Annotated in this window: 54 protein-coding genes and 1 pseudogene (1 of these 55 only partly in view); 28 read left to right on the top strand and 27 right to left on the bottom strand. The window is 73.5% G+C overall.

Features of this window, described 5'->3' with window-relative positions:
- A protein-coding gene (locus ACIP37_RS24580) for a carbohydrate kinase (RefSeq protein WP_363585612.1) crosses the window boundary here: on the bottom strand, positions 1-136 show its start. Its footprint begins 755 nt before the window's first position; only the first 136 of its 891 coding nucleotides appear in the window; it begins with the start codon at positions 134-136; the stop codon falls past the left edge of the window.
- A gap of 411 nt (positions 137-547) precedes the next feature.
- Between ACIP37_RS24580 and ACIP37_RS24575 the strand changes: the two genes are divergently transcribed.
- The 3 genes from ACIP37_RS24575 (at position 548) to ACIP37_RS24565 (ending at position 3,749) form a co-directional block, all read left to right on the top strand.
- Positions 548-2,023 carry a M1 family metallopeptidase gene (locus ACIP37_RS24575; RefSeq protein WP_400810154.1) on the top strand — a complete coding sequence of 492 codons (1,476 nt, stop codon included), beginning with the start codon at positions 548-550 and terminating at the stop codon, positions 2,021-2,023.
- Between the two features lie 351 nt (positions 2,024-2,374).
- On the top strand, positions 2,375-2,899 hold the full coding sequence (locus ACIP37_RS24570) for a SigE family RNA polymerase sigma factor (RefSeq protein WP_363585614.1): 525 nt from the start codon (positions 2,375-2,377) through the stop codon (positions 2,897-2,899).
- Entirely contained in the window at positions 2,886-3,749 is an 864-nt protein-coding gene (locus ACIP37_RS24565) for a hypothetical protein (protein WP_400810151.1), read from the top strand. The genes ACIP37_RS24570 and ACIP37_RS24565 overlap by 14 nt, the downstream gene beginning before the upstream one ends.
- Before the next feature lie 345 nt (positions 3,750-4,094).
- Here the strand turns inward: ACIP37_RS24565 and ACIP37_RS24560 are convergent, their stop codons facing one another.
- Complete coding sequence (locus ACIP37_RS24560) at positions 4,095-5,195, bottom strand: chemotaxis protein (RefSeq protein WP_400329230.1); 1,101 nt, start codon at positions 5,193-5,195, stop codon at positions 4,095-4,097.
- A gap of 310 nt (positions 5,196-5,505) precedes the next feature.
- Here ACIP37_RS24560 and ACIP37_RS24555 point away from each other — a divergent pair, with 310 nt between their 5' ends.
- Positions 5,506-5,742, top strand: coding sequence for a hypothetical protein (locus ACIP37_RS24555; protein ID WP_363585617.1), 237 nt, complete (start codon positions 5,506-5,508; stop codon positions 5,740-5,742).
- 49 nt (positions 5,743-5,791) lie between these two features.
- Here the strand turns inward: ACIP37_RS24555 and ACIP37_RS24550 are convergent, their stop codons facing one another.
- The 3 genes from ACIP37_RS24550 to ACIP37_RS24540 all read right to left on the bottom strand — a co-directional run bounded on the left by ACIP37_RS24550 (position 5,792) and on the right by ACIP37_RS24540 (position 9,103).
- Entirely contained in the window at positions 5,792-7,312 is a 1,521-nt protein-coding gene (locus tag ACIP37_RS24550) for a sigma-70 family RNA polymerase sigma factor (protein WP_363585618.1), read from the bottom strand.
- Between the two features lie 118 nt (positions 7,313-7,430).
- On the bottom strand, positions 7,431-8,459 hold the full coding sequence (locus tag ACIP37_RS24545; RefSeq protein WP_400810149.1) for a CAP domain-containing protein: 1,029 nt from the start codon (positions 8,457-8,459) through the stop codon (positions 7,431-7,433).
- A gap of 176 nt (positions 8,460-8,635) precedes the next feature.
- Positions 8,636-9,103: a GNAT family N-acetyltransferase gene (locus ACIP37_RS24540; RefSeq protein ID WP_400329241.1), complete on the bottom strand. Its 468-nt coding sequence runs from the start codon at positions 9,101-9,103 to the stop codon at positions 8,636-8,638.
- 218 nt (positions 9,104-9,321) lie between these two features.
- On the opposite strand from ACIP37_RS24540, the gene ACIP37_RS24535 reads away from it, so the two are divergent.
- From ACIP37_RS24535 to ACIP37_RS24515, 5 genes are all read left to right on the top strand, one after another.
- A complete protein-coding gene (locus tag ACIP37_RS24535; RefSeq protein ID WP_400844521.1) occupies positions 9,322-10,863 on the top strand; it encodes an ATP-dependent DNA ligase in 1,542 nt (513 codons plus the stop codon).
- Between the two features lie 195 nt (positions 10,864-11,058).
- Positions 11,059-11,277 carry a ferredoxin gene (locus ACIP37_RS24530; protein WP_363587319.1) on the top strand — a complete coding sequence of 73 codons (219 nt, stop codon included), beginning with the start codon at positions 11,059-11,061 and terminating at the stop codon, positions 11,275-11,277.
- 145 nt (positions 11,278-11,422) lie between these two features.
- Complete coding sequence (locus tag ACIP37_RS24525) at positions 11,423-12,637, top strand: cytochrome P450 (protein WP_400810145.1); 1,215 nt, start codon at positions 11,423-11,425, stop codon at positions 12,635-12,637.
- Positions 12,638-12,853: 216 nt separating this feature from the next.
- Positions 12,854-13,018: a hypothetical protein gene (locus tag ACIP37_RS24520; RefSeq protein WP_159398310.1), complete on the top strand. Its 165-nt coding sequence runs from the start codon at positions 12,854-12,856 to the stop codon at positions 13,016-13,018.
- A 100-nt stretch (positions 13,019-13,118) separates the two neighbouring features.
- Entirely contained in the window at positions 13,119-13,460 is a 342-nt protein-coding gene (locus ACIP37_RS24515; protein WP_363587318.1) for a hypothetical protein, read from the top strand.
- A gap of 4 nt (positions 13,461-13,464) precedes the next feature.
- On the opposite strand, the gene ACIP37_RS24510 is transcribed toward ACIP37_RS24515, so the two are convergent.
- The 4 genes from ACIP37_RS24510 to ACIP37_RS24495 form a co-directional block, all read right to left on the bottom strand.
- The gene (locus ACIP37_RS24510) at positions 13,465-14,286 is read right to left on the bottom strand and encodes a hypothetical protein (protein WP_400810143.1); all 822 of its coding nucleotides are present in this window, start codon (positions 14,284-14,286) and stop codon (positions 13,465-13,467) included.
- A 102-nt stretch (positions 14,287-14,388) separates the two neighbouring features.
- A complete protein-coding gene (locus ACIP37_RS24505) occupies positions 14,389-14,673 on the bottom strand; it encodes a DUF427 domain-containing protein (protein WP_063346074.1) in 285 nt (94 codons plus the stop codon).
- Between the two features lie 95 nt (positions 14,674-14,768).
- On the bottom strand, positions 14,769-15,005 hold the full coding sequence (locus ACIP37_RS24500) for a DUF6296 family protein (RefSeq protein ID WP_350886018.1): 237 nt from the start codon (positions 15,003-15,005) through the stop codon (positions 14,769-14,771).
- Between the two features lie 82 nt (positions 15,006-15,087).
- Entirely contained in the window at positions 15,088-15,324 is a 237-nt protein-coding gene (locus ACIP37_RS24495) for a DUF2277 domain-containing protein (protein WP_400810141.1), read from the bottom strand.
- Between the two features lie 156 nt (positions 15,325-15,480).
- Between ACIP37_RS24495 and ACIP37_RS24490 the strand changes: the two genes are divergently transcribed.
- The gene (locus ACIP37_RS24490) at positions 15,481-16,695 is read left to right on the top strand and encodes an MFS transporter (RefSeq protein ID WP_400810140.1); all 1,215 of its coding nucleotides are present in this window, start codon (positions 15,481-15,483) and stop codon (positions 16,693-16,695) included.
- Here the strand turns inward: ACIP37_RS24490 and ACIP37_RS24485 are convergent.
- From ACIP37_RS24485 to ACIP37_RS24475, 3 genes are all read right to left on the bottom strand, one after another.
- On the bottom strand, positions 16,692-17,252 hold the full coding sequence (locus tag ACIP37_RS24485) for a gamma carbonic anhydrase family protein (RefSeq protein ID WP_363587315.1): 561 nt from the start codon (positions 17,250-17,252) through the stop codon (positions 16,692-16,694). The genes ACIP37_RS24490 and ACIP37_RS24485 overlap by 4 nt on opposite strands.
- Before the next feature lie 73 nt (positions 17,253-17,325).
- Positions 17,326-18,528 (bottom strand): serine hydrolase domain-containing protein, encoded by a 1,203-nt coding sequence (locus ACIP37_RS24480; protein ID WP_363587314.1) that lies wholly within the window; start codon positions 18,526-18,528, stop codon positions 17,326-17,328.
- A 201-nt stretch (positions 18,529-18,729) separates the two neighbouring features.
- A complete protein-coding gene (locus tag ACIP37_RS24475; RefSeq protein WP_363587313.1) occupies positions 18,730-19,296 on the bottom strand; it encodes a DJ-1/PfpI family protein in 567 nt (188 codons plus the stop codon).
- A gap of 256 nt (positions 19,297-19,552) precedes the next feature.
- Here ACIP37_RS24475 and ACIP37_RS24470 point away from each other — a divergent pair, with 256 nt between their 5' ends.
- Positions 19,553-20,101, top strand: a complete 549-nt coding sequence (locus tag ACIP37_RS24470) for an alpha/beta fold hydrolase (protein WP_363621907.1) — start codon at positions 19,553-19,555, stop codon at positions 20,099-20,101.
- A 31-nt stretch (positions 20,102-20,132) separates the two neighbouring features.
- Complete coding sequence (locus tag ACIP37_RS24465) at positions 20,133-20,717, top strand: hypothetical protein (RefSeq protein WP_350886005.1); 585 nt, start codon at positions 20,133-20,135, stop codon at positions 20,715-20,717.
- 8 nt (positions 20,718-20,725) lie between these two features.
- On the opposite strand, the gene ACIP37_RS24460 is transcribed toward ACIP37_RS24465, so the two are convergent.
- The 5 genes and pseudogenes from ACIP37_RS24460 to map form a co-directional block, all read right to left on the bottom strand.
- Positions 20,726-21,022, bottom strand: a complete 297-nt coding sequence (locus tag ACIP37_RS24460) for a hypothetical protein (protein ID WP_400844517.1) — start codon at positions 21,020-21,022, stop codon at positions 20,726-20,728.
- A gap of 68 nt (positions 21,023-21,090) precedes the next feature.
- Positions 21,091-23,481, bottom strand: a complete 2,391-nt coding sequence (locus tag ACIP37_RS24455) for a transglycosylase domain-containing protein (RefSeq protein WP_363629641.1) — start codon at positions 23,479-23,481, stop codon at positions 21,091-21,093.
- Between the two features lie 180 nt (positions 23,482-23,661).
- Positions 23,662-25,143 carry an alpha/beta hydrolase gene (locus ACIP37_RS24450; RefSeq protein ID WP_363587309.1) on the bottom strand — a complete coding sequence of 494 codons (1,482 nt, stop codon included), beginning with the start codon at positions 25,141-25,143 and terminating at the stop codon, positions 23,662-23,664.
- A 181-nt stretch (positions 25,144-25,324) separates the two neighbouring features.
- Positions 25,325-25,456 (bottom strand): annotated as a pseudogene (locus tag ACIP37_RS24445) (hydrolase); the annotation flags it as partial.
- A gap of 15 nt (positions 25,457-25,471) precedes the next feature.
- Positions 25,472-26,239 carry a type I methionyl aminopeptidase gene (gene map / locus ACIP37_RS24440; protein WP_363587308.1) on the bottom strand — a complete coding sequence of 256 codons (768 nt, stop codon included), beginning with the start codon at positions 26,237-26,239 and terminating at the stop codon, positions 25,472-25,474.
- Between the two features lie 160 nt (positions 26,240-26,399).
- On the opposite strand from map, the gene ACIP37_RS24435 reads away from it, so the two are divergent.
- From ACIP37_RS24435 to ACIP37_RS24425, 3 genes are all read left to right on the top strand, one after another.
- Positions 26,400-26,669 (top strand): helix-turn-helix domain-containing protein, encoded by a 270-nt coding sequence (locus ACIP37_RS24435; RefSeq protein ID WP_063346085.1) that lies wholly within the window; start codon positions 26,400-26,402, stop codon positions 26,667-26,669.
- A 368-nt stretch (positions 26,670-27,037) separates the two neighbouring features.
- Positions 27,038-28,075 carry a lysine-2,3-aminomutase-like protein gene (locus ACIP37_RS24430; RefSeq protein WP_400844512.1) on the top strand — a complete coding sequence of 346 codons (1,038 nt, stop codon included), beginning with the start codon at positions 27,038-27,040 and terminating at the stop codon, positions 28,073-28,075.
- A 29-nt stretch (positions 28,076-28,104) separates the two neighbouring features.
- Positions 28,105-29,082, top strand: coding sequence for a DMT family transporter (locus ACIP37_RS24425; RefSeq protein ID WP_400844509.1), 978 nt, complete (start codon positions 28,105-28,107; stop codon positions 29,080-29,082).
- A 132-nt stretch (positions 29,083-29,214) separates the two neighbouring features.
- Here the strand turns inward: ACIP37_RS24425 and ACIP37_RS24420 are convergent, their stop codons facing one another.
- From ACIP37_RS24420 to ACIP37_RS24410, 3 genes are all read right to left on the bottom strand, one after another.
- Positions 29,215-30,606 (bottom strand): ABC transporter substrate-binding protein, encoded by a 1,392-nt coding sequence (locus ACIP37_RS24420; RefSeq protein ID WP_363587305.1) that lies wholly within the window; start codon positions 30,604-30,606, stop codon positions 29,215-29,217.
- Positions 30,607-30,670: 64 nt separating this feature from the next.
- Positions 30,671-31,579, bottom strand: coding sequence for a carbohydrate ABC transporter permease (locus tag ACIP37_RS24415; RefSeq protein WP_400844505.1), 909 nt, complete (start codon positions 31,577-31,579; stop codon positions 30,671-30,673).
- Positions 31,576-32,496 (bottom strand): sugar ABC transporter permease, encoded by a 921-nt coding sequence (locus ACIP37_RS24410; protein WP_363629634.1) that lies wholly within the window; start codon positions 32,494-32,496, stop codon positions 31,576-31,578. Before ACIP37_RS24410 ends, ACIP37_RS24415 begins: the two co-directional genes overlap by 4 nt.
- A gap of 293 nt (positions 32,497-32,789) precedes the next feature.
- Here ACIP37_RS24410 and ACIP37_RS24405 point away from each other — a divergent pair, with 293 nt between their 5' ends.
- Positions 32,790-33,452, top strand: coding sequence for an SMI1/KNR4 family protein (locus ACIP37_RS24405; protein WP_363587302.1), 663 nt, complete (start codon positions 32,790-32,792; stop codon positions 33,450-33,452).
- Positions 33,453-33,555: 103 nt separating this feature from the next.
- Here the strand turns inward: ACIP37_RS24405 and ACIP37_RS24400 are convergent, their stop codons facing one another.
- The 3 genes from ACIP37_RS24400 to ACIP37_RS24390 all read right to left on the bottom strand — a co-directional run bounded on the left by ACIP37_RS24400 (position 33,556) and on the right by ACIP37_RS24390 (position 36,434).
- Positions 33,556-34,317 carry a glucose 1-dehydrogenase gene (locus tag ACIP37_RS24400; RefSeq protein ID WP_363587301.1) on the bottom strand — a complete coding sequence of 254 codons (762 nt, stop codon included), beginning with the start codon at positions 34,315-34,317 and terminating at the stop codon, positions 33,556-33,558.
- The gene (locus ACIP37_RS24395) at positions 34,314-35,747 is read right to left on the bottom strand and encodes an MFS transporter (protein ID WP_400844502.1); all 1,434 of its coding nucleotides are present in this window, start codon (positions 35,745-35,747) and stop codon (positions 34,314-34,316) included. Before ACIP37_RS24395 ends, ACIP37_RS24400 begins: the two co-directional genes overlap by 4 nt.
- A 105-nt stretch (positions 35,748-35,852) precedes the next feature.
- The gene (locus ACIP37_RS24390; RefSeq protein ID WP_363587299.1) at positions 35,853-36,434 is read right to left on the bottom strand and encodes a TetR family transcriptional regulator; all 582 of its coding nucleotides are present in this window, start codon (positions 36,432-36,434) and stop codon (positions 35,853-35,855) included.
- A 151-nt stretch (positions 36,435-36,585) separates the two neighbouring features.
- Between ACIP37_RS24390 and ACIP37_RS24385 the strand changes: the two genes are divergently transcribed.
- Positions 36,586-37,071, top strand: a complete 486-nt coding sequence (locus ACIP37_RS24385; protein ID WP_363587298.1) for a DoxX family protein — start codon at positions 36,586-36,588, stop codon at positions 37,069-37,071.
- Between the two features lie 55 nt (positions 37,072-37,126).
- On the opposite strand, the gene ACIP37_RS24380 is transcribed toward ACIP37_RS24385, so the two are convergent.
- Both ACIP37_RS24380 and ACIP37_RS24375 read right to left on the bottom strand, forming a co-directional pair.
- A complete protein-coding gene (locus tag ACIP37_RS24380; RefSeq protein WP_400810127.1) occupies positions 37,127-37,423 on the bottom strand; it encodes an MTH1187 family thiamine-binding protein in 297 nt (98 codons plus the stop codon).
- A 104-nt stretch (positions 37,424-37,527) separates the two neighbouring features.
- Positions 37,528-39,012 (bottom strand): SulP family inorganic anion transporter, encoded by a 1,485-nt coding sequence (locus ACIP37_RS24375; RefSeq protein ID WP_363587322.1) that lies wholly within the window; start codon positions 39,010-39,012, stop codon positions 37,528-37,530.
- Positions 39,013-39,802: 790 nt separating this feature from the next.
- On the opposite strand from ACIP37_RS24375, the gene gcl reads away from it, so the two are divergent.
- The 5 genes from gcl (at position 39,803) to ACIP37_RS24350 (ending at position 45,339) form a co-directional block, all read left to right on the top strand.
- On the top strand, positions 39,803-41,584 hold the full coding sequence (gcl, locus tag ACIP37_RS24370) for a glyoxylate carboligase (RefSeq protein ID WP_363587296.1): 1,782 nt from the start codon (positions 39,803-39,805) through the stop codon (positions 41,582-41,584).
- 148 nt (positions 41,585-41,732) lie between these two features.
- Positions 41,733-42,197 (top strand): pyridoxamine 5'-phosphate oxidase family protein, encoded by a 465-nt coding sequence (locus ACIP37_RS24365; RefSeq protein ID WP_400810125.1) that lies wholly within the window; start codon positions 41,733-41,735, stop codon positions 42,195-42,197.
- Between the two features lie 83 nt (positions 42,198-42,280).
- Complete coding sequence (locus tag ACIP37_RS24360; RefSeq protein WP_363587294.1) at positions 42,281-42,769, top strand: glutathione peroxidase; 489 nt, start codon at positions 42,281-42,283, stop codon at positions 42,767-42,769.
- Between the two features lie 441 nt (positions 42,770-43,210).
- The gene (locus ACIP37_RS24355) at positions 43,211-44,524 is read left to right on the top strand and encodes a helix-turn-helix transcriptional regulator (RefSeq protein WP_400810124.1); all 1,314 of its coding nucleotides are present in this window, start codon (positions 43,211-43,213) and stop codon (positions 44,522-44,524) included.
- On the top strand, positions 44,521-45,339 hold the full coding sequence (locus ACIP37_RS24350; protein WP_400810122.1) for a class I SAM-dependent methyltransferase: 819 nt from the start codon (positions 44,521-44,523) through the stop codon (positions 45,337-45,339). Before ACIP37_RS24355 ends, ACIP37_RS24350 begins: the two co-directional genes overlap by 4 nt.
- 176 nt (positions 45,340-45,515) lie before the next feature.
- Here the strand turns inward: ACIP37_RS24350 and ACIP37_RS24345 are convergent, their stop codons facing one another.
- Positions 45,516-46,436 carry a LysR family transcriptional regulator gene (locus tag ACIP37_RS24345; RefSeq protein WP_400844499.1) on the bottom strand — a complete coding sequence of 307 codons (921 nt, stop codon included), beginning with the start codon at positions 46,434-46,436 and terminating at the stop codon, positions 45,516-45,518.
- 96 nt (positions 46,437-46,532) lie between these two features.
- Here ACIP37_RS24345 and ACIP37_RS24340 point away from each other — a divergent pair, with 96 nt between their 5' ends.
- The 4 genes from ACIP37_RS24340 to ACIP37_RS24325 all read left to right on the top strand — a co-directional run bounded on the left by ACIP37_RS24340 (position 46,533) and on the right by ACIP37_RS24325 (position 50,540).
- Complete coding sequence (locus ACIP37_RS24340; RefSeq protein ID WP_400844495.1) at positions 46,533-47,237, top strand: succinate dehydrogenase cytochrome b subunit; 705 nt, start codon at positions 46,533-46,535, stop codon at positions 47,235-47,237.
- On the top strand, positions 47,234-49,177 hold the full coding sequence (locus ACIP37_RS24335; protein ID WP_400810117.1) for a fumarate reductase/succinate dehydrogenase flavoprotein subunit: 1,944 nt from the start codon (positions 47,234-47,236) through the stop codon (positions 49,175-49,177). Before ACIP37_RS24340 ends, ACIP37_RS24335 begins: the two co-directional genes overlap by 4 nt.
- Positions 49,174-49,911, top strand: coding sequence for a succinate dehydrogenase/fumarate reductase iron-sulfur subunit (locus ACIP37_RS24330; protein WP_363587282.1), 738 nt, complete (start codon positions 49,174-49,176; stop codon positions 49,909-49,911). Before ACIP37_RS24335 ends, ACIP37_RS24330 begins: the two co-directional genes overlap by 4 nt.
- A gap of 383 nt (positions 49,912-50,294) precedes the next feature.
- Entirely contained in the window at positions 50,295-50,540 is a 246-nt protein-coding gene (locus ACIP37_RS24325; RefSeq protein ID WP_400844492.1) for a hypothetical protein, read from the top strand.
- 72 nt (positions 50,541-50,612) lie between these two features.
- On the opposite strand, the gene ACIP37_RS24320 is transcribed toward ACIP37_RS24325, so the two are convergent.
- A complete protein-coding gene (locus ACIP37_RS24320) occupies positions 50,613-51,548 on the bottom strand; it encodes a DUF2797 domain-containing protein (protein ID WP_363633590.1) in 936 nt (311 codons plus the stop codon).
- A gap of 89 nt (positions 51,549-51,637) precedes the next feature.
- Here ACIP37_RS24320 and ACIP37_RS24315 point away from each other — a divergent pair, with 89 nt between their 5' ends.
- Together ACIP37_RS24315 and ACIP37_RS24310 are read left to right on the top strand one after the other, a co-directional pair.
- Positions 51,638-52,339, top strand: coding sequence for a maleylpyruvate isomerase N-terminal domain-containing protein (locus ACIP37_RS24315; protein WP_363633588.1), 702 nt, complete (start codon positions 51,638-51,640; stop codon positions 52,337-52,339).
- 136 nt (positions 52,340-52,475) lie between these two features.
- On the top strand, positions 52,476-54,620 hold the full coding sequence (locus ACIP37_RS24310) for a restriction endonuclease (RefSeq protein WP_400844487.1): 2,145 nt from the start codon (positions 52,476-52,478) through the stop codon (positions 54,618-54,620).
- Positions 54,621-54,936 lie beyond the last annotated feature (316 nt).

The following is a 54,936-nucleotide window of genomic DNA, read 5'->3' as shown; positions in this document are numbered from 1 at the left end:
GCCCCAACCGGGCCAGGCCGTAGGCGACGTTCGCGGGGCTGCCGCCGGGGTGGACGGTGTCCGGGGCGCCATCCGTGCGGACGATGTCGGCGACGCACTCGCCGATCACCAGAACGTGCGAATCGGGGCTGGTCACGGCGGCTCCTGGCATCCGGTACGCGGGCGTCGTCTCGGCCGCCAGCCTACGGGGTGCACCCGGGCATGAAGGACGGCCGCCGGACCTGGCCAGGTTCTCCGACGGCCGTGGCCTCGTCCGTCAGGGGGCGAAGCACTTCGAACGTTAGCCAGCGCGCGGCGGCCCCGCCATCGCTGTAGGCCGTCCGGGGGATGGACTCGTGTCGACAACCGTCCGGGCGGCGGCGCCTGGCGGGCGCCCCGGTCCGCTAGGGTCCGTGCCCGGTGCGTCGCGCACGTACCGCCGCCCGGCCCCGCTCCTCACCGGGGCTCCCGAAGCCACGAATCCCGCAGCCAGGCCCCCCGAGGCCACGACTCCCGAAGTGCGGTGATCACCCTGTCCAGGCCCCGTGTCGGCCTCGTCCTCCCACTCGTGCTCAGTGCGGTGCTGCTGTCCGCCGGCACCCCGGCCGCCACCGCCGCGGACGGCCTCGGCGACCCGGTCTTCCCCTCACTCGGCAACAGCGGGTACGACGCGCTCGCCTACGACCTGTCGTTCGACTACCGCGCCGATACCCGTACGGTCGACGCGACCGCGGCGATCACCGCCCGGCCGTCCCGCACCCTGGCACGCCTGGAGCTGGACGCGCTGGGCCTGACCGTGCGCGCCGTCCGGGTCGACGGGCGCCCGGCGGGATTCGCCGCCCACGACGAGAAACTGACCATCACCCCGCCCCGGCCCCTGCACCGCGGCACCACCGCGCGGCTGACCGTCGAGTACACCGCCGACCCTCGCGCCAGGCTCCCGCACACCGGCTGGGTCCCGACCCCGGACGGCTTCGCGGTGGCCGGCCAGCCGGACAGCGCGCACACCGTCTTCCCGTGCAACGACCACCCCAGCGACAAGGCCCGGTTCACCATCGCCGTCACCGCGCCCGACGGCCTGCTGGGCGTCGCCAACGGGGAGTTGACGCAGACCGAACGGCTCGGCGACGGCCGGACCACCCGGCGCTACGCCTCCCGCGAGCCGATGGCCACCGAGCTGGTGCAGGTCTCCGTCGGGAACTACACCGTCCGCGAGCGCACCGGCCCGCACGGCCTGCCGCTGCGCGACGTCGTCCCGACCGCCCGGGCCGCCGACCTCGAACCCGCCCTGGCGCTCACCGCCGACCAGCTGACCTGGGCCGAGCAGCACCTCGGGCCGTTCCCCTTCGAGACCTACGGCCTCCTGCCGGCCGACACCGACGACCCCGCCGCGTTCGGCTTCACCGGCCTGGAGACCCAGACCCTCACCCTCTACAAGCCTGACTTCCTGCGCCAGCCCGAGTCCGCGATCGGCTCGCACCAGATGCACGAGCTGGTGCACTCCTGGTTCGGCGACAGCGTCTCCCCCGCCAGTTGGGCGGACCTGTGGCTCAACGAGGGGCACGCTGACTACTACGCCCTGGTCTACCGCTACGAGCGCGGCTGGCCGGACGCCTGGGGCCACACCACCCTGGTCGACCGGATGCGGGCCCTCTACGGCCTCGGCGACCAGTGGCGGCACGACTCCGGACCGGTCGCCGCTCCCAGCGCTGCCAAGCTCTTCGACAGCCAGCGCTACACCGGCGGCGCGCTGGTGCTGTTCGCACTGCGCGAGCGGGTCGGCGCCGGGACCTTCGACCGGATCGAGCACACCTTCCTGCGCGGGCACCGGTACGGCACCGCCACCACCCGGGACTACCTGCGCACCGCCTCCGAGGTCTCCGGCCAGGACCTCTCCGGCTTCCTCACCGACTGGCTGTACGGGCTGCGCACCCCGCCGATGCCCGGCCACCCCGACTGGACGGTCACCCCGGTGACCTCGGACCCGGCGGCCGCCGCTCGCGGTGTCCCCACCGAGGCGCCGCACGGCTCCGGGACGCTCTGACCCGCCGTCACCCGGTTGGCCCGGTCCGTGGTCCGCCGCCCCCTGCGTCCCACCCGTACGCCCCTGGCGCGCCGCATCGTGCGCCCGGACGCCCCGTGAGCGCCTCTGGCCGGACGGGCCCGACGCGGCCATCGTGGTGCCCACGGCCCGCCCGCCGCCCGGCCGAGTCCCGGCCGGCTCGCGGGCCGTCCAACCTCCCCGCGCCGGCCGGCCGAAAATCCCCGTGCCCGGAAGACAACCCGAAACACCGTCCAGCACGTTCATCAGCTGTGAGTAGGACACCACGATCGCGGCCCAGCAGGCCGCCACGGCTGACAGGGACGGCACGGACACCATGGCGGGGACGGCGGGATGAGGGATGGCACACCGGACTTCGAGGAGTTCGTCTCCGCCTGCGGCCCGAAGATGCTGCGGGTGGCCTGGCTGTTGACCGGCGACCCGCACCAGGCGGAGGATCTGCTGCAGACCGCGCTCGCCAAGATCTGGCCCAAATGGGACCGGATCTCCATCGACCGGCCCGAGGCCTACCTGCGGAAGGTGCTGGTCAACTGCAACGTCTCCTGGTGGCGCCGCCGCTGGACCGGCGAACTGCCGCACGGCGAACTGCCGGAGCCGCCGCCGGCGAGCGCGGACCCGTACGAAGGGGTGGTGCTCGGAGAGGTGGTCGCCCAGGCCGTCCGTGCCCTGCCGCCGCGCCAACGGGCCGTGGTGGTGCTGCGCTTCTTCGAGGACCTCAGCGTCGAGGAGACCGCCGAGGTCCTGGGCTGCAGCACCGGCACGGTCAAGAGCCAGACGCACCGCGCGCTCGCCGCGCTGCGCGGCCGACTGCCGGCCCGGGAACTGCTGCTGGCGGGGGGACCCCGTGATCGGTACTGACCTGCTGGACCCGGACGACCCGAGGCCGGACGGCGGTGAGGGCGAGGAGCTGCGGATCCTGCTCCACCAGGCCGTACCGGAGCTCGCCACGCCCGAGGACCGGATGGAACGGGTACGCGCCCGCGCCATCGGCACCCGGCGCCGACGGCGGGCCGCCGGGCTCGGGGCCGGACTGACCGCCGGGCTGGTCGCCGCGGCGCTGGCCGCCGCGCCCGCGATCGCGCCCACGCCGGAGCGCGGGGTGGGCGCGGGACTGGGGACGGCTGCGGGACCGGGGGTGACCGGACCGGCCGAAACGGTGCCGGGCGGGGTACCGCCCACTCCGACGATCGGCCCCAGCGCGACACCGACCATGGTGCCGACGCCCGGATCGCAGGTCCGCTTCTCGTCGTACCCGAACCTGGCGCTCGACCTGCCGAGCGGCTGGTACAGCCAGAGCACCTTCAACGGCGACCCCCGGAACGGCATCGGCTACCTGGCCACCGGGCCGATCAGCCCCGCGTCCCCCTGCCGGACCGCGGGCATCGCCTGCCCGTCCGACACGCTGCTGCCCGTCGGCGGCGCCCTCCTCACCCTCCGGCTGGTGGACCAACCGGACCTGGTCGGGAAGTTCACCACCTCATTGGCCGTCACCTCCGACGTCACGCTCGACAAGGAATGCCTCACGCTCGGCGGCACCCGCGAGCTCATCGGCCATCGGGCCGTCGCCCGGACCGGCACGCTGGTGCTGATCCAGCTGACGGCCTGCCTGCGGGAGCCGTCGCACGTGACGATCCAGCAGGTGCAGCAGGTGCTGGACTCGATCCGGACCTCCGAGGGGAGCACTCCCTCCTCGACCACGACCCGCTGAGGACCGTCCGGGCCGACCTGGCCGACCTGGGTTCAGTGTCAGTGGCTCCTGCTAGCGTCCCGAGCACGATCAGAGAACGGGGGTCCTCTCATGGGTGGCGAGCGGCGACGGGTAGGTGCCGGGGGCTGCGACCGGTGGACGGCGCGGTGGTACGGCGCGGGCGGCGGGGCGGCCCTGCGCGGTGCGGACACCCGGCCGATCACCGGCGGGCTGATACCCGGGGTCGGGTCGGTCTCCTCGGGTGCCGCCGGGCGGGCGTTCCACCGGTCCTGACGCGGCCGTGACACGGCGGTGCGGGCCCGGTGCCGTGCCGGGCCCGCACCGAGCGGGTCAGTACCGGGCGGGTCAGTACCGCAGGACGGCCGCGATGTGGCCGCGGGCGTCGAGTTCGCCGGTGGGGACGAACTGCACCTTGGCGCCGGTGTCGAGGGCGCGCTCCACGATCTCGTCGACCATGTCCTCGCGGACGTCGGGCTCACCGGCCGCCGCCGGGACGAGGTGGTTGTCGGTCACCCGGACGGGCTGCCAGTAGTCCTCCTCCACCGCGACCAGCGCGGCGCGGCCCTCGGCGACGGTCTGCCAGACCTCGTCGATGCCGGCGGCCAGGCCCTTCACGCCCTGGGCCTGGTCGAGGCGCTCGTGCAACTCGGTGACGGCCTTGCTGCCCTGCTCGGCGACCGTGGACCGGACGGCCTCGGCCACCGCGGCGGCGGCGGCGTGGCCGAGGCCGCCGTGCGAGACCTGGGCGGTGGCCCGCTTGGCAGCGGTGCCGACCTCGTCGAGCAGGGAGATCGCGGCGGCCTCGCCGAGCACGTACAGCGGGCGGTTGTCGGCCTCCAGCACGGCGGCCAGCGCGGTGTCGGCCGAACGCAGGAAGCGGCGGGTCTCCTCGTCGCGGAAGGTGCTCGGTACGTCCCCGATCCGCTCCTGGCGCTCGACGTCCCAGTCCGGCCGGACCTGGTCGAGCGGGAAGGCGGCACCCGTGTGCTCGGCCAGGTGCGCCCCGCTGCCGCTGAACAGGGCGACCCGGTCGGCGGCGACGGTCAGCACCCAGTAGGGCGCACCGGCGGTGTAGGCGGAGACCAGGTTGCGGGTCAGGAAGGTTTCGGACAGCACGACCCGGGAGGGCACCGGGCGCGGCAGGGACCACACCTGGTGCTCACCGGGGGCGGCGTAGATCACCAAACCGTCCTCGGCGTGCACGAGGTCGACCTCGGTGAGCGCGCGGTCCAGCTGCTCGACGACGTCCAGCCGGTCGGCCCGGCTGACCGCCTCGTCGGCGTGCAGCCGGTTCTTCGCCTCGGCGACGAGGTTGCGCAGGCGGACCGGGTCCTGGGTGTTGTCGGGCTCGCTGCGGTGGGTGGGCAGCAGAACGGAGACGGCCGGGTAGCGCCGGGGGCGGCGCAGCTCGGCGAGGACGGCTGGCGTGAGCTCGGCTGCGTGCATCGGGTGCCCTTCGTGTCGCGGTGGGGGGTCCTGGTCGATGAGACCGACGTCGATGAGACCGAAAGTGTGGTGATTCAACCGATTTGCCGGAATCATTCCCGACCCCTCCCCATCCCACCGCCCTCCCACGCCTTCCGCCACCGGAAAAGGCCCGGGGCCCGACAGCCCGTCCGGGGCCCGCGGCGCCACCGTTCGGCCGACCGGCCGTCACCGGGCTGCGGCTGTGCCGCGGCCCCGGCCGCACGGCCACGGACGAGGGAATCCGCCGCCGTCCTCGTAACCCGCCCGGCGGATCGTCGTTGGACCCGCCATGAAGAAGCGCAGCATGCTCGCCGTCGCCTCGCTCGCCGTGGGTTTCGTGGCCTCGCTCACCGCACCGAGTGCGCACGCCAGTGCCGTCGGGGGGCAGGACGGACTGTCCGGATCGCTGACCAGCGCGCCGGACGCGTTGCCGGGGCAGGTCGGGGACGCGGGCGGTGTGGTCGGGGAGGCGACCGGGTACGTGACGGGCTCGGCCGACGGACTGGTCGGGGTCACCCCCGCCTAGCTCGCAGCAGCGCGACAACGTGTCGGTACGACGGTGCTGCGGTGCGGTGTCAGGACAGCGGGGCGCCGAGGTCCTGGGTCCAGTAGGCGCCGGCGGGGCCGGTGGCCAGACCGACGCCGACGTCCTTGAAGCCGCAGTCCAGCATGTTGGTCTGGTGGATGCCGCCGTCCATCCAGTGGGCGACCACCGTGGCGGGGGACGTCGGACCCCGGTCGAGGTTCTCGCCCCACTGGGACCAGCGGTAGCCGACGGCCGTCAGCCGGGCGTCGGTGCGGACGCCGTCCGGGTTGACGTGGTCGAAGAAGCCACGGGCGACCATGTCGTCGGCGTGCTTCTGGGCGGCCGCGTGCAGCCGGGGGTCGATCCGCAGGGGGGCGCAGCCCACCTTGCCGCGTTCGGCGTTGACGAGGTCGACGAGTTGGCGCTCCGGGCTGGGCGGCGGCGGGGCCACCGACCGGGTGGCGGTGGGTGACGGCGTGGCCGTCGGTGTCTCGCTGGGGGTCGGCGTGGGCGTGGCCGACAGGGTGACCGGGGCGGCGGCCGGGGTCGCGGGGGGCACCGGGGCTGCGGGAGCGGCGGCCGGGGTGGTGGGTTCGGGGGTCGCCTCCCTCGGGGTGTCGGCGGGGTGCGACCAGACCAGGGCGAGGGTGGTGACGGTCACCACCGCCACCGCACCGCTTGCCAGGACGGCCTTGCGCGCGGCGGTCCCGGCCCAGCCCGCGTGGGTGCTCGCGGCGGTCGGGGCGGTGGTGGCGACGGTGGCTGCGGTGTGCTGGAAGTGCAGCAGCGCGGGCGAGCCGAGCGGGATCGGCACCAGGGCGAGGCCGGCCAGCAGTCCTTCGGCGGGGAAGAGGTCGCGGCCGAGGCGGTCGCAGGTGGCGCAGCCGCGGATGTGGCGGGCGATGCGCTTGCGCCACACGGAGTTGGGGGTGCCGTCGAAACCGGTGGTGACGTCGGCGAGTTCGGGGCAGCGGGGGTAGGCGCCGAGGGCGCGGACGACGATCCGGCCGGCTTCGAGCTGCTTCTTCATCCGCTGCACGCGGACGGCGGTGTGCTGCGGGGTCAGGTCGAGGGCTTCGGCCAGTTCGGTGCGGGTGAGTTCGCCGCTGGCCTCCAGCCACCAGAGGGCGAGGAGTTCGCGATCGTCGGGGTCGAGCCAGCGGGTGGCCTCGGCGACTTCCCGGCGCTGGCCGGAGAGGCCGAGGCGCAGGACGGTGAGGTCGGTGAAGTCGGCCCTGGGGTCGGCGAGTTCCCAGGTCTCGTCGAGGCCCCCGACGGTGGGCTGCTGCTGGCCGGCGGCGTGGCGACGACGGATCTGGTTCATCGTGATGGCGACCAGCCAGGAGCGGAAGGACTCCGGCTCGCGCAGCCCGTCCAGGCCGTCCAGGGCGCGGATCATGGTCTCCTGGGCGACGTCGTCGACGTCGGCGTGACCGTCCAGGGCGCGCCCGGCGACGTTGTAGACGAGCGGCAGCCAGGCGGCGACCAGCGCCTCCTGGGCCTGCCGGTCGCCCGCCTGGGCCGCGCGTACCAGGGTGGTCCCGGTCCTGTTCTGCACGTCAGCGTTCATGGTCCGCACTCCGTCTTGCCGTGTTCCGTTCGCCGCTGCCTCCTCGGAGACCTGTGGTGAGTGATCAGATAACAACAATTTGCGCGGAATCGGAAAACGGACCCTGCCGGAGGGCCGGTCAGGCCGGGGCGGCGAAGACCTGGGTCCACCAGGGGCCGCCGGAACCGGTCCGCACACCGACCCCGAGCTGCTTGAACGCGCAGTTCAGGATGTTCGCACGGTGACCGGGGCTGTTCATCCAGGAATCCATCACCGCGGCCGGGTCCTTCTGGCCGCGGGCGATGTTCTCGCCCCAGGTGCTCCAGCGGTAGCCGGTCACCTCGATGCGGTGGTCGGCGTGCTCGCCGTCGGGGCTGGCGTGGTCGAAGTAGTTGCGGTCCGCCATGTCGTCGCTGTGCGACTGGGCGGCGCCGGCCAGCCGGGGCTCGGCGCTGACCGGGCCGCAGCCGGCCTTGGCGCGTTCGACGTTGACCAGGTCGACGACCTGCTGGGCGGAGGAGGGAGCGGCGCCGCCGCCGACCGGGGTGGGCGCCGAGGCGCTCGTGGGGGCGGGGGCACCGGTGCGCTGCGCGGCGGCCGGGGTGCCGGCGGACTTGGCGGGAGCAGGAGCGGTCACGGGCGTGCTCGGGCTCGGCCTCCCGGTGGCCGTCCGGGTCGGCGTCGCGGTCGCCAGGGCCGTCGGGGACGCCGGAGCGGCGGGGGTGGTCGCGGCGGCACTGGTCGGGGCCGGTACCGCGTCGGTGGCGGCCGGGGTGACCGGCGGCGCGGCGACGTCGGGGCCCGCTCCCCCGGCGCCGGGGACCTGGATGCCGTCGTGGGTGCCGGCCTCGGCTGCTATCAGGGCGGCGTCCGCCGCCAACGCCTGACCGGTGGCGTCCCGGTCGGCCTGCTTGCCGCCGTAGGCCGCGTAGCCGGCGCCGACCAGGGCGGCGAGCAGTCCGGTGCCGGCCACGGCGGCGGCGACGGCGGCGACCGGGCCGACCGGACCGCGCCGTCGGGCCCGGCGGCCCCGGCCTCCGGGGCGTTCCGTGTGCCGCTGGGCGGCCCGGCGCGCGGCGCGGCCGCCGGGTCGGCCGGAGGCTCCGCTCCGTGCACCGCTCTCGGCACCGTTCGCCGGGAGGATGGTCGTCCTGTCGTCGCTGTTCACGTGCCCACGCTTTCTGTCCGGGTCGGCGGGTCGGGTGCCGACACCTGGGAGACCACCCGGCGACGCGCCGATAACAGAAAGTCCGAACGAATGTCCGGTGGCAGGGTCCCGGGCCCGGCCGCGGCCGGGCCCGGGGCCCGTTCCCGAGGCACGCCCTCAGGCCGCCCGGCCGCGGGTCACGGGGCGTCCGGGGCCATGTCGTAGGTGACGAACATGGTCCGGGTGGCGACCTGGTCGTACTTGCTGCGGGCGCGGTGGTTGTCGTCGGCGGTGATCCAGCGGACGGTGTTCCAGCCGCGCTCGGCGGCGATCGCCCGCAGCCGGGCCAGCAGCTGGTCCACCGCACCGCCGCCGCGCACCTCGGGCGCGACGAACAGGTCGTCGAGGAAGCCTCCGACCGCGCCGTGCAGGGGGCGGGCGAACGGGCGGTAGTGAGCGAGTCCGACCGGCGTGCCGTCGCCGTCGCGGACCAGCAGGCCCTCCAGTTCGTGGTCCGGGTCGTGGAGCCAGGACCAGACCAGTTCGGCCTTCTCCTCCGGCATCGGCAGCCGGTAGAACGCGCAGTAGCCGCGGAAGAGTTCGCGCCAGGCGGGGTAGTCGGCGCGCTCCGGCGCGCCGACGCTCCAGCGGGTCGTGGTGGTCAACTCGGTCTCCCTCGATCGGGCGGGCGGGCCCCGGGGTCGCCGGGCCGCGGTGTGGCGCCAGCATGACGGGCCGTCGGCTCCGCGCCGAGCTCCACCACGGCCAAGACCGGCCGCCCGCGCACTCCACTCCGGCGCGGTACGGGCGCACCGCCCGCCGTGCGGTGGCCGGTCGGGTGGCCGATCCTGGACGCCCGGCCACGCACCACCCGAGGAGCGCCATGCGGCTGCGGCACCTGGCCCAGACGTCCCGCGCCGTCGCCGCCGAGCCCGGACGGCGGGCCAAGACGGCGCTGCTCGCGGACTGCCTGCGCGCACTGGGCCCGGCCGAGGCCCCGGCGGCCGTGGGCCTGCTGTCGGGCGAGTCGCAGCGGCTGCGCACCGGCGTCGGCCCGGCGGGCCTGCGCGACCTGCCGCCGCCCGCCGCCGAGGCATCGCTCGACGTCCGGGAGACCGAACGGGAGCTGGAGCGGATCGCCGGGGTGCACGGGCCCGGCGCGCAGGCCGAGCGGCGGCGGCTGCTGGCCGGGCTGTTCGCCCGGGCGACCGAGGTCGAGCAGGCGTTCCTGCGCGCGGTGCTGGTCGGCGAGCTGCGCCAGGGCGCGCTGGACGCGCTGGTCGGCGACGCCGTCGCCCAGGCGGCCGGGGTGCCCGCGGCGGCGGTGCGCCGGGCGCTGATGTTCCGCGGCTCCGCCCGGGCGGTCGCGGAGGCGGCGCTGACCGGCGGGGCGCCCGCGCTGGCCGCGTTCCGGCTGGAGGTGGGCCGGGCGGTGCGGCCGATGCTGGCCGCCTCCGCGCCCGACGTGGCCTCGGCGCTGGAGCGCACCGGCCCGGCCGCCCTGGAGTGGAAGCTGGACGGCGTCCGGGTGCAGGTGCACCGGGACGGCGCGGAGGTCGCGGTGTTCACCCGCGGCCTGGACGACATCACCGCGCGCGTCCCCGAGGTGGCCGAGGCGGCGCTCGCGCTGCCGCTGCGCTCGGCGGTACTGGACGGCGAGGCGATCGCGCTCGGGCCCGACGGGCGACCGCGCCCGTTCCAGGAGACCGCCGCGCGCACCGCCTCCCGGCGGGATCCGGAGCGGCTGCGCGCCGAAGTCCCGCTCAGCGCCTTCTTCTTCGACCTGCTGCACCGGGACGGCGAGGACCTGGTGGACCGCCCCGGCCGGGAGCGGTGGGCGGCGCTGGACGAGGCGGTGCCGGAGGGCCTGCGGGTGCCCCGCACCGAGACCGGGGACGGTGAGCGGGCACTGGCGTTCTTCCGCGAGACCCTGGCCCGCGGTCACGAGGGCGTCCTGGTCAAGGACCCGGCGGCCGGGTACGCGGCCGGGCGGCGCGGCGCCGGCTGGATCAAGGTGAAGCCCCGGCACTCCCTGGACCTGGTGGTGCTGGCCGCCGAGTGGGGCAGCGGCCGGCGGCGCGGCCTCCTCAGCAATCTGCACCTGGGCGCCCGGGCGGCGGGCGAGCCCGGGCTGGGCCCGTGGGTGATGCTCGGCAAGACCTTCAAGGGCCTCACCGACGAGACGCTCGCCTGGCAGACCGCCGAACTCCTCGCCCGCGAGAGCGGGCGGGACGACTGGACGGTGCGGGTCCGGCCGGAACTGGTCGTCGAGATCGCCTTCGACGGTCTCCAGCGCAGCCCCCGCTACCCGGCGGGGCTGGCCCTGCGGTTCGCCCGGGTAGTGCGCTACCGGCCGGACAAGGGTGCGGCCGAGGCCGACACCGTCGCCACCGTCCGGGAGATTGCCGCCGCCGAGGGGCTGTGAGCCGTCCTTTGGCGGAGTAACGTCAATTTCAAACCCCCTTTGCGGCGGCGCTGGACCGGCTCCGACCCGAATCGGCCATTCTGGACGATCCCCGCATCGCCCCTCCGTGGACGCAAGGGTGGCGGTTAGGTTGGCAATGACAACGAGAGGCGGCCGCCGGACGCCCGGCGCCGCACTGGCGAGAGGTGCTCGACCATGAAGGTGAGCGTCGACCGGGACCGCTGCTGCAGCTCCGGGATGTGCGTCCTGAACGCTCCGGAGATCTTCGACCAGGACGAGCAGGACAGTCTGGTGGTCCTCCGTCAGACCGAGTTCAAGCCCCCGCAGTTCGCCGTGCTGAGGCTCGCCGCCGAGCTCTGCCCGGGCGGCGCGATCACCGTCACCGAGGAGGACTCCGCCGAGGACGCCGGCTGACGCCCCCGCCGGCTCCCGACGGTCCCCCGCCCGCGCCGACCCCGGCCACCGTGACGACCGCCGCTCCCGGCCGTCGTCGCGCGAACCGTCGGCCCCGGCGCCACCCCACCCACCCGAGGACATTGCGACGCAAGGAGACCCCACCTTGACGAGCACACCCACCGCCCGGACCTTTCCGATGCCCGCCCCGCGCGACGCCGGCTGTCCGTTCAGCCCGCCGCCCGCCTACACCGAGGCCGCCGCGACGGCACCCATCACCCGCGCCGCCCTGCCCGACGGCGAGTCCTGCTGGCTGGCCACCGGCTACGCCGAGGTCCGCACCATCCTGTCCGACCGCCGGTTCAGCGCGGACGCCCGCCACCAGGGGTTCCCGCTGCTGGTGCCCGGCCGCCGGGAAGCCCTCCTCGCCAACCCGAGCTTCCTGCGGCTCGACGACCCCGAGCACGCCCGGCAGCGCCGGATGGTCACCGGCGACTTCCTGGTCAAGCGGGTCGAGGCGATGCGCCCCGGCATCCAGCAGATCGTCGACGAGGCGCTCGACCGGATGACCGACGGCCGGACCGAGGCCGATCTGGTCGCCGACTTCGCGCTGCCCGTCCCCTCGCTGGTGATCTGCCTGCTGCTCGGCGTCCCGTACGAGGACCGGGACCGCTTCCAGGGCCTCAGCCGGACCCTGCTCAACAAGCACAGCTCGGCCGAGGAGGTCCAGGCCGCCTCGGACGAACTGCGCGAGTACCTCGGCGGCCTGGCCGCCCGCAAGCGGGAGGAGCCGGGCGACGACATCCTCAGCCGGCTCGCCGTCCGGGACGACCTCACGCCGGGCGAGGTCGCCACGACCGGCATCCTGCTGCTGATAGCCGGGCACGAGACGACCGCGAACATGATCTCGCTCTCCACCGCCCTGCTCCTCGACCAGCCCGAGCAGATCGCCAGGCTGGCCGACCCGGCCGCGCTGCCCGGCGCCGTCGAGGAACTGCTGCGCCACCTGACCATCGTGGACCACGGCCTGCCCCGGGTCGCGCTGGAGGACGTCGAGCTGGGCGGCACCGTGATCAGGGCCGGCGAGGGCGTGATCGCGCTGATCTCCACCGCCAACCAGGACGAGGAGATGTTCGGCGGCGCCGACCTGCGACCGGCCGACCAGCTCGACCTCGACCGGGACGCCCGGCGGCACATGGCCTTCGGCTTCGGCGTGCACCAGTGCCTCGGGCAGCCGCTCGCCCGCGCCGAGCTCCAGATCGCCCTGGCCACCCTGTTCCGGCGGCTGCCCGGCCTGCGGCCGGCGGCCACCGGGGAGGGGCGGAAGTTCCGCTCGGAGGCGTTCATCTACGGAATGCGGTCGCTGCCCGTCACCTGGTGACGGCCGTCGGACGGAGGGCGGGGCCGGCCGGCGACTAGGGCGTGTCCGACAATTCGCGTCGGATCAGCACGCGGCGGGAATTGTCAGACCCGCCCTAGCCCGTTCGGCTGGCCCCGGGGCCGGGGCGGGGGCAGGCTGGGGGGTGAGAGACAGACCCGGCCCTGCCGCACCCCGGCTCGGAGCGCGCCCGGACCGGCCGAGGAGACGGAGCCCGCCATGACCGACATGAGCGAACGGGCCGAGATGAGCACGGACCGTGACGAGGACGTCCGCGCCGCGGATCCCGAAGAGGGCATCACCTCGATGCAGAACCTGCACGCGCAGGACACCTCCCAGGCGGAGGGCGAGCCCACCCTGGAGGAGTCCGGTCCGGACCGCTGAACAGCTGTGAGCACCCGACCGCCCGGTGGGACCGGGCGGTCTTCGCGACCGCAGGTGTCGCTGCCCGGGCAGCGACTCACCGGCGGGGGAGGATAAGCGCATGACCGAACACGATCAAAACGGCAGGCAGGCCCGACCGCCCGTCGACCCGCGCACGTCGTGGGCGACCTGGACCACGCAGTCGATCATCAGCGGACCCGGCGGGGTCACCACCACCGAGATCGGCCCCATCTCCGGCGACCTCACCGTGCACACCACCTGGGTGGACGGCGAGGCCCGGCTCACCGTCCAGTACACCGGCGCATTGGACTGGTACACGGTGACCGGCAGCCCCGTCCCGGCGGCGGACGAGACCACCGCGCGGGCGATACACCAGGCGATGGTGAACGGCGTCAAGGCCGGCCGGGGCGCGGCCGCCCCGGCCCCGCCGGACAGGCCCTAGCTGTTCAGTCCCCCGGGACGACCTCGCCCCGCACCGCCGGCGCCGCGGCGGCCCAGTAGGCGCGGTCGACCGGGGGACGCGCACGCAGGTCCGCGCGGACCTCGACGGCCAGCCGGCGGGTGTCGCGCCGGTTGACGGTGGCGCCGATGCCGGCGCCGACCAGCAGCGGGGTGAGCGACGGCAGGCGGCGCAGCGAGCTGCGGGTGAGCCGGCGGCTGACCTGCTGGCGCACCTCCGCCCCGAGCGCCAGGGCGGCGAACCCGGCCGGCCGGGACAGCAACCTCGCGTCGATCCCCCGGCGGTTGGCCCAGGCGCCCAGGTAGGCCCCGGCCCGCTGGGTGACACCGCCCGGCGCCCGGGCGCCGTAGACCTCGTGCAGTTCGGCGATCAGCTTGATCTCCAAGGCCGCGACGGCGAGCGTCTCCGCCGCGATCTCCACCGGCATCGCGGGCGGCACCGGCAGCATCGCCGCCGCGCCCACGCCGGCGCCGAGCGCGCCGGAGGCCCGGGCCGCGCCGGTGACCAGCAGGTCGGCCAGCGCCTCCGGGTCGGCCGCGCCGGGGTGCTGGGCGCGCAGCGTGGCGAGGTCGCGCACCGGGATCCGCGGCGCGGCCCGCACCAGTTGCTCGGTGAGGGCGCGGCCGCCGAACGCGGCACCCTTGGCGGCGACCCGGCCGCCCCGGCCGAGCAGGTGGGCCGCGTTCGCCACCAGGGCCCGGCCGCGGCCGCGGCCGGCCCGGTACTCGGCGATCCGCCACTCGCCCTCGGGCTGCTCGGCCTGCTCGACCAGTTCGGCGAGTTCGCCGGCCAAGCCGGCGTCGGGCACGGCGGCGGGGGTGGGGGCGGGCTCGGGGACAGGCCTGGAACGTCCGGGTTTACGGAAGACTGCCATAGATGTCCGGTACCCCCTCCGCTCCCGGGGTACGCCCTACCCGGTGATCTCGACCCCGCGCCAGAACGCCACCCGGCCGCGGATCTCCTCGGCCTCCGGCTTCGGGTCGGCGTAGTACCAGGCCGCGTCGGGGTTGGTCCGCCCGTCCACTTCCAGCGTGTAGTAACCGGCGGTGCCCTTCCAGCCGCAGACGGTGGTGGTGTCGGACGGACGCAGGAATTCGGTCCGGACGGATTCGACCGGAAAGTAGTGGTTGCCCTCGACGACGACGGTCTCGTCGCTCTCGGCGACGACGGTGCCCTGCCAGCGCGCTGTGGTCATGCGGCCGATTCTGCCCCAGGGGCGGACGGCACCCGGGGGGTTCGCGGAAATCGTCGGCGGATGCCGGCCGGTCAGGGCAACAGCCGGGGCAACGGTCAGGGCAGCGGCTCGGCGTGGACCGGCAGGTGCGGGGACTGGTGGCCGCCGCTGGCGAGCATCCGGACCTCGCCGGCGTCGCTGATCTCGGCACGGACGATGCCGCTGGCGTCCTCGTACACCGGGTGTCCGCCCGGGCCCGTCGCGCTGGTGCGGACGACCACGACGACGTCCTGCGGGGCCTGGGTGCCGGGGGTGCCGGGGAAGGTGAGCACGTAACGGTTCGCGGGGGTCATCTCCATCTCCTGTCCCGATTGTCCCGATCTCCTGGTCCCGATGCGTGGCCGCGGTCGGCGGACCCGCCGGACGGCGGTCGGCCTACGCGGTGGCCTCGGCGGCCCGGGCGGGCGCGCCGCGGACCTCCAGCTCGGTGAGCAGCCGGGCGGTGGCCTCGGCGACCGCGTCCACGGCCCGGTCGAAGGCCTCGCGGTTGTACGCCGCCGGGGCGCGGAACCCGGACACCTTGCGGACGTACTGCAGCGCGGCGGCGCGGAAGTCGTCCTCGTCGGCGTCGAGCGTCACCGGCGGGCGCAACGTCTTGATGTTGCGGCACATGCACCCAGTCTCGCGCGTGGACGCCGTACTGGCGACCCCCTCCCGTCACACGCACCTCACGGCGGCGTCATCCGGCCGGATTAGGATGCCGGACGAACGAATCCCCCCGTCCCGCCGCGCCTCCCCGTCCGCGGGCGTCACCCCGGAGTCACCCCCTTGCCTCTCGCGCTGCTCGCGCTGGCCGTCACCGCGTTCGCCATCGGCACCACCGAATTCGCCGCCATGGGGCTGCTCCCCCAGGTCGCCGACGATCTGCACGTCTCCATCCCGCAGGCCGGCTGGCTGATCTCCGCGTACGCGCTGGGCGTGGTCATCGGCGCCCCGCTGCTCACCGCGCTCGCCTCCGGCCGGCCGCGCAAGGCCGTGCTGGTGGCGCTCGCCGGGCTGTTCGCCACCGGCAACCTGCTGTGCGCGCTGGCACCGGACTTCTGGACGCTGGCCGCCGCCCGGCTGATCACCGGACTGCCGCACGGCGCGTTCTTCGGGGCCGGCGCGGTGGCCGCGGCCGAACTGGTGGCCCCGGACCGCCGGGCCCGGGCGGTGGCCGTGATGTTCTCCGGCCTGACCATCGCCAACATCGTCGGCGTGCCGGCCGCCACGCTGCTGGGGCAGCACCTGGGCTGGCGGGCGACCATGCTGGTGGTCGTCCTGATCGCCGCCGCCGGGACGCTCGCCATCGCCCGGCTGGTGCCGTCGCTGCCCTCCCCCGGGCAGGCCGGGCTGCGGCACGAGCTGCGGGCCTTCCGCGACGGGCAGCTGTGGCTGGCGCTGGCCACCGTGGTGTTCGGCTGCGGCGGCTTCTTCGCCTGCTACAGCTACATCGCGCCGCTGCTCACCGAGGTGTCCGGGTACGCCACCGGCTCGGTGACACTGGTGCTGGCGCTGTTCGGGGTGGGGATGACGATCGGCAACGTGATCGGCGGGTTCGCGGCCGACCGGGCGCTGCGCCCGACGGTCTGCGCCGCCTTCGTGCTGCTGGCCGCCACCCTGGCGCTGTTCGCGGTGACCGCGCACGCCCGCTGGTCGGCCGCCGTCACGGTGGTGCTGATCGGGCTGTTCGGCTTCGCGATCGTGCCGGCGGTGCAGACGCTGGTCCTGCAGAAGGCGCGCAGCGCGCCGACGCTGGCCTCGGCGACGGTGCAGGGCGCGTTCAACCTGGCCAACGCGCAGGGCGCCTACTTCGGCGGGCTGGCCCTGGACGCCGGGTTCGGTTGGACGGCGCCGACCCTGGTGGGCGCAGGCCTGGCCGCTTCGGGCGCGCTGATCGCGGTGCTCGCCTGGGCGGCCGACCGGCGCCGGCCCGTGCCCGCCGCACCGGAGCCTGCCGCGACGGCTCCGGCCGCGGCGGCTCCGGTCGGCGTCCAGCGTTAGGGCTGGGGCTGGATCTGGGCCCGGGGCTGCGCCAGGGGTTCGAGCTCGCGGTGGGCGGCGGCCAGCAGCAGGTAGCCCTCGCCGTTGGCCTTGATGCCGGCCTTCTCGTCCTCGGTCAGCTCGCGGCGGACCTTGGCCGGGACCCCGGCGACCAGCGAGCCGGGCGGCACCCGCATGCCCTGCGGCACCACCGCGCCCGCCGCGACCAGCGAACCGGCGCCGATCCGGGCGCCGTTGAGCACGGTGGCGTTCATCCCGACCAAGGCGTCGTCCTCGACCACGCAGCCGTGCAGCACCGCGTTGTGCCCGACCGAGATCCGCTCGCCGACCACCAGCGGGAAGCCGGGGTCGGCGTGCAGGGTGCAGTTGTCCTGGATGTTGCTGTCCCGGCCCACGGTGATGGACTCGGCGTCGCCGCGCAGCACCGCCCCGTACCAGACGCCCGCGCCAGGGCCGATCGTCACGTCCCCGACCACGACGGCGTTCGGTGCGAGGAAGGCGCCCGGGTCGACGGTGGGCACCTTGCCCCCGACTGCGGCGATCAGCGGCTCTGCCATGTCTCGTCCTCCTGGTGACGGTCGGCCGTTCCTGTCGCCGGACAGCGTAGGGGGCGGATCCGCAGCACCCGTCCTACCCCTGCCCGCCGCAGACGCCGGCGTTCACCGCCCGCTGCCAGGCGGCGAGGGCCGCGGCCGGATCCGGCGCGTCGTAGAAGGTCGTGCTGTTGGCGAACTGGCGCTTCCCGTCGAGCGAGCCGAGCATCATCGTGCTGTAGCCGGGGATCCCGCCGGCGTGGCCCCAGAACGCACCGCACGGGGTGTCCACCCGCTGGAGGCCGAGCCCGTAGGCCTGGCCCCCGCCGTGGGCGGTGGTCTTCTGCATCTCGGCGAGTTCGGCGGGGCGCAGCAGCCGGCCGCCGAGCAGGGCGCGGATGAACGTCGTCAGGTCCGCGGTGGTGGAGATGCCCGCGCCGGAGGGGCCGGCCATGGAGGGGTTGAGCGAGGTGACGTCGGCCGGGCCGCTGTCGAGCTTGAGGTAGGCGTGGGCGTGCGAGCCGGGGATGACCGGGGAGTAGAGCGGCATCGAGGTGCCCGTCAGGCCGAGCGGGCGGATGATCCGGCGTTCCACCTCCTCGTTCCAGCCGTGGCCGGTGAGGCGTTCGATGATCAGCGCGACCAGGGCGTAGTTGGTGTTGGAGTACTGCCAGTCCTGGCCGGGGCGGAAGGCGGGCGGGTACTTGTCGGCGATGTCCACCTGGTCCTGCGGGCTGTAGGACGTGTAGCGGCCGGTGTCGAGCCAGTTCTGGTCGTAGGAGTTGAAGGCCGGGTCCTGGGTGTAGTCGGCGACGCCGCTGGTGTGGTTGAGGAGTTCGCGGACGGTGATGTCCGCGCTGTTCGGCACCGCGCCGGGCAGCAGGCTCTCCAGGCGGTCGTCCAGTCCCAGTCGTCCCTCGCCGACGAGTTGGAGCAGCACGGTGGCCACGAAGGTCTTGGTGGTGCTGCCGATCCGGAAGCGGCCCGCGGGGTCGGCGGGGGTGTCCGCGCCGAGCCGGGCGACGCCGCCGGCGGCGCGGTGGACGAGCCGGCCGTTCTCGCGCACGGCGGCGAGGGAGGAGGTGGCGACGTTCTTCGCGGTCAGGTCGGCGAGGGCGGTGTCGAGGGCCGTCCAGTCGGCGCTGCGGTCGGTGGCACTCGCCGGGCGGGCCGCGTCCTGGGCGGCGGCGGCCGGGGCGAGCGCGGCGATCAGGCCCGCGCCCGCGAGGGCCGCGACGGCGGCGCGCAGGGCCGGCCCGCGTCGGCGGCGCCGGGTGGTGGCGGCTGGGTCGGTGGTCATGACGTCCTCCCTGTTCCGGCCGGCAGGGCTGTCAACCTCCGCCGCTGCCATGGTCTTTGACACCATGGCAGGGCGACTGCGGGGCGGTCGTCAGCCTCCGGGGCGGCGCGCCTGCTACCTGGGGAGGGGCGTGACCCTGACGGGTTCCCGGAGTCGCGCCCCCGAGACGGGTCGGGGGCGCGACGGGCCTGGGCGGGCGGGTCAGGAAGCCGGCGCCTTGGTGCGCAGGATCTCGATGAACGCGCGCAGCCACGCCGGGTGGTCGGGCCAGGCGCGGGCCGAGACGACCACGCCGTCCACCACCGCCTCGCCGTCGACGAATTCGGCGCCCGCCGCCTTCACGTCCGGCGCCAGCGCCGGGTAGGCGGCGCTGCGGCGGCCGGACAGCACCCCGGCGGCGGCGGTGATCAGCGGGCCGTGGCAGATCTGTGCGACCGGCTTGTCGCCGGCGAAGAAGTGCTGGACGATCCGCTGCACGTCCGGGTCGTTGCGAAGGTACTCGGGGGCGCGGCCGCCGGGGATGACCAGCGCGACGTAGTCGGCCGGGTCGACGTCGGCGAAGGCGAGGTCGGCGGGCCAGGTGTAGCCGGGCTTCTCGGTGTAGGTGTCGTAGCCGTCGACGAAGTCGTGGACGACGAACTGGAGTCGCTTCCTGGTCGGGGCGGCGATGTCGACCTGGTAGCCCTCCTCGCGCAGCCGCTGGTACGGGTAGAACACCTCCAGCGACTCGGCGGCGTCCCCGGTGACGAGCAGGATCTTCGATGTCATCGCCGACATCCCTCCACATGGTCGAGCGTCCGACACGGCGTGGGCCCCGGCCGGTGGCCACCGGCCGCGGGCCCGGACCAACCTCCCGCACCGGCCGTGCCGTTGGCAACAGGGCGCACCGGGCGTACTGCGGCGCGTCACCGGGCGTACGCGCCTGCCGAGGGCCGTGCGCGCCGGGTCACCGCCCGGCTGCGGGCCGCGGCTGCCCGCGTCCTAGACTCCTGCTGCCCGCCACGACCGCACACCGGAGGAGCCCATGCCGGACCGCACCACCCACCTCGTCCTGCCCGGCTACCAGAACTCGGGCCCGGAGCACTGGCAGACCCGCTGGGAGGCCGCCGAACCGGACGCCTTCCGCCGGGTCCAGCAGGCGGACTGGGACCACCCCGACCAGAGCGACTGGATCGCCCGGGTGGACGCGGCGGTGGCCGAGGCCGCCGCCGACGGGCCGGTGGTGCTGGTCGCCCACAGCCTCGGCTGCGTCACGGTGGCCCGCTGGGTGGCCGCCGCGCCCGCCGGGCGGACCGCCGCGGTGCGCGGCGCGCTGCTGGTCGCCCCCGCGGACATCGACACCGCCGAAGTCCCGCAGCTGACCGGCTTCCGGCCGGTGGCCCTGGCGCCGTTCCCGTTCCCGGCCGTGGTCGTCGCCAGCACCGACGACCCGTGGGTCAGCCCCGAGCGGGCCCGGCTGTTCGCCGGCGCGTGGGGCGCCCGGTACGTCGAGCCGGGCGCGTACGGACACCTCAACTCGGACTCCGGGCTGGGCGACTGGCCGGAGGGCCGCAAGCTGCTCGCAGAGCTGTGACGCATCGGACGGGGGGACGATGAGGAACCGGATGCCGAAGGCCAGGCGCGTCCTGGTCCGGCTGCTGCTGGCGGGCGGGGCGGCCGCCGTGCTGCTCTACACCGAGGGGCAGTGGGAGAGCCGCTCGGGCGGGCTGATGCTGGTCGCCGACCTGCTCAACCGGCCCGAGCTGCTGCTCGGCGCGGCGCTGGCCGCGCTGATCGCCGCCGCCTGGCTGGGCGACCGGCGCACCGCCGTACGGACGGCCACCCGGGCGGTCACGGTGACGGCCGGGGTGGTGTTCCTGCTCGGCGTGCTGGCCGCGCACAAGGTCTCGGCGGCCGAGACGCGCAGCCGGGAGACCGCCCCGGCCCGCCCGGAGCTGGCCCTGGTCGTGGTGCACCGCTCGTACGCCACCGCGCCGAAGGACAACGACGACTGGCAGGTGCTGCTGGAGGTCGGCGCGGGCTGGTCCGGGCGGCGCTGGTCGCTGGCCCAGATCGGCCGGGCACCGGACGACGCCCGGCTGGTGGAGGCGAGTTGGACCGGCCGGGACCAGATCACCGTGGTCACCGACTCCTACCGGCGGGTCTTCAACCTGGACCAGGACACCGGCGAGCCGGTCGAGGCACGGTAGCGTCCGCGCTACGGCAGCCCCACCACGTGGGCGAGCAGGGCGAGCAGCGCCGCGTTGCCCGCCGCGCCCACGGCGGTGGCGGACAGGAAGCGGGCCGCACTGCCGTCCGGGAACGGGTTGACGAGCATCGCCGGCAGGAAGCCGGGCATCGTCCAGACGGCGGCGGTCCACTGCCGGACCGCGTTGGCCGCGCTGGTGCCCGCGCGCAGTTCGCGGGCGGCGGCTAGCCCGATCACCAGGTACCCGGCCAGGTAGCCGATCGAGGGCCAGAACACGGCGGGGACACCGAGGATGCTGTGCGGCATGGCACCCATCGTCCGCCGCCGGTCCGCGGCCCCGCCTGAGTACGGGTACTCAGGCGGGACCGGGCGGCTCACTGGTCCTGGTTGTCGCCGGGGTCGGCCGGCGCGGGGGGAGCCAACGGGGTGGACTGCCCGGGCTGCCCCGACGGCGTGGACGGCGCGGAGCGGCCGACCGGACTGTTCGGGTTGAGCGGACCGCCCGTGCTGCCCGGGGTGCTCAGGGTGCCGGGGCTGCTCGGGTTGCCGGGGCTGCTCGGGCGCTGCTTGCCCGAGCCGCTCCCGCAGGTGCCGGTCGGCGAGCCGCTGGGGGTGGCGCAGCTCGGGTCGCGCTTGGGCGGGTCCGGGATGTAGACCGTCGGGAAGTCCTTCTCCGGCATGTTCCGGACGGCGTCGCTCATCGCCTGCTCCCAGATCGGGCCCGGGCCGGTCGCGCCGAAGACCTCCTGCTGGTAGTGGCCGCCGATCCGGATGTTCTTCATCGGCACCTTGGTGCCCGGGCTGCCCAGCCAGACCGAGCCGGCCAGGTTGCCGGTGTAGCCGGTGAACCAGGCCGACTTCTTCTCGTCCGTCGTCCCGGTCTTGGCCGCGATCTGCCGGCGGTCGTCCAGCCTGAGCTCCTTGGCGGTGCCCTTCTCCGTCACCCCGAGCAGCACGCTGTTGATCACGTCGGCGGTGTCCGTGGACATCGCCTCGGTGCACTTGGCCGGGCTCACCGGGACGTCCTTGCCGTCCACCGTGGAGATCTTGTTGATCGCCAGCGGCACGCAGTAGGTGCCGCGGGCGGCGAAGCTCGCGTACACGTTGGCCATCGTCAACGGGCTCACCTCCTGGGTGCCGAGGCCGAGGGCGGGGACCTCTTCCAGCGGCTTGCCGTCGGCCTTGCCGGTGACGCCCAGCTTGTTGGCCATCTGCTTGACCGCGCAGAGGCCGATCTCCTGCTCCATCTGCACGAAGTAGGTGTTCACCGAGAGGGCCATCGCCTCCTTGAGCTCGTACGGGCCGACCTCGCGCGGGCTCTCGTTCGGGATGCTGCCCTCCTTCTTGCCCTTGTTCGGGTTCTTCCAGGTGCCGTCGCAGGTCCTCGTCGTCGGCCAGTCCATCCGGTTGGGCGAGTCGTACCGCTGGGTGGGCGGCAGGCCGGCCTCCAGGGCGGCGGCGGCCACGATCGGCTTGAAGTTGGAGCCGGGCTGGAAGCCGATGCCGCCGCCCATCGCCGCGTCCACGTTGTAGTTGACGACGGTCTGGTTCTTCTCCTTCGCCAGACCGTAGGGGCGGGTCTGCGCCATCGCCAGGATCTTGCCGGTGCCGGGCTCGACCATCGTCATCGCCGCCGAGACCGGGTCGGTGACGTACACCTGCTCGGAGACGGCGTTCTGGGCGGCGGCCTGCTTGTCCGGGTCCAGCGTGGTGTAGATGTTGAGGCCGCCGGTGTCCCACAGCTTCTTGCGCTCGGCGGCGCTCTTGCCGAACACCGGGTCCTGCTTGACCACGTGGCGCACGTAGTCGCAGAAGAAGCCCATGCCGGCCTGGGCGGTGATGCAGCCGTTCTGCGGGTCCCGGTACTTCAGGCCCAGCGGCGCGGCCTTGGCCTCCTTGGCCTGGTCCGCGGTGATGTGCTTGTTCTCGACCATCTTGTCGATGACGGTGTCCCGACGCTTCTGCGCGGCCACCGGGTGCAGCTTCGGGTCGTACTGGGACGGGTTCTGCACCAGCCCGGCGAGCATGGCCGCCTCGGGGAGGGCGAGGTCCTTCGCGTCCTTGCTGAAGTAGCGCTGGGAGGCCGCCTGTATGCCGTACGCCTGATGGCCGTAGAAGGTGATGTTCAGGTAGTTGGTGAGGATCTGATCCTTCGTCAGATCCTCCTCCAGCTTGATGGCGTACCGGAGTTCCTGGATCTTGCGGCCGAGCGTCTTGCGCTGCGCCTCCAGGACGGCCACCGGGTCGTCGCCGGCCTTCTCCACGTTGACGTTCTTCACGTACTGCTGGGTCAGCGTCGACGCGCCCTGGACGGCGGCGCCGCTCTCCGCGTTCTTGGTGATCGCCCGCAGGATGCCCTTGAGGTCGACGGCGCCGTGCTCGTAGAAGCGGGCGTCCTCGATGTCCACCTGCGCCTGGCGCATCAGCGGTGACATCTGCTCGGCGGGTATCACCGTGCGGTCCCGCTCGTAGACCTTGGCGATCAGGCCTCCCTTGGCGTCGAAGACCTGGGTGGCCTGCGTCAGCGCCGGCGCCTTGAAGTCGTCGGGGATGCTCTCGAAGCCCTCGGCGCTGCTCTTGGCCCCGAGCCCGACGGCGCCCGCCGCGGGAAGGATGAGGCCGGCCAGCAGGACACCGCCGAGAGTGCAGCAGCCGAGGAACGTGACCGTGTGACCCAGGAATCCGATCGGGGTCTCACGACGCCGCGGGCGCGGCACCCAGGTGTCGCCCGCGTCCGGGGCAGGTATGCGGCTCTTCGGTGACATAACTGGAACACTACGGCCGCGAATACCGTGCCAGGGCAGGGTGTTGGCGAAGCTTTGTCACAAATCCGCCACAGATTCGGCTCATTCCAGCCGGTCGGACGGACGCCCGGGTTCGGACAAGGACCGTTCGTCTACGGCCTGTTGATCCCGCCGTCCGCCGGTCGGCCGGCCCGCCCCTGCTCAGCCTGCCGGGCAGGACACGTCCCCGGCCGGGCGACGACCGGTGACCAGGAAGTCCGTCACCGCCGCGTCGCCGCAGGCGTTCCCGTTGGCCCGGTAGACGTCGTGGCCGCCGGAGTCCACCGTCACCATCCGGGCCCGATCACCCAGCGCCGCACGGAGCTTGAGCGCACCCGCGTACGGGGTGGCCGGATCCCGCAGGTTCTGCGCCAGCAGGATGTTCGCCGGGCCCCGGCCGGTCACCCGCACCGGCGGCTCGCCCGGCGCGAACGGCCCGAAGGCGCACGGCATCACGTTCACCGGCATGCCCGCGGTGAGCGGACGGGCGGCGCGCTCGGCGGCCACGTCCCGGACGTAACCGGCCGGATCGGCGGGCCAGCCGACGTCGTTGCAGAGGGTGCCGACCGACACGGCGATGGTGTTCTGCACCGCCTCGTCCGGCGGCAGCACCGGGGCGGGCAGCGGCCGACGGCCGAGGCCGACCAACATCAGCCGGGCCAGGTCGGGGAACTTGGCGTCCGCGTACAGGCTCTCCAGCATCGTCTCGCGCAGCACGTTGCCGCTCAGTTCCGCAGGGTTGGCGCCGGGCCAGGGCAGCGGCGCGGCGTCGAGGCGGGCGGCGAGGTCCAGGAACAGCGGGCGGACCTCGTCCGGGGTGTCCGCGACCCGGTCCGGGTTGCCCGGCGCCGAAGCCCACGCGGCGAAGTCCGGGAAGCGGTCCTCGGCGCCCCGGCCGAAGGCGGCGAGCCAGCCGCGCCCCACCCGCGACGGGTCCGGGTCGTCGTTGCTGTCCAGCACGATCCGGTCGGTGCGCCCGGGGAACATGGTGGCGTACACCGCCCCCGCGTACGTGCCGTACGAGGTGCCCCAGGCGGAGAGCCGGCGCTCGCCGAGGGCCTCGCGGATCCGGTCGATGTCCCGGGCCTCGTTCCGGGTGGAGATGCTGCGCAGCACCGGGCCGCCGTTGCGGGCGCAGGTCTCGGCGATCCGGCGGGCGGTGGCCAGGTTGTCGTCGATCGAGCCGTCCGCGGCCGGCCACGGGCGCAGCTTCACCATCGCGAGATCGGCGTGCTCCAGACCGCAGCTGACCGGCGTGGAGCGGCCCACGCCGCGCGGATCGAAGCCGACCAGGTCGTAGCGGTCGAGGACGGACTGCGGCAGGCGCTTCACCGCGCCGCTCGGGACGTCCACACCGGAGCCGCCCGGCCCGCCCGGGACGGTCAGCAGCACACCACGGCGCAGACCGGGCTTGGCGGCCGTGATCCGGGAGACGGCGATGGTGATGCGCTCGCCATCCGGGTGCGCATAGTCGAGCGGCACGGTGACGGTGGCGCACTGCTGGCGGGGATCGGCCTGGCCCGGGCAGGCCGTCCAGGTGAGGCGGTCCGAGCCGGCCGCGGCGGCGGGGTGGGCGGCGAGGGCGGTGACGGAGAGCGCGGCGGCCGCGGTGACCACGGCGAGGGTGCGGTTGAGGTTCGGCATGCCCGGAAGTCTTCCGGGCACGAAGACTTGGGCCCATCCGGGCAGCGGGCCGACCGGTGGTGGGGTAAACCCCCGCAAGCCCGACCGCACTTGACAGTGCGTCAAATCCTCCAGCGGATCCGGCTCGGAGGCCGGCGCACACGGCGGCTCACGCGGCCGGAAGCGAAGCCGCCGGCGGCGGTCAGGGCGGCAGGTCGAGCAGCGGCGTCAGAGCGGCCGGGCGCTGCTCGACCGGCAGATGGTCCACCGGGTGGAAGGCGCAGCCGAGGGCGGCCGCCCCGCCGTCACAGGTCCGGTCGTCGCCGACCATCAGCCCACCGCGCTCCGGCTACCGGAGGGTCAGGACGCGCGGGCCGTCCTCGGTGATGGCGACGGTGTGCTCGATGTGCGCGGCACGGCTGCCGTCCGTGGTGCGCAGCGTCCAGCCGTCCGGATCGGTGTGGTAGTCGCCCCGGCCGCCCGCCGTCAGCATCGGCTCCAGCGCCAGCACCAGGCCGGGGCGCAGCGGGTAACCCCGGCCCGGGCGGCCCTCGTTGGGTACGTGCGGGTCCTCGTGCATGCTCCGCCCGATGCCGTGCCCGCCGAAGCCTTCGAGCAGGCCGTAGCGTCCGGCGCGGGCGACCTTGCCGATGGCGTGCGCGATGTCGCCGATCCGGTTGCCGACCACGGCGGCGGCGATCCCGGCCTCCAGGGCGCGCCGGGTGGTGTCGATCAGTACCGCGTCCTCGGGCCGGGCGGCGCCGACGGTGAAGCTGACGGCGGAGTCCCCGGCCCAGCCGTCCAGGAGGGCGCCGCAGTCGATGCTCACCAGGTCGCCGTCGCGCAGCCGGTAGCCGCCCGGGATGCCGTGCACGACGGCGTCGTTCACCGAGGCGCAGATGACGGCCGGGAACGGCACGGGCGCGAAGGACGGCCGGTAGCCGAGGAACGGCGAGGTGGCCCCGGCCGCCCTCAGCACGCCGTGCGCCACCTCGTCCAGCTCCAGCAGGCTGACGCCCACGGCCGCCGCGTCCTGCACGGCGGCCAGCGCGTCCGCCACCACCCGCCCGGCTTCGCGCATCGCGTCCAGGGCGGCGTCCGACTTGATTTCGACCATGGTGGGTCGTCTCCCCTCAATCCAATTCTTATACCGGTATTTGTATCACGGTCGAAGGCGGGGCGGCCGCGCGGCAGGACGGGAGCACCGGAGCGGGGCGCACGGCGCGACCTCGCGGGAGCACGACGCGACCCCGGAGGGAGGGCCTAGTATCGACGGCATGGTGAGGACTCCACTGACCCCGTGGGAGCGCGAGCGCGGGGAGCGCTTCGGGGCGCTGCTGCGCGAGGCGCGCGGCGCGCGCAGCATGGTCGAGGTGGCGGCGGTGGCCGGCGTCTCGGCGGAGACGTTGCGCAAGATCGAGACCGGACGGGCGCCGACGCCGTCGTTCTTCACCATCGCCGCGCTGGCGTTCGCGCTGGATCTGTCGCTGGACGAGCTGGCGGCCGTGTGCGCGCTCCCGGAGGACGGCGAAGCCCTCTCGGCGTGACGCCTTAACGCTTTAACGCCTTACCGCTTTAACGCCTTACCGGCTTAACGGCCTTTTGCCGGGCCGGAATCGATCATCACCATTCGATGACCCGAGGCTCCGGACACCGCCACAGACGATCCTTGACGCGTTCAGACCACCGAGGGTAGCGTCCTTGATTGTCGGCCTTCAGCCGAGGGACAAACGGACCTGTCCCGACTGGGTTTCGCCGCCGGATCGCCCTCCGGATCCGCACCCTCGCAGCCTCGCGGCGCTATCGCCCCCGGAATTCCACTGTCCGCCGACGTGCGTTCCCGGATTCTCCCCGGGCACCTCCGTGCCCGGTCGCTGAACGATCCCCATTCGGTTTCTCTCCAGGAGTTGAACCCATGGCTGGTTCGCGCCCGATCCGCACTCCCAAGGAACTGCTCGCACAGCACCTGATCCAGGAGGATCAGGTCGCGGCGATCACCGATGTCGCCAAACGGTACGCATTGAGCATCACACCGGCGATGCGCAGCCGCATCGTCGAGCTGGACGACCCGGTGGCCCGTCAGTTCGTGCCCACCGAAGACGAGTTGACCTCCCTGCCGGAGGAGCGGGAGGACCCCATCGGCGACGATCCCTTCACCCCGGTGAAGGGCGTCACCCACCGCTACCCGGACCGCGTGCTGCTCAAGCCCGTCCTGGTGTGCCCGGTGTACTGCCGGTTCTGCTTCCGCCGGGAGGTGGTCGGCCCCGGCGACTCGATGCTGAAGGAGTCCCAACTCGCCGCCGCGCTGGACTACATCCGCTCCCACCCGGAGATCTGGGAGGTGATCTTCACCGGTGGCGACCCGTTCATCATGTCGCCCGACCGCCTGCGGCCGATCCTCAGGGCGCTCGACGGGATCGAACATGTCAAGGTGATCCGCTTCCACACCCGCGTGCCCGTGGTGGACCCGGACCGGGTGACCGAGGACCTGGTCGAAGCCCTCACCATGGACACTCCGGTCTGGGTCGTCGTGCACACCAACCACAGCCAGGAGATCGGCGACGGCGCGCGGCGCGCGCTGCGGCTGCTGGCCGGCTCCGGGATCCCGCTGGTCAGCCAGACGGTGCTGCTCAAGGGGGTCAACGACAACCCCGAGGCGCTGGAAGACCTGTTCCGCACCCTGATCGTCAACCGGGTCAAGCCCTACTACCTCCACCACGGCGACCTCGCCGTGGGCACCAGCCACTTCCGCACCACCATCAAGGAGGGGCAGGTGCTCGCCCGCAGCCTGCGCGGCCGCGTCTCGGGCCTGTGCCAGCCCACCTACGTGCTCGACATCCCCGGCGGCCACGGCAAGGTGCCCATCGGCCCGACCTACCTGAACGGGAACGGGACCGTGACCGACCCGTGGGGCATCACGCACACCTACCCGCCCAAGACCACCGAGGACTGACCGCCCCCGCCGAAGGGAACCACCGGCCCATGGTCTCCGAACCCACCCCGCGCCGGCCGAACCCCACCCTGCCGCCCCCGCCCCGGGGCTCCGGCACCGGCGTGCTCGGCAACGCCGTCCGCCACCCGGGAGGGACGCTGACGCTGATCGGGGCCTCGGCGATCTGGGGCCTGTGGACCACCGCGGAGAAGTACTCCATCCGGGGACTTCCCGTCATGACGGTGCTCGCCGTCTCCCTGTTCACCGCCGCCGCCCTGCCGTGGGCCGTCCTGCTGTACCGGGGCGGCCACCGGCGCCCGTCGCGCGACCAGTTGAAGCGCCTCGCCCTCCTCGGGCTGTTCGAGCCGATGGTGGGGTACGGGGCCATCGGACTGGGGATGGCGCGGATCGACGCCACCCAGGCGTCGATCCTCCGCGGCTCCGAGGCCTGTTTCGTCGTGGCGCTGGCCGCGGTGATCAGCCGCCGGGCACCCACGCCGCGCGGTGTCGGCGGCGTCGTGCTGGGCGCGGTCGGCGTCGCCGCGCTGGGCGGGAGCCACGCCCTGCTGGGGCTCGGCGTGGGGGATCTCCTGGTGCTGGCCGGGACGTTCGCCGCCGCGGCGGCCACCATCATCACCGGACGCGTCGTCAGGGAGACCGATCCGCTGGTCGCCACGGCCTACCAGTTCGGCTTCGGCCTGCTGTTCTCCCTGCCGCTGTTCGTGGGCCAGTGGGTCATCAGCGGCAGTCTGGTCACCGGCGGCGCCCGCCCGCTGCACTGGATCGTCGCGGCGGGCGTCTGCGGCGGCGGGCTGGCCGGGGCGTTCCTGATGTACAACTACGCCGTGACGCGGACCCCGGTCACCACGGCGGGCGTCCTGCTCAACATCATCCCGGTGTTCGGACTCGCCTTCGCCGTGGCGCTCCTGGGCGAGCGCATCGACGTCTGGCAGTACGTGGGGGCCGCGCTCATCCTGGCCGGGATCTTCCTCTTCTCGGAGATCCCCGGGGCGGACTCCGACGGCTGAGCCCCGACCGGCCGTCCCCGACGATGGTCCCGAACGGCGGCGGCCCGCCGGGCGCGTGCTGCGCCGGGCGGGCCGTCGTGGGGCGGGCCGGTGGCCGTGAGTCGGGCCGGTGACCGTGGGGCAGGGAGGTGGTCAGCTCACGGAGCTGTTGTAGCTGTCGATGGCGGGCTGGAGCTCCTTGGCCGCGTCGGCCAGGGCCTGCTGGGCGGTCTTGGAGCCGGCGATGGTCTGCTCGATGGCCGTCTCGACGCCCTTGCGGGCCTGCGGCATCACGCCGAGCAGGCAGCCGGCGGTGGCCGGGGAGGGCTTGGTGGCCTTGAGCTGCTCGATGGCCGTCTGGAACTGCGGGTACTTGGCCACCCACTCCTTGTCCTTGGGGTCGTCCAGGGACTTGCGGTTGACCGGGAAGTAGCCGGTGCCGGTGTGCCAGGCGGCCTGCTGCTCGGGGGCGGTGACGAACTTCTCGAACTCCCAGGCGGCGCGCTTCTCGGCGTCGGAGTGGCCGGGGCCGCTGATCCACAGCGAGGCGCCGCCGATGACCGGGCCGCCCTGGTCGGCGGCGGCGACCTTGGGGAAGGCCGCGGTGCCGACGGCGAACTTGGCGGCCTCGGTGTAGCCGCGCAGCACGCCGGTGGACTCCAGGTGCATGGCGACGGTGCCGGCCTTGAACGCGGCCTGGGCGTCGTCGGTGTTGCGGCCGGTGTTGGCCGCGTAGCCGCCCTTGACGAGGTCGGCCCACCACTGGACGATCTGCGCGCCCTGGGCGGAGTCGAAGACGGCCTTGCCGGCCTTGTTGGTGCGGCCGTTGTCCTGGTCGCAGTACATGGTGCCGGACTCGGCGAGCAGCTGCTCGACGAACCAGCCGTAGATGGCGGCGCCGAAGCCGTAGCGGACGGTCTTGCCGTCGGCGTCCTTCTTGGTCAGCTTCTTCGCCAGCTCGCCGAGGTCGGCGAGGTCCTTGGGCGGCTGGGCCGGGTCGAGACCGGCCTCCTTGAAGGCGTCGGCGTTGAGGTAGAGCAGCGGCATGGAGGAGTTGAACGGCATCGAGACGAGCTTGCCGCCGACGGAGTAGTAGTTGCGGATGTTCGGGTCGAGGTCGTCGAGGGCGAAGCCGTCCTTGTCGGCGAAGGCCTGGGCCGGGACGGTCTGCTTGGAGTCGATCATGAACCGGGTGCCGATGTCGTAGACCTGCACCAGGGCGGGGGTGCCCTTCTGCTGCACCGCGGCCTTGTACTTGGCGACCAGGTCGTCGTACTTGCCCTGGAACTGCGCCTTGACCTCGATCTTGCCCTGGTGGGCGGCGTTGAACTGGCTGACCAGCCCGGTGAGGACCTCGGCGTTCTTCCCCGTCATCGAGTGCCAGAACTCGACGCCGGTGACGCCCGAGGCCTGGTCGAGCGCCTGGGCACCGGGGACGGCGTCGGAGGAGCCGCCGGAGCCGGAGGTGGAGTCGCCGGAGCTACAGGCGGTCAGGGACAGGCCGGCCACCAGCAGGGCCGCGAGCGCGCGGGCACTCTTCTTCACGGGAGGGTTCTCTCTCTGTCGGGAGGGACGTGCTCGAAGGAGCGGGAGGAAGCGGCGGAGCGGGTCAGCGGACGGCGCCCGCGGTGAGACCGCGGACGATGAAGCGCTGGCCGAAGACCACCAGGGCGAGCGTGGGCAGCAGGGAGAGCACGACGCCGGCCAGGATCAGGCCCGGATCGGACATCTCGGAGTCGCGCAGCGAGGTGAGGCCGATCTGCAGGGTCTGCATGTTCGCCGTGCGGGTGATGATGAGCGGCCAGAAGTACTGGTTCCAGGCGGACAGGAAGACGTAGATCGACAGCGCCGCCAGGGCCGGCTTGTTGAGCGGGACGACGATCCGCCACAGGAACCGCCAGTGGCCCGCGCCGTCGATCCGCGCGGCGTCGCGCAGTTCGCCGGGCAGCTGCCGGAAGGCCTGCCGCAGCATGAAGGTGCCGAAGCCGGAGGCGAGGAAGGGCAGCACCAGGCCGAAGTAGGTGTTCCCGAGCCCCCAGCCGGACAGTGTCAGGTAGTTGGGGATGATGATGGCCTCCCACGGGACCATCAGCGTCGCCAGGAACACCCCGAACACCACGGCCCGCGCCTTGAGCGGCAGGAACACGAAGGCGTACGCGGCGAGGACCGAGGTGAACAGCTGGGCGAGCGTGATGACGGTCGCCACGATCGCCGAGTTGGCGTACTGCCTCGCCAGCGGGACGGTGTCGACGGCGCCGGCGAAGTTCCGCCCGGTGACCGAGTGGGGCACCAGCGCCGGCGGGTAGGAGGAGAGTTCGGACGGGCTCATGAAGGCGCCGGCGATCGCGTAGTACACCGGGAAGGCCACGGTGACGACGGCGACGGCGAGCAGCAGGTAGACGGCGGCACGGCCGAGCAGGTCGCGCGGCGAACGACCGGCCAGCACGCGGGGGCGCGGGCGCGGCGCGGCGGCCCCGTCCTGGACCCCGGGCCCGGCCTCGGTGGCGGTCACGGTCATGCGTAGTGCACCTTCCGCTCCAGGACGCCGAACTGGACGGCCGTGCAGGCGAGGACGACCACGAGCAGCACCACGGCCTGGGCACTCGCGGTGCCGAAGTCGCTGGAGCCGTAGGCGAAGGCCTTCTCGTAGACGGAGTAGACGAGGGTCCGGGTGGCGCCGTCGGGGCCGCCCTTGGTGAGGATGTGGATCTGGCCGAAACTCTGCAGCGAGTGGACGGTGGAGACCACGGTCAGGAAGAACAGGTTCGGACCGAGCATCGGCACGGTGATCGAACGGGCCAGCCGCAGCCCCGAGGCGCCGTCGATCCGCGCGGCCTCCAGGATCTCGCCGGGGATCGAGCCGATGCCCGCGGACAGCACCAGCACGTTGTAGCCGAGGCTCATCCACACCGTGGTGACGGCCACCGAGACCAGCGCGTACCGGGAGTCGGTCAGCCAGCCGATCGGGCCCAGCCCGACGTGCGAGAGCAGGCCGTTGAGCACCCCGCTGGCGGGGTTGAAGAACACCGCGAAGACCACGGACGCGCTGGCCACCGAGAAGGCGAAGGGCAGCGCGAACGCGGAGCGCAGCAGCCGCACGCCCCGGATCCGGTTCTCCAGGAGCAGCACCAGCACCAGCGCGCCCAGCACGCCGGGCACCACGGTGAGCAGCGTGAACAGGGCGGTGGTGACGAGCGTGCGCCGGAAGTCCGCCGAGGTCAGCAGCTCGGTGTAGTGCTTCAGCCCGACGTAGCGCGAGGGCGCGCCGAACAGGTCGTTGGCGTGTCCGCTCAGGTAGATGGTCCGTCCCAGCGGGTAGCCGATGAAGAGGACGAAGACCACCAGGGAGGGCAGCAGGAAGGCCCAGGCGAGGCCGTGCTCACCCCAGCGGCTTCGGCGGCCCGGGTGGGGCTTGGTGTGTGGTGCGGTCGGCATGGGTTTGCGCGTCCCGCCTTTCGTTGCGTCGGTTCCGGCCGAAACCGTGTCCTGCCCACACGACGGGTCGGAAACCCCACGGTGAGCAACGGGTGTCGGTGGGATTACGCGTTCGCGTCAGATTCGGCCGGTCGTGGGCGGACGGGCGTTGGGGCGCGTCCCCGGCCGGTCGTGGGCGGGCAGGATGTGCGGCGCGCCCCCGCCCGTTCCGGTACGCCCTCCGGTGGCACCGGACTGTCGGTGGGGCGTCGTACGGTTCCCGGACTGTCGGTGGGGCGTCGTACGGTTCCCGGATGGACGACACCGAATTCGACATCCGGGCCGCGATGGCCGAATCCCTGCGGGGCCGCGCGGGCGCCCGGGCGCTGGTCGAGGGCTTCGCCGCCTACTGGGGCGAGCCGCTGCGGCCCGACGACGGCTTCACGGACGCCGAACTCGACGCCGCCGAAGGGCGCCTGGGCCTGCGGCTGCCGGCCGCGCTGCGCGAGGCGTACCTGCTGTTCGGCCGCCGGGAGGACCTCACCGGCAACCACAACCGGCTGCTGTCGCCGGAGGAACTGTTCGTCCTGGACGGCGCTTTGGTGTACCAGGAGGAGAACCAGGCGTGCGCGCACTGGGGCGTCCTGCTGGCCGACCTCGACCAGGACGATCCGCCGACGGTGGGCCGGCTCGACCTCGCGGACAAGTCGGAAGAGCGCTGGGAGCCCTGGGAGGAGCGCTTCTCGACGGCCGCGACGGCGATGGTGATGGTGGAGAAGCTGTTGCAGGACGACGAGTTGAGCGTGTTCGCCGAGTCCGGAGTGGAGGTGCCGGAGGGGCTGGCGGAGCTGCCCCGGCTCGGCCGTGGCTGCCGCTGGTTCACCGGGCCGGACGTGCTGGTCGTCGAGCTCGACGAGGACCTCGTGGTGGCCCGGGCCCGGACCGAGGAGGCCCGGGGCGCACTGGCCGAGCAGTGACCTGACGGCCCAACGACGGTGCGCCGACCGGTCGTTGGGCCATGGGTGGATCAGGCGTTGGCCCAACGACGGGGCGCCGCGCGGCCGTTGGGCCACGGGTGGATCAGGCGGTGGCGCCGCCGTCCAGGACCAGGTCGGCGCCGACGGTGAAGCCCGCCTCGGACGAGGCCAGGTACAGCACCGCGGCGGCGACCTCCTCGACCGCACCCGCCCGGCCGACGGGGAGGCTGTCCTTCATCCGCGCGGCCTTGTCGTCGGCGTTCTCGCCGGGCCGGGTGGACATGCTGGTGTCCACCGGGCCGGGGCTCACCATGGTGATCCGGACTCCGTCCGCGATGTGGTCGAGGGCGGCGCTGCGGGTCAGCGCGGTGACGGCGGCCTTGCTGGCGGCGTAGGCGCCGAGGCCGGGCACACGCATGTGGACGCCGAGGTTGGAGGAGATGTTGACGATCGCGCCGCCGCCGTGGGCCCGCATGTGGCCGATCTGGTGCTTCATGGCGAGCCAGGTGCCGGTCAGGTTGACCGCGAACACCCGGTGCCACTCGTCCTCGTCGATGTCGGCGACCGGGCCGACGGCGCCGAACACCCCGGCGTTGTTGACGGCGACGTCCAGGCCGCCGAGGAGTTCGACGGTCTCCCGGACCAGCCGGGCGGCGTCCTGACCGTCCGCCACGTCGCCGGTCAGCGCGACGGCCTTGCCGCCCGCCTGCTCGATCAGCTCGACCGTCTCGGCGAGCGGGCCCGCGCTGCGGCCCGCGACCGCGACCCGGGCGCCCTCCCGGGCGAAGGCGAGCGCCACGGCCCGTCCGATACCGCTGCCGCCGCCGGTGACCAGGACGGACTTGCCGATGAAACGCGTGGTCATGAGAGGTGCTCCTTGATCTGGATGGTGCGTTCTGGTGCGGTGTCGGTCTCTGTGGTGGTCTCGGGAGTCACCCGCGCCGGCATGGCGACGGCGAGGGCGGTGAGCGCCAGGGCGGTGCCCGCCGCCGCGAAGGCCGCGGCGTAGCCGCCGACCACGCTCGGGCGGGTGGCGGCGAGCGCCATCAGGGCGGCCACCCCGGCGGTGGGGCCGAGTTCCATCGCGGTGTTGAGCACGCCCGCGGCGAGGCCGGTCCGTTCGGGCGGCACGCCCGCGGTGGCGAGCACGGCCGCGCCGGCGAAGGCGGTAGCGGCCCCGGTGGGCAGCAGGAGCAGCCCGGGCAGCAGCCCGGTGGCGTAGTCGCTGCCGGGCGCGAGGCCCGCCAGCAGGCCGAGCCCGGCCGCCGCGAGGGCGAGTCCTCCGGCGGTGACCGCGACGGCGCCGTAGCGGGCCGTCAGCGGCCCGGCCAGGCGACCGGCCGTCAGCAGTGCCGCCGCGTACGGCAGGAAGGCGGCGGAGGTGGCCAGCACGCCCCAGCCGCGGACCTGTTGGAGGTAGAGCGCGAGCAGCAGGAAGGTCAGCGCGGTGCCGGCGGCGGTCGCCATGACGGCGGCGAGGGCGGTGGCCCGGCGGCGGTCGGCGAGGAAGCCGGGCGGCAGCAGCGGGTCGGCGGTGTGCCGTTCGACGGCGGCGAAGGCGCACAGCAGGGCGAGCCCGGCGGCCAGCGGCAGCAGCGTCCCCGGGCTTCGCCAGCCGTGGTCGGTGGACGCCACCAGCCCGTAACTGGCCGCGCAGACACCGGCGGCGGCCAGGGCGGCGCCGGGCAGGTCCAGCCCCGGCCGGCCGACGGCCGACGGTCGGCCGGCGGGTTCGGCGGGCGGCAGCGAGCCGGAGCGGACCAGGCCGACGAGGGCGACCAGCACGGGCACCGCGAACAGCCAGCGCCAGGAGACCCAGGCGGCGACGGCGCCGGAGAGCAGGTTGCCCGCCGTGGCGCCGAGCACCGAGAGGCCGCCCCAGGCGGCCATCGCCCGCCGGTATTCGGCGGGTCCGGGCCGCAGCACCCGGACCACGGCGACCGCCGCCGGGGCTGCCAGGGCCGCGCCGACGCCCTGGGCGAAGCGGCTCGCCAGCAGGACGGGGTAGCCGGGCGCGAGGGCGCAGGCGATCGAGGCGGTGCCGAGCAGGGCCAGGCCCACCCTCAGCAGCCGGCGGCCGCCGTGGCGGTCGGTCAGCCGCCCGCCGAGGAGCAGCAGGGCGCTGAAGGAGAGCCCGTAGGCGGCGCTCAGCAGCAGCACACCGGACGGGCCGAGCCCGAACTCCCGGGCCACCAGGGGCAGTGGCACGGACAGGATCATGATCGTGAAGATCAGCGTGGCCTGCACGCCGCCGAGCAGGGCGAAACCGGGCCGGTCGGCCGTGGCGACACTCATGGAACCCCCCCCTCTCCATAATGACCGTTCGGTCCAGTATTGGGACAGCAAGAGGCGACCTCCACCGTCGCCCCGCCATCGCCCCACGATCCGCCAGTCGACCCGTCAGTCGAGCAGCACCAGCGCCTGCTCGGCGGCGTCCCGCACCCGGGACGCGCCGTCGGCGGTCCGGCCCAGCACCCGCACGCCCTGCAACAGCACCAGCAGCATCCGGGCCAGCGCCCTCGGGTCCCGCCCGGCGGGCAGTTCGCCCTGCGCCTCGGCCCGGACCAGGGCGGCGGTCAGCACCGTCTCCAGGTGGCCGAGCCCGGCCTCCACCCGGCGGGCCGCCGAGGGGTCGCGCGCGGCGAGCTCGACGGCGGTGTTGGTGATGAAGCACCCGCGCTTCAGCCCGTCCTCGGCGGACTCCGCCGCGAACCGGCGGACCAGCGCGCGGACGGCCGGCAGCACCGGGCCGGGCTGGGAGAGCTCGGCCAGGAGCACCGGGTCGGCCTGCTCGCCGTACCGCTCCAGCGCCCGCAGGAACAGTTCGTGCTTGCTGCCGAAGGTGGCGTAGATGCTCGCCCGGGCGATCCCGAGCTCCTCGACCAGGTCGGCCATCGAGGTGGCCTCGTAACCGCGCCGCCAGAACAGCTCAAGGGCCGACTGGAGCACGGCGTCCGGGTCGAATTCCTTCGTTCGCGCCATGGGTGAACGCTAACCCTTTCCAGAACGGTCGGTCAAGATCCTCCCCGAAGGTCGCACACGTGGGATCTGACGGAGCATTGCCAAGTGGACTAGACCAAGGCTACCCTTACCGCCCCGTACCTCCTCCTCCCCCCACAGGAGGCGTTTCCCCATGCCCGCGAACCTTCCCACCTCTCCCCAGCAGGCGGCCGAGGCCGCCCGCCCGCTCGTCCTGACGGCCTTCCGGGTCGTCGTCGGGCTGCTCTTCGCCTGCCACGGCGCCGCCTCGCTCTTCGGCGTCCTCGGTGGCACCAAGGGCGGCGGCACCGTCCCGCTCGGTCAGTGGCCCGGCTGGTGGGCCGCGCTGATCCAACTGGTCGGCGGCGCCCTGGTGCTGCTCGGCGTCGGCACCCGGACCGCCGCCCTGCTCTGCTCCGGCTCGATGGCGTACGCCTACTTCACCGTGCACCAGGAGCACTCCCTGCTGCCGCTGCAGAACGGTGGCGAACCCTCCGTCATGTTCTGCTGGGCCTTCCTCGCCATCGCGGTGCTCGGCTCCGGCCCCTACGCCCTGGACCGGCTGCTGGCCCGGCGCACCACGGCCGAGCCGGCCGCCCAGCCCGCCCCGGCCGGGGCACACCAGGGCCAGACCGGCTGAGCACCCGGCCCGGCCCAGGGCCCGACGAGCGGCTCGACGGACTGACTGTGCGGGGTCAGTCCTCGGCCAAGTGCCGTTCCACCGAGGCGACCTTGGCGGTGAGCCCGTCGGTGACCCCGGCCCGGTCGTCGATCTTGATGACCGTGCTCACCCGGCCGCTGTAGGCCTTCACCGCCTCGATCGCCGCCCGGATCACCGGCATCACCTCGTCCCACTCCCCCTCGATGCTGGTGAACATCGCGTCGGTCCGGTTGGGCAGTCCGCTCGCCCGGACCACCCGGACGGCTGCTGCCACCGCCTCTCCCACGTCCTCGCCGATCCCCAGCGGGGTCACCGAAAAGGCTGCGATCACGGCTCTGCGCTCCTTCCGCCGACGGCACTCACCGGCAGCACTGGTCGTGGCCGGGACCAGGTTCCGGTCCGGGCCGCGACCAGGCTAACCAGCCTTGCCGGCGCTCACACCACGGTCGGCAGCGGCGGTTCGACCGCGAGCGGAGCAGTGGCGCGGGCCCGGTGCTGGGCGGCCCACGCGGTGAGGGCCACCGTGCAGGCGTGGTCCAGGTGGCGCAGCCCGGACCAGTCGAGTTCCACCGGCCGGTCGGCCGGCAGCCGTTCCAGGGCGTCCAGCAGCCGGGGCAGCCGCAGGAAGGTCGCGTTGCCGGTGAGCCGGACGCGCTGCAGGGCCTCGCCGGACGGCAGGACCAGTTCCTCCAGGCCGATCTGGAGGTGCGAGGTCTGCCAGGCGGACTTGGCCACGGCCAGGCCGATGCCGATCAGCACCCCCTCGAACAGGTCGGTGGCGATGATGGCGCTCGCGGTCACCGCGAGCACCAGCGCCTCGCCCCGGTGGCCGCGGCAGAGTGCGGCGATCCGCCGCAGCGGGACGAGCTTGGCGCCGGCGTGGACCAGGACGGCGGCCAGCGCGGTGAGCGGGACGAGCCCGAGCACGCCGGGCAGCAGCGCGGTGAACAGCAGCAGCCAGAGCCCGTGCAGGGTGCGCGAGGCCTTGGTCCGCGCCCCCGCCTGGACGTTGGCCGCGCTGCGGACGATCACCGCGGTCATCGGAAGGGCGCCGAGCAGCCCGCAGACGGTGTTGCCGATGCCCTGGGAGGTCAGCTCGCGGTCGTAGTCGGTACGCCGGCCGTGGTGCATCCGGTCGACGGCGGCGGCGCTGAACAGCGTCTCGGCGGAGGCGATCAGGGTGAAGGCGACGACCGTACCGAGGCCGGCGGTGCCCGCCACCGCGCCGAGCGCGGCACGGTCGGGCAGGTGGACGACGTCGAGCAGGCCGGACACCCGGACCCTCGCCACCGGCAGGTCGGCGGCGGCCGTGACGGCGGCGGCCAGCCCGACCGCGGCCAACGGCGCGGGGACGCCGCGGGCGACGCGCCCGGGCAGGTACTTCCAGCCGACCAGCACGAGCAGGGTGGCCAGGCCCAGGGCGACCGCGCTCGGGTCGGCCACGCCGGTGACCACGTCCGCCAGCAGGTCGGGCAGTCCGGCGATCTTCTCCGGCCCGGTGGCCGGGGCGCGGCGGTCGGCGAGCGCGTACAGCTGGCCGAACAGCAGGGTCAGTCCGATGCCGGCCAGCATGCCGTGCACCACCGAGGCGGACATCGCCCGGAACCAGCGGCCGAGCCGGAGCGCTCCCATCGCGATCTGGAGCAGCCCGGTGCCGAGGACGAGCAGGCCGAGGGCGGTGACGCCGAAGCGCTGGACGGCGTCGTAGACCAGGACGGTCAGCCCGGCGGCCGGGCCGCTGACCTGGAGGCTGCTGCCGGGCAGGAGGCCGACGACCAGGCCGCCGACGATGCCGGTGACCAGACCCAGTTCGGCGGGGACGCCGGAGGCGACCGCCACCCCGACGCACAGCGGCAGGGCGACCAGGAACACCACCAGCGAGGCGGGCAGGTCGTAGCGCCAGGGGACGGCGCGCAGCACGGCGAGCGGGGGCCGGCGGCGGCCCGGCGGGGCGGCCTTGCCGGGGTGGCCCGGCGGGGCCTTGCGGCGGCGGGGCGTTCGGCTCACCCGGTCACCACCGGGGGGCGGGCAGGGAGACAGCGCATGGCGGCGTTCCTTTCGCGCGCCCGCCGCTGCGGGCACGCCGTCACAGGGGGGGGTGAGGAGGTCGCAGGGGGGTGAGGAGAGGGAAGGGAGGTCGACCGCGCGGAGGGGCGACAGCGGTACGGCCGCAGGTCCGGGCGGACCGGACGGCGGCGGCGGGTGTCGGGTCGGTGCGGCCAGGGGGTGCGTCCCTCGCTCGGGTGCGGCGGACCGGGCACGCTGGTCCTGGACGGGACCGGCCGCCGGAGCTCCCCCACTCCCGGACCGTCCCGAATCCCCCTGCCACGGCCTCAGTTGGACATCACGGGCCCGGCGTGCCACCGACGGTACCCAGAGGTGCGGGGTGGGCCGACCTCGGGCACCGTCCCTTCACCCGCACTGCACACCGGCCGCGCTTTCCGGCGCGGAACGACCGGCTCCCCGGGCACACCAGCGCGATCGGCGCCCACCTGTACGAGCCCGGCCCCGTCTCCCCGCCCCTCGGACGCCCGCGGCGACCTGCGGTTTCACCCCCCGGGGCCGGCTTCCACATTCTGTTGGACCTCCCCTTGACGCCCCGCCGAGGCCAGCCGTACCGTATTTCCACATACAGAAACCGTTCTTCCGTATGGTGGAATTCTGGAGATGAGCCCTCCGACCCACTGCGGGCCGACGCAGGAGATACCCGATGCCTCGTATGACAGCCGCCCGCGCGGCCGTGGAGATCCTCAAGCTCGAAGGCGTTGAGGTCGCGTTCGGCGTGCCGGGCGCGGCCATCAACCCGTTCTACGCCGCGCTCAAGGCCTCCGGCGGGATCAGGCACACGCTGGCCCGGCACGTCGAGGGCGCCTCCCACATGGCCGAGGGCTACACCCGCGCCAAGGCCGGCAACATCGGCGTCTGCATCGGCACCTCGGGCCCGGCCGGCACCGACATGATCACCGGTCTGTACTCGGCGATCGCCGACTCCGTCCCGATCCTGTGCATCACCGGCCAGGCCCCCGTCGCCCGCCTGCACAAGGAGGACTTCCAGGCCGTCGACATCGCCTCGATCGCCAAGCCCGTCACCAAGGCCGCCACCACCGTGCTGGAGGCCGCACAGGTCCCCGGTGTGTTCCAGCAGGCCTTCCACCTGATGCGCTCCGGCCGTCCGGGCCCGGTCCTGATCGACCTGCCGATCGACGTCCAGCTGACCGAGATCGACTTCGACCCCGAGGCCTACCAGCCGCTCCCCGTCTACAAGCCCGCCGCCAACCGGATCCAGATCGAGAAGGCGCTCGCGCTGCTCCAGGCGTCCGAGCGCCCGCTGATCGTCGCCGGCGGCGGCGTCATCAACGCCGACGCCGCCGAACTGCTGCGGGAGTTCGCCGAGCTGACCGGCGTCCCGGTGGTCCCGACCCTGATGGGCTGGGGCATCGTCCCCGACGACCACGAGCTGAACGCCGGCATGGTCGGCCTCCAGACCTCGCACCGCTACGGGAACGAGAACTTCCTCGCCTCCGACTTCGTCCTGGGCATCGGCAACCGCTGGGCCAACCGCCACACCGGCGGCCTGGACGTCTACACCGCGGGCCGCACGTTCGTCCACGTCGACGTCGAGCCCACCCAGATCGGCAGGATCTTCGCCCCCGACCTCGGCATCGCCTCCGACGCCAAGGCCGCGCTGGAGCTCTTCCTCCAGGTCGCCCAGGAGCTCAAGGCCGCCGGGCGGCTCAAGGACCGCAGCGAGTGGGCCGCCGCCACTCAGGACCGCAAGGCCCGGCTCCAGCGTCGCACCCACTTCGACGACGTGCCGATCAAGCCGCAGCGCGTCTACGAGGAGATGAACAAGGCGTTCGGCCCGGACACCCGCTACGTCACCACCATCGGCCTCTCCCAGATCGCCGGCGCGCAGTTGCTGCACGTCTACCGGCCGCGGCACTGGATCAACTGCGGCCAGGCCGGCCCGCTCGGCTGGACCATCCCGGCCGCGCTCGGCGTCGCCACCGCCGACCCCGAGGGCCAGGTCGTCGCGCTCTCCGGCGACTACGACTTCCAGTTCATGGTCGAGGAGCTGGCCGTCGGCGCCCAGCACCGCATCCCGTACGTCCACGTGCTGGTGAACAACGCGTACCTGGGCCTGATCCGCCAGGCGCAGCGCAACTTCGACATCGACTTCCAGGTCAAGCTGGAGTTCGAGAACATCAACGCGCCGGAGCTGGGCGTCTACGGCGTGGACCACGTCCGGGTCGCCGAGGGCCTGGGCTGCAAGGCGATCCGGGTCACCGAGCCCGAGGGCCTGCTGCCGGCCTTCGAGGAGGCCAAGAAGCTGGCCGCCGAGTTCCGCGTCCCGGTCGTCGTCGAGGCGATCCTGGAGCGGGTCACCAACATCTCGATGGCCGCCGCCGACATCGACAAGGTCAACGAGTGGGAGGAGATCGCCACCCTCCCCGAGCACGCGCCGACCGCCGTCAAGCCGCTGGCGCCCTGAGCCCGCCGCGGGCCGCTCGGGGCGGGATCCGGCCCGGATCCACCACTGCGCCCCGCCCCGAGTGGCCCGGACGCGCACCGGGTACAAACCGGAAGACGCTCGCGCCCGACCTCCGTGCGCGGGCCCGGAGCCCCCTGGAGCGGACACCATGCCCTTCAGCATGAGCAAGGCCGAGCGCGAGCGGTTCCTCGCCGCACCCCACGTCGGTGTGCTGGCCGTCGACTCCGGCGCCGGAGCGGACCGGGGGCCGCTGGCCGTACCGGTCTGGTACACCTACGTCCCCGGCGGCCTGCTCACCGTCGTCACCGGCCGCGACTCCGTCAAGGCCCGGCGGATCCGCGCCGCCGGGCGGTTCACCCTCTGCGCCCAGCGCGAGCAGGGCCCGGCCGCGTACGTGAGCGTCGAGGGCCCGGTGGTGGCGGTCGAGGACCGGCTCGACCGCGACGAGTGGGCCGCCCTCGCGAACCGCTACCTGTCACCCGAGGCCGCGCGCGACTACCTGGCCTCCGCCCGGGAACAGTTGGCCGCCGACATCACCTTCCGGATGCAGCCCGAGCGCTGGTCGAGCGCCGACTTCTCATCCTTCGGGGCCGACCTGTCGCAAGACCGGTAGGTCGGGCTCGGTCCAGGTGGTCGCGGCCACTACGGTGGCCAGGCGACCACCTGTTCCGCACTCCTTTCGAAAGGACCACCACCGTGAGCCTGTACGACATCCCGCTCCGCACCCTCACCGGCGAGCCCACCTCGCTGGCCGAGTACAAGGGCAAGGCGCTGCTGATCGTCAACGTCGCCTCCAAGTGCGGCCTGACCCCGCAGTACACCGGCCTGGAGAACCTCCAGCAGCGGTACGCCGCACGCGGGTTCACCGTGCTGGGCTTCCCCTGCAACCAGTTCGCCGGGCAGGAGCCGGGCAGCGCCGAGGAGATCCAGACCTTCTGCTCCACCACCTACGGCGTCACCTTCCCGCTGTTCGAGAAGATCGACGTCAACGGCGACGACCGGCACCCGCTGTACCGGCAGCTGACCCAGGTCGCCGACGCCGAGGGCGAGACCGGGGACGTCAGCTGGAACTTCGAGAAGTTCCTGATCTCCCCCGACGGCACCGTGGCCGCCCGGCTGCGGCCGCGGGTCGAGCCGGAGTCGGCCGAGCTGATCGCGGCGATCGAGGCCGTCCTCCCGGCCTGACCCCCACCCACCCGCCGACGGACCGGCCCCGGGCACCCGCCCGGGGCCGGTCCGTCGTTCCCCCGAGCCGTCGAGCAGCCCCTCTCGATTGCCGAGTCGGCCTCGACTGAACTGGGCCAGTAGAACTGCGCACGGCCCGTATCACCCGCCGCCGGGCGTTCGGTACGGCCTCGGCAGTGGGCAGCACGCGAAAGCCGAACGGGGCAGGGGTGACCGTTTGGCGAGTGGCGACGGACATGAGCGCGGACCTTTCAACCGGACGAGGTCGGCAGGGGGCCGATTCGCGCCGGGATTCACCCGGCAGGTAGCTACAGAACCGCCTCCAACGCCGGTGAACCAGAGCAGAATAGAAGCGGCAATGAGGCATCCGTGCTGCAAACCCGGGCATGACCTGGCCTGTTATGGCTGCAGACGAACTGACGTACCTCCGGAGGACGCGGGATGGCATCCAGGAGGTCCCGGCTGATCCAGCGCAGGGAGGCGGTCGGGCACACCCAGGAATCCCTGGCTGAAGCCCTCGACGTGGACCGTACGACCGTGGGGCGATGGGAGAGCGGCAGAGGCGCCCCACAACCCTGGATGCGGCCGAAGCTCGCCCGCGCCCTGAAACTCTCGGTCGACCAGTTGGCCGACTTGCTGGCAGCACCCCCTGCAGTCGCCGAAGCAGTTCCACCGTCCAACAGCGTCAGCGAAGCCTCGCTTCTTGTGCCTGCCCGGCGCACGGACCACGACAACGACCTCGTATCGGCCGTGGCAGCCGACTCGGCAGAGTCCGCGCTGTTCCTCCGTTTCGCGAGCGCGTCCAACGTGGACGACACTCTGCTCGAACAGATCGACGCGGACATTGCGAGGCTGGCAGGGGACTACGTGAGCAAGCCGGTGTTCGAGCTCTTCCACGACATCGGTACCCTCCGGCGAGGAGTGTTCGACTTACTCCGAGGTCGCCAACACCCTTACCAGGCAAGCCATCTCTACCTGCAGGCCGGGCGCCTGTGTGGCCTGGCCACCCATGTCGCCCTCGACCTCGGCCAGTACACAGCTGCGGCTACGCATTCGCGAACAGCCTGGCGCTGCGCGGAGTCAGCCGGCCACAACGGTCTCCGGGCCTGGATCCGATCCGTCCAGTCCCTGATCGCCTACTGGCAGCAGGACCACGGCCAGGCGGCCGAGCTGGCCAGAGCCGGGCTGCCGTATGCGGACAGCGGGACGATCGCAGCCCGCCTGCTCAGCCTCGAAGCACGGGCTGCTGCGGCGCTCGGCGACAGCGCGAGCGCGCTACGGGCCGTGGAAGCTGCCGAGGCGGCGCGGAGCGCCGTAGCCGGAGTGGATCTTCCCGGCGTATTCACGTTTCCCGATGCCAAGCAGTGGACCTACGCCGGCACCGCCCTCCTCGCCCTGGGCAGTCAGCGTCACGTGAACCGCGCCATCGAGGCGTCCTCCAGAGCCATTGCCCTGTACGAGTCCGCACCGCGGCAGGAACAGTCCTCCGGCGACCTGCTGGCGGCCCGCCTCGACCTCGCCAACGCCCACCTCGCCCACGGCGACCTCGACGGCGTGCAGGAGAAGCTCTCGGTGGTGCTGGACGCCGCACCGGACCGGCGAACAGCGAGCATCTCCAGCCGCCTTCGGGCGCTGAGCACTCGTCTCGCCGAGCCCTCCTACGCAGGCTCCCCGATCGTCCTGAGTCTCCGTGAGAATGTCAGAGAAGCCTGCTCTCGACCCGCACTCACGAACCCTCCGGAGCTGCCACAGTGACGAGCAACACCGCACAGCAGGACGCCGCAGTCGCCGACAAAGCGATCCTCGCGAACAGCGCCTACGCAGACGGACGCCACCTGGCCGCCCGCCAGTCCATCTACCGCTGGCAGCAGCCGCGGTACGACCTGCCCGGGATCGTTGTCGAAGAGCTGGCCGGCACAAGCGGGATCGTCCTCGACGTCGGTTGCGGCAACGGCAAGTTCGTCAGCCGTCTACACAAGGACCGGCCGGACCTTCAGGTCGTCGGGATGGACATTTCGGCGGGCATCCTCGCCGACGTCGAGAAACCGGTCCTGGTAGCCGACGCCCAGGCCCTGCCCTTCGCCGACGACAGCGCCGACGCCGTGTTGGCCCTGCACATGCTGTACCACGTCGGTGACATCGAGGCCACGATCAAGGAACTGGCCCGCGTCCTCCGGCCTGGCGGCATGCTCATCGCCTCGACCAACAGCGACACCGACAAGCAGGAACTGGACCAGCTCTGGGCCCAGGCCGCAGGCGACATCCTCGGGATTCCCAAGGGGCCAGCACGGGTTTCCCTCAGCTCCCGCTTCTCCCTGGAAAAGGCCCCCGGCTACCTCGGAACAGCGTTCAAGGACATCCGAGTGCGGGAACTGCCTGGCGCCATCGAGATCACCGATCCTGCGCCGATCGTTTCCCACCTCGCCTCCTATGAAGCGTGGGCTGACCAATGCGGCGTCCCTTTCCGCGAGACGGTCAGTCGGGCGGCAGAGATCGCTGCCGCCGCCATCAAGACAGAAGGCTCATTCAAGATCACGTGCCTCGGTGGCATTCTGACTTGTAGGCGGTAAGGCGGCCGAGTGACATGGTCACTGCCTAAAACGACAAGGTGGTTTCCTCGCGTCATCATGGCTGCTCTGGTCCATCTGGACTCCTCCAGGGCGAAAAGAGCAGTCGTTCATATGCCGTCCGGTCGGCCTGATCCCCACCTGCCGGCGGGGAGGGCCGCAGGTGGTGGCCCTCCCCGTCACAGCAACAGGCGGGTCCCCGGTGGGAGTTCACCGGATCCGGCGGCGTGGTGCAGATGTGCCAGCAGGGTCGTGCGCAGGGCCCCTGCGGCGCGGGTGAGCGGCACTTCGTGGCCGTGCGCGACGGCGATGGTGCGGCCCAGGCCCGGCCCGGCGAAGGGCGTGACCGCGAGGCCCGAGCGGGCCGCGACCATCCCCGGGACGACCGCGGGCCCGAGGCCGGCCCGGACGAAGCCGAGCACCGCGTCCATCTCGCCGCCCTCCACCGCGAACTCCGGCTCAAAGCCCGCCGCCCGGCAGGCCGCCAGGGTCGCCTCCCGGACGTCGTAGCCCTCCCGGAACATCACCAGCGGGCGCCCCTTGAGCTCCGCCACCCGGACCTTGCGCCGGGCCCGCCGCTCGGCGGAGACCAGCACCAGCTCCTCGTGCAGCAGCTCGGTGACCGCGAGGGCCGGCGTCGCCTCGCCGCTCGGCGGGGTGATGATCAGCGCGAGGTCCAGCTCCCCCGCCGCCAGCCAGCGCACCAGATCGCGCGAGCCGCCCTCGCGGACCACCAGCGCCACCCCCGGGTAGCGGTCCCGGAACAGCCGCAGCACGTCCGGCACCAGGCTGGTGCACAGGCTCGGCGGCGCGCCAAGCCGGACCCGGCCGCGGCGCAGCTGGACCGTCTCCTGGACGGCCAGCCGGGCGCTCTCGGTGTCCGCGAGGATGCGCCGGGCCAGCGGCAGCAGCGCCTGCCCGGCGTCGGTCAGGGCGATGTTGCCCCGGGTGCGGTGGAACAGATCGGCGCCCAACTCCCGCTCCAGCGAACGGATCTGTTGCGAGAGTGACGGCTGCGCCACGTGCGCCGCCTCGGCCGCCCGGGTGAAGTGGCGGGTCTCGGCGACGGCCAGGAAGTAGCGGAGTTGCTGGAGCTGCACCCCACCAGGATAGGCCGCATCGATAGGTCCTGACTATCGTCGTGAGCCGCAGCGTGTCTTGGACGCACCCTGGCGACCGTCCCTACCGTTGCTGCCATGACAACCGCGACTCGGACGGCCCGGCATCCGTCCACCCTGGCGACGCTCTGGCGGTCGACCGTCGGAAAGAAGGCGGTCATGGCCGTCTCCGGACTGGCCATGCTGCTCTACCTGGTCGCGCACATGCTGGGCAACCTCAAGGTGTTCGCCGGCCCCGACGACATCAACGGCTACGCGGCCTGGCTGCGCACCATCGGCCAGCCGTTCCTGGGCCACGAGTGGTTCCTCTGGATCGCCCGGCTCGGCCTGCTGGCCGCCGTCGTGCTGCACGGCGTCTCGGCCTACCAGCTCAGCCGCCGCGACCTCGCCGCCCGGCCGAGCAAGTACGTCCACAAGCGCCGCCGGGCGAGCTACGCGACCCGGACCATGCGCTGGGGCGGGGTGATCCTGGCGCTGTTCATCGTCTGGCACATCCTCGACCTGACCACGCTGACCGTGAACCCCGCCGCCGAGCACGGCCGCCCGTACCAGAACATCGTGACCTCCTTCGGCCAGTGGTACAGCTGCGTGATCTACATCGTCGCGATGCTCGCCGTCGGCCTGCACATCCGGCACGGCTTCTGGAGCGCCGCGCAGACCCTCGGTGCCAACAACGCCCGCCGGGACCGGGCGCTCAAGCTGACCGCCAACGGCCTGGCGCTCGTGCTGACCGCCGGCTTCCTGTCCGTCCCCGTGGCCGTGATGTTCGGAGTCGTCAAATGAGCTACCTGGACTACACCGTCGGCGAGCCGATCGCCGACACCAAGGCCCCCGGCGGGCCGATCGAACAGCGCTGGGACCAGCGGCGGTTCGAGGCCAAGCTGGTCAACCCGGCCAACCGGCGCAAGCACACCGTGATCGTGGTCGGCACCGGCCTGGCCGGCGGCGCGGCCGGCGCCACCCTGGCCGAACAGGGCTACCACGTCGTCCAGTTCTGCTTCCAGGACTCCCCGAGGCGCGCTCACTCGATCGCCGCCCAGGGCGGCATCAACGCGGCCAAGAACTACCGCAACGACGGCGACTCGATCCGCCGGCTCTTCTACGACACCGTCAAGGGCGGCGACTTCCGCGCCCGCGAGTCCAACGTGCACCGACTCGCCCAGGTGTCGGTCGAGATCATCGACCAGTGCGTCGCCCAGGGCGTCCCGTTCGCCCGCGAGTACGGCGGCCTGCTGGACACCCGCTCCTTCGGCGGCGTGCAGGTCTCCCGCACCTTCTACGCGCGCGGCCAGACCGGCCAGCAACTGCTGCTCGGCGCCTACCAGGCGCTGTCCCGGCAGATCGCCGCCGGGAACGTGGAGATCCACCCGCGCACCGAGATGCTCGACCTGCTGGTCGTCGACGGCCGGGCGCGCGGAGTCGTCGCCCGCGACCTGGTCACCGGCGCGATCAGCACCCACACCGCCGACGCCGTGGTCCTCGCCAGCGGCGGCTACGGCAACGTCTTCTACCTCTCCACCAACGCCAAGAACTCCAACGCCACCGCGATCTGGCGGGCCCACCGGCGCGGCGCCCACTTCGCCAACCCGTGCTTCACCCAGATCCACCCCACCTGCATCCCGCGCTCCGGCGACCACCAGTCCAAGCTCACCCTGATGAGCGAGTCGCTGCGCAACGACGGCCGGATCTGGGTGCCCAGGGCCCAGGGCGACACCCGGCCGCCGGCCGAGATCCCCGAGGACGAGCGGGACTACTACCTGGAGCGGATCTACCCGGCCTTCGGCAACCTGGTGCCGCGCGACATCGCCTCCCGGGCCGCCAAGAACGTCTGCGACGAGGGCCGCGGCGTCGGCCCCGGCGGGCAGGGCGTCTACCTGGACTTCGCCGACGCCATCCGCCGGCTGGGCCGGGACGCCGTCGCCGCCAAGTACGGCAACCTGTTCGACATGTACGAGCGGATCACCGCCGAGGACCCGTACCGGGTCCCGATGCGGATCTACCCCGCGATCCACTACACGATGGGCGGACTCTGGGTCGACTACGACCTGCAGACCACCGTCCCCGGCCTGTTCGCCGTCGGGGAGGCCAACTTCTCCGACCACGGCGCCAACCGGCTCGGCGCCAGCGCGCTCATGCAGGGCCTCGCCGACGGCTACTTCGTCCTGCCGCCCACCCTGAACGACTACCTGGCCCGCAACCCGCTGCCCGCCGTCCCCGCCGACCACCCGGCGGTCACCGAGGCCGAGGCCGAGGTCGAGGACCGGCTGAACCTCATCCTCGCGGTGGACGGCGACCGCACCCCTGACTCCTTCCACCGCGAACTCGGCGAACTCCTCTGGGACGAGTGCGGAATGGCCCGCGACGAGGCCGGACTGCGTCGGGCCCTGGCGCGGATCCCGCAGCTGCGCGAGGAGTTCTGGCGCCGGATCAAGGTGCCCGGCACCGGGCAGGAGCTCAACCAGTCACTGGAGAAGGCCAACCGGCTCGTCGACTACTTCGAGCTCGCCGAACTCATGTGCCTGGACGCCCTGCACCGCGCCGAGTCGTGCGGCGGCCACTTCCGCACCGAGAGCCAGACGCCCGACGGCGAGGCCGCCCGGCGCGACGAGGAGTACGGCTACGCCGCCGCCTGGGAGTTCACCGGCACCGGGACCGCCCCCGTCCTCCACCGCGAGGCCCTCGACTTCGCGTACGTCCACCCCACCCAGCGGAGCTACGCATGAACCTCACCCTGCGCATCTGGCGCCAGCCGGGCCCGGACGCCCCCGGGTCGATGACGACCTACCAGGTCGGCGGCATCAGCCCCGACATGTCCTTCCTGGAGATGCTCGACAGCCTCAACGAGGAGCTGATCACCAGCGGGGACCAGCCCGTGGCCTTCGACCACGACTGCCGCGAGGGCATCTGCGGCGCCTGCGGCATGGTCATCAACGGCCAGGCCCACGGCCCCGAGCGGACCACCACCTGCCAGCTGCACATGCGGCACTTCCGGGACGGCGACACCATCGACGTCGAGCCGTGGCGGGCGGCGGCCTTCCCGGTGGTCAAGGACCTGGTGGTGGACCGCTCCGCCTTCGACCGGATCATCGGCTCCGGCGGCTACATCTCCGCCCCCACCGGCAGCGCCCCCGACGCGCACGCCACGCCCGTCCCCAAGGAGGCCGCCGACACCGCCTTCGAACACGCCGAGTGCATCGGCTGCGGCGCCTGCGTGGCGGCCTGCCCGAACGGCTCGGCGATGCTGTTCACCTCCGCCAAGGTGGTCCACCTCAACGTGCTCCCCCAGGGCGCGCCGGAGCGCGCCTCCCGGGTGCGGAACATGGTCACGGCGATGGACGCCGAGGGCTTCGGCGGCTGCACCAACACCGGCGAGTGCGCCACCGCCTGCCCCAAGGGCATCCCGCTGCCCAGCATCGCCGCGATGAACCGCGAATTCCTGCGGGCCGCGCGCGGTTGACGGGCCGCTCCGGCCGGCCCCGTGCCCCCGGGCGCGGGGCCGACGGCGTGCAGCGGGGCGTACGGGGCATTCGCACGCTCCCCCGAGGGGTGGTGGATCGTCAGGTCCCGCGCCCGCACCCGGGAATTCGCGCTACCGTGGTGCTCCGCTACGGAAGGACGGCATATGCCCGAGGTTCAGTCCTGTTCCGGTTGCGGCGGGTCCGGGGGGACCCAGAAGACCGAAGCCACGGTCGAACGGGACGAGGAAGGGAGCATGGTGCCGAGGATCCACACCTTCTGGTCGCCCTGCGGTCGGTGCCACGGATCCGGGACGGTGATCGCCGGATGAGGCTGGTCTTCGAGTGTGTCGAGTGCGGCGCACACTACCTTCCGCCCGAGAGCATGGCGTACCCGGACGGGCCCGCCTCCCCGATCTGGTGCTCGCGCTGCCAGGCGGCCAAACGGTCCGCCGGTGTCCGGGAGGACCCGCTGCTCACCCGCGTGGCCCTGGCCGCCGCCCGGGCCGCACTCGCCCGGCGCACCGCCGAGGGCGAGCCCGTCGCGCGCGCCGACGTCCGCCCGTCCCGGCCGCCGCTGTCCCGCCGGGCCCACTCCGGCCCGGGCGGGGTGCGCAGCAAGCTGGGCTGAGCCCTCAGCCCCATGCCCCCGCGCTCGCGCTCGCGAGGAACCGTCCCAGCCCGGCGGCGTCCCTGGCCCGCTCTAGAAGAGCGCCTCCTGGGTGTCCGGCTCCGGCGGGCGGACCCGCTCCTCCAGGGCCACCCCGGACGTCGGACGGCCGGAGACGGGCGCGAGCGTCCAGCCGGTGAGCAGCCGGGTGTCCAGCAGCAGCGGCCCCGAGCCGTCGGCCTGGTCCAGGAACAGGTGGCGGCCCACCGGCGGCCGCAGGGTGCCCGCGATCACCGCCCCGTCGGCCAGGCCGCCGACCTGCCGGTACGCCTCCGGGGCGCCGTCGGACAGCCCGAACCGCGCCACGTGGTCGACCACCGGGCGCTCGGCGAGCAGTTCCAGCGCGTGGCCGGCCAGCAGGCGGTGCGCCTGCGCCCGGGCCTCGGCCAGCACGGCCCGGCGGTACGGCTCGTCGCCGTGCGCCCACCAGTGCTCGGTCTTCAGCCTGGCCTTGAACCGCTCGCGCGCCAACCCGGAGGCGGCGACGGTGAGTTCGGCGCGCCGGATGGCCGGCAGCCCGCCCCGGGCGGTGAACGCGTAGGCCAGTGCGCCCTGTTCGAGCAGTCGGCTGTCGCCGCGCTGCTCGGCGGTCAGGCCGACCTTCAGCAGGCCGTCGCCGAACCAGGCGAGGTAGAGCAGGTACGTCCGGCCGTCGTCGAGGATCTGGTCCCGGGCGAGGGCCAGGCCGCGGTCGACGCTCTGGCAGGCCGGGCACTGCACCGCGGCGCCGTCCGGCGCGATCACCGCGTGGTGCGGGCACGGGGTGCGCTCCGCCGCCCCGGCCAGCCAGGCGCCGGTGCAGCGGCGCGGCCCGCCCAGCAGCCAGCCGACCTCCGCGCCGGGCGTGACGGCCCGCTCGTGCGCCTGGCCTGCGCGCACGGCGCCGAGCAGGGCGCGGCCCTCGTGCCAGCTCAGCCCGGTGGAGACCCAGCCGGCGGGCCGGTCCGGGTGCTGCGGTGCGATCGTCACGGGCATCCCTCCCTCTCGAACCAGTGCAGAGTACCCGCCACCCCTGACAGTGCTCCCCCTGACAGTGCCCCCTGCTAGCCTCCGCGATCATGACGCCCGACACCGCCGCCCAGCCCGCCGACGCCGCCGACACCGCCGCCCAGTCCCCCGTCACCGCCGACGACCTCGCGCTCGTCCTTCAGCTCGCCGCCACCACCCTGCGCGCGGCACCCGCGGACGCCGACTGGTCCCAGCCCGCCGGAACGGTCACCTGGGACTGCTGGACCACCGTCGAGCACCTCGCCGACGACCTGCTCGCCTACGCCGCCCAGCTCGGCCCGGCCGCCCCGCCGCGCGAGCGGTACGTCCCCTTCGCCACCGAGCGCCGCTTCCCCGGCGGGCCGAACAACTTCGTCCGCGCCGACCGCGCGAGCGGGCCCGACGGGCTGATCGAGGTGCTGGAGGCGAGCGGCGGGCTGATGGTCGCGATCGCCCGCGCCGCCACGCCCGAGGTCCGCGCCTACCACCCGTGGGGTGTCGCCGACCCCGCCGGGTTCGTCGCGATGAGCCTGGTCGAGACGCTGGTACACCTGCACGACGTGGCCCAGGGCCTCGGCCTGCCCTGGGACCCCCCGGCCGACCTCTGCCGCCGCGTCCTCGCCCGCCTCTTCCCCGACGTCCCCGTCACCTCCGCCGACGCCCCCTGGCCGACCCTCCTGTGGGCCACCGGCCGCACCCCGCTGCCCGGCCGGCCGCTGCGCACCGACTGGCGCTGGCACGCCCGGCCCGAGGACGCCCCCCAGGTGCACTGACCGGTGCAGTGCAGCCGCGCTGCTCCCGGGGCTTGGCCCGGTGGGGTGTTCACGTTCTATTGTTGCGGGCGCGGTTGGCGGCGCGGCCGGGAGGTGGGCGGCGCGACCGGTCCGGCGTGCAATGAAGGGGTGGACGGTGGCGGGGCGGCGGAACGACGGAGTGCTGGCGATCTGGGCGGAGGCGCAGCGGCAGCAGCAGCGCCGGGAGGAGGCCCGCTGGCGTGCCGAGGCGGCGCAGCAGCGCCGGCTGGAGCGCGAGCAGCGGGATGAGCAGCGGGCGACGGCCCGCAACGAGCGGGAGGCGCAGCGGGCCTACCAGCAGTCCCGGGAGGCGGAGGCGGCCCGGCTGACGGCCGAACTGGACGCCCGGGTCGAGGAGTTGCGCGGGCTGCTGGCCGCCGGGCTGGCGGCGCCGGCGTTCGGCCCGCAGGCACTGCTGGCCCCGCGCCCGGTGCCGCCGTTCGACCCGGGCCCGCTGGGTCGGCCGGTGGAGCTGCCCGATCAGGGCGGCCCGAAGTACCACGTGCCGCCGCCGGACCAGGTGCAGGCGCGCAATCCGGGGGTGCGGCGGCAGTACGAGCAGTACCTGGCGCAGGCCCGGGCCCGGTTCGAGCAGGACTGGTACGCCGCCCAGGCGCAGGAGGCCGACCGGCAGCGCCGGCTGGCCGTGTACCACCAGGAGTACCTGGCCTGGGCGGCGCAGTTCCGCCGCCAGGACGAGGACCGCGCCGCCCGTACCGAGGAGTTGCTGCGGCGGCTGCGCGCGGGCGAGCCGGAGGCGGTGCAGGAGTACTTCACCGCCGGTCTGTACGCCTCGGCGGCCTGGCCAGAGGGCTTCCCGCACCGGCTGGTGGCGGCCTGGGAGGCGTCGACCCGGCAGCTGGTGGTGAACTGGGAGCTGCCCGGCCCGGACGTGGTGCCGGCCGCCGGCCGGGTGCGGTACGTGAAGACGGACGACCGCGAGGCGGAGGTGGCCCGCCCGGCGACGGAGCGCAAGGCGCTGTATCGGGAGGTGCTGGCGCAGTCGGCGCTGCGGCTGGCGGCGGAGCTGTTCCGGGCGGACCGGGACGGGATGCTGGACTCGGTGGTGCTGAACGGCTTCGTCCTGGGAATCGACCCGGCGACCGGCCGGGAGGCGGAGCGCTTCCTGTCCACCCTGACCGCCTCCCGGGCCGAGTTCGCCGGGCTGGCGCTGGACCGGGTGGCGCCGGTGGACTGCTTCCAGGGCCTGGGCGGCAAGCTGTCGGCGCGCCCGGAGCGGCTGGACGAGGTGCGGCCGGACCGGCTGCCGGAGACGGTCGGCGGAAGCCTGGCCGGACACGGCGGCGACGGCGACCCGGACCTGTTCGAGATGGACCCGATCGAGTTCGAGGAGCTGATCGCCGAGCTGTTCCGGCTGCGCGGCTTCCGGGTGATGACCACGGCCCGCAGCGGCGACGTCGGGGTGGACGTGGTCGCCGAGGACCTGGACCCGGTGACCGGCGGCAAGATCGTGATCCAGGCCAAGCGCTACCGCAAGACGGTGCCCCCGACGGCCGTGCGCGACCTGGAGTCGACCGTCCGGCACCACGGGGCGAACAAGGGCATCCTGGTGACCACCGCCGGCTTCGGCCGCGGCTCGTACAGCTACATCGAGGGGAAGCCGCTGACGCTGGTCAGCGGGCCGGAACTGGTGGAGCTGCTGGCCGAGCAGGGGCTGCGGGGGCGGCTCGGCGGCGGCTCCGCGGAACAGGAGAAGCCCGCGCCGGCGGCCGCGCCGACGGATCGTCACAGCAGCCTGACGGTCAGCTGGCAGAGCCGGACGGCCGGCGGCGACGCGGTGGAGCTGGACGTCACCGCGTTCCTGTGCGCCGCCGGGCGGGTGCTGAGCGACGAGCACTTCGTGTTCTTCAACAACCCGCAGGACCCGGACGGCGCCGTGCGGCTGCACCCCACCCACTCGGTGCCGGGCGAGCCGGCCCGCGCGGTCCGGCTGACCCTGAACCTGGAGCGGCTGGCGGCCACGGTGGACGAGGTGGTGGTCGCCGTCTCCACCGAGGAGGAGGAGCCGCGGGCCCTGCCGCTCGGCTACGTGCACGGTGTCGCCCTGGCGGCGACGTACGGCCCGGGCGCGGCCGGTCCGGTGGAGTGGGCGGCCGGCACCGGCGGCGTGCCGGACAGCGCGATGCTCATGGGTTCGTTCCAGCGTGCGGGCGACGGTTGGCAGTTCAACCCGTCGGGCCGCGCGGTGACGAACGGTCTGCTCGGGCTGGCGGGCGCGTTCGGCGTCGCGGTGGAGTAGCACGGGACCATCGTCCGCAGCACGGGGACCATGGTCCTCAGGGGTCGGTGTCATACCTGAGGAGGAGAAGACCCCCGCCGAGCCGCCGAGACGGCGGGGGTCGCCCCTCCTCGGGACATACGCATCGCGCTCGAACGGATTGGGAGGATGGAACGGAACCCCGAATGTCCGTTCCCGCCCTCAGGAGCACCCCCGTGACGACCCCCGCAACCGCCGTCCGTACCGGCCTGGCGGCCGCCCGCGCCACCGGCCTCAACAAGGTCTACGGGGACGGGGAGACCCGCGTCGTGGCCCTCGACAACGTCAGCGTCGACTT

Origin of the sequence: Kitasatospora sp. NPDC088861, assembly GCF_044750105.1 — a bacterium.
In the GTDB taxonomy this organism is placed as follows: domain Bacteria; phylum Actinomycetota; class Actinomycetes; order Streptomycetales; family Streptomycetaceae; genus Kitasatospora.
The sequence above is the reverse complement of the archived record's forward strand: the minus strand, read 5'-3'. Positions and strand labels throughout refer to the sequence as shown.

What these genes read in the sequence shown, in the direction of transcription:
- ACIP37_RS24570 (WP_363585614.1), top strand. Translation starts at nt 2,375, where the DNA reads ATGAGGGATGGCACACCGGACTTCGAGGAGTTCGTCTCCGCCTGCGGC.
- ACIP37_RS24560 (WP_400329230.1), bottom strand. Translation starts at nt 5,195, where the DNA reads ATGCACGCAGCCGAGCTCACGCCAGCCGTCCTCGCCGAGCTGCGCCGC.
- ACIP37_RS24555 (WP_363585617.1), top strand. Translation starts at nt 5,506, where the DNA reads ATGAAGAAGCGCAGCATGCTCGCCGTCGCCTCGCTCGCCGTGGGTTTC.
- ACIP37_RS24550 (WP_363585618.1), bottom strand. Translation starts at nt 7,312, where the DNA reads ATGAACGCTGACGTGCAGAACAGGACCGGGACCACCCTGGTACGCGCG.
- ACIP37_RS24535 (WP_400844521.1), top strand. Translation starts at nt 9,322, where the DNA reads ATGCGGCTGCGGCACCTGGCCCAGACGTCCCGCGCCGTCGCCGCCGAG.
- ACIP37_RS24530 (WP_363587319.1), top strand. Translation starts at nt 11,059, where the DNA reads ATGAAGGTGAGCGTCGACCGGGACCGCTGCTGCAGCTCCGGGATGTGC.
- ACIP37_RS24520 (WP_159398310.1), top strand. Translation starts at nt 12,854, where the DNA reads ATGACCGACATGAGCGAACGGGCCGAGATGAGCACGGACCGTGACGAG.
- ACIP37_RS24515 (WP_363587318.1), top strand. Translation starts at nt 13,119, where the DNA reads ATGACCGAACACGATCAAAACGGCAGGCAGGCCCGACCGCCCGTCGAC.
- ACIP37_RS24505 (WP_063346074.1), bottom strand. Translation starts at nt 14,673, where the DNA reads ATGACCACAGCGCGCTGGCAGGGCACCGTCGTCGCCGAGAGCGACGAG.
- ACIP37_RS24500 (WP_350886018.1), bottom strand. Translation starts at nt 15,005, where the DNA reads ATGACCCCCGCGAACCGTTACGTGCTCACCTTCCCCGGCACCCCCGGC.
- ACIP37_RS24495 (WP_400810141.1), bottom strand. Translation starts at nt 15,324, where the DNA reads ATGTGCCGCAACATCAAGACGTTGCGCCCGCCGGTGACGCTCGACGCC.
- ACIP37_RS24485 (WP_363587315.1), bottom strand. Translation starts at nt 17,252, where the DNA reads ATGGCAGAGCCGCTGATCGCCGCAGTCGGGGGCAAGGTGCCCACCGTC.
- ACIP37_RS24480 (WP_363587314.1), bottom strand. Translation starts at nt 18,528, where the DNA reads ATGACCACCGACCCAGCCGCCACCACCCGGCGCCGCCGACGCGGGCCG.
- ACIP37_RS24475 (WP_363587313.1), bottom strand. Translation starts at nt 19,296, where the DNA reads ATGACATCGAAGATCCTGCTCGTCACCGGGGACGCCGCCGAGTCGCTG.
- ACIP37_RS24470 (WP_363621907.1), top strand. Translation starts at nt 19,553, where the DNA reads ATGCCGGACCGCACCACCCACCTCGTCCTGCCCGGCTACCAGAACTCG.
- ACIP37_RS24465 (WP_350886005.1), top strand. Translation starts at nt 20,133, where the DNA reads ATGCCGAAGGCCAGGCGCGTCCTGGTCCGGCTGCTGCTGGCGGGCGGG.
- ACIP37_RS24460 (WP_400844517.1), bottom strand. Translation starts at nt 21,022, where the DNA reads ATGCCGCACAGCATCCTCGGTGTCCCCGCCGTGTTCTGGCCCTCGATC.
- ACIP37_RS24455 (WP_363629641.1), bottom strand. Translation starts at nt 23,481, where the DNA reads ATGTCACCGAAGAGCCGCATACCTGCCCCGGACGCGGGCGACACCTGG.
- ACIP37_RS24450 (WP_363587309.1), bottom strand. Translation starts at nt 25,143, where the DNA reads ATGCCGAACCTCAACCGCACCCTCGCCGTGGTCACCGCGGCCGCCGCG.
- map (WP_363587308.1), bottom strand. Translation starts at nt 26,239, where the DNA reads ATGGTCGAAATCAAGTCGGACGCCGCCCTGGACGCGATGCGCGAAGCC.
- ACIP37_RS24435 (WP_063346085.1), top strand. Translation starts at nt 26,400, where the DNA reads ATGGTGAGGACTCCACTGACCCCGTGGGAGCGCGAGCGCGGGGAGCGC.
- ACIP37_RS24430 (WP_400844512.1), top strand. Translation starts at nt 27,038, where the DNA reads ATGGCTGGTTCGCGCCCGATCCGCACTCCCAAGGAACTGCTCGCACAG.
- ACIP37_RS24425 (WP_400844509.1), top strand. Translation starts at nt 28,105, where the DNA reads ATGGTCTCCGAACCCACCCCGCGCCGGCCGAACCCCACCCTGCCGCCC.
- ACIP37_RS24415 (WP_400844505.1), bottom strand. Translation starts at nt 31,579, where the DNA reads ATGACCGTGACCGCCACCGAGGCCGGGCCCGGGGTCCAGGACGGGGCC.
- ACIP37_RS24410 (WP_363629634.1), bottom strand. Translation starts at nt 32,496, where the DNA reads ATGCCGACCGCACCACACACCAAGCCCCACCCGGGCCGCCGAAGCCGC.
- ACIP37_RS24405 (WP_363587302.1), top strand. Translation starts at nt 32,790, where the DNA reads ATGGACGACACCGAATTCGACATCCGGGCCGCGATGGCCGAATCCCTG.
- ACIP37_RS24400 (WP_363587301.1), bottom strand. Translation starts at nt 34,317, where the DNA reads ATGACCACGCGTTTCATCGGCAAGTCCGTCCTGGTCACCGGCGGCGGC.
- ACIP37_RS24395 (WP_400844502.1), bottom strand. Translation starts at nt 35,747, where the DNA reads ATGAGTGTCGCCACGGCCGACCGGCCCGGTTTCGCCCTGCTCGGCGGC.
- ACIP37_RS24390 (WP_363587299.1), bottom strand. Translation starts at nt 36,434, where the DNA reads ATGGCGCGAACGAAGGAATTCGACCCGGACGCCGTGCTCCAGTCGGCC.
- ACIP37_RS24385 (WP_363587298.1), top strand. Translation starts at nt 36,586, where the DNA reads ATGCCCGCGAACCTTCCCACCTCTCCCCAGCAGGCGGCCGAGGCCGCC.
- gcl (WP_363587296.1), top strand. Translation starts at nt 39,803, where the DNA reads ATGCCTCGTATGACAGCCGCCCGCGCGGCCGTGGAGATCCTCAAGCTC.
- ACIP37_RS24365 (WP_400810125.1), top strand. Translation starts at nt 41,733, where the DNA reads ATGCCCTTCAGCATGAGCAAGGCCGAGCGCGAGCGGTTCCTCGCCGCA.
- ACIP37_RS24355 (WP_400810124.1), top strand. Translation starts at nt 43,211, where the DNA reads ATGGCATCCAGGAGGTCCCGGCTGATCCAGCGCAGGGAGGCGGTCGGG.
- ACIP37_RS24340 (WP_400844495.1), top strand. Translation starts at nt 46,533, where the DNA reads ATGACAACCGCGACTCGGACGGCCCGGCATCCGTCCACCCTGGCGACG.
- ACIP37_RS24335 (WP_400810117.1), top strand. Translation starts at nt 47,234, where the DNA reads ATGAGCTACCTGGACTACACCGTCGGCGAGCCGATCGCCGACACCAAG.
- ACIP37_RS24330 (WP_363587282.1), top strand. Translation starts at nt 49,174, where the DNA reads ATGAACCTCACCCTGCGCATCTGGCGCCAGCCGGGCCCGGACGCCCCC.
- ACIP37_RS24325 (WP_400844492.1), top strand. Translation starts at nt 50,295, where the DNA reads ATGGCGTACCCGGACGGGCCCGCCTCCCCGATCTGGTGCTCGCGCTGC.
- ACIP37_RS24315 (WP_363633588.1), top strand. Translation starts at nt 51,638, where the DNA reads ATGACGCCCGACACCGCCGCCCAGCCCGCCGACGCCGCCGACACCGCC.